This is a genomic window from Thermus tenuipuniceus (genome assembly GCF_002964845.1).
In the GTDB taxonomy this organism is placed as follows: Bacteria; Deinococcota; Deinococci; order Deinococcales; family Thermaceae; genus Thermus; species Thermus tenuipuniceus.
Map to the genome: position 1 here is coordinate 1 of NZ_PRDA01000003.1, position 56,095 is coordinate 56,095.

A 56,095-nucleotide genomic window follows, 5' to 3' on the forward strand; every position below is an offset into this window, starting at 1 on the left:
CAGTTCCCGCAGCCGGGCGTCTTCCTCAGGGGTCAGGTGAACACGCAGAGGGGCTGGCATGGGACGATTATAATGCGCGGGCACTTAGCCGGTATAGGGGCCCTGGTGCTGGGCTCCCTGGCCCTAAAAGGTGGGGCCTTGGCCCAGGCGGGTGCACAGCTTCCCCCGGAACTGGACACCCCTTACATCCGCGACCTGGCGCAGAAAGCCCGGGCGGAGGGCGGGGTCATCAACAGCTACGGCATGCCCAACGACTGGGCTAACTACGGGGGCATCTACGCCGAGTTCCAGCGGCTTTTCGGCATCCGCCAGCAGGACATCGACATGGGTAGCGCCGTGGTCTTGGCCCGCATGCGGGAGGAGAAGGCCAGCAAAAACGACGTGGCCGATCTGAAGCCGGCCTTCGCCATGACCCTGGCGGAGGAAGGGCTCACCTTGCCCTACAAGGTCACCTCCTGGAATGCCCTTCCAGAAGGGCAGAAGGGCGTGGGCAAGGACGGCTCCGCCTGGTACACAGGGTACAAGGGCACCCTGGGTTGGATCGTGAACACCCGGCTGGTCAAGAAGGTGCCCAGAACCTGGAAGGAACTGGAAAGCCCCGAGTACAAGGGCCTGATCCAGTACATGGACCCAAGGGCCACCGGCACCGGGGTAGCCACCATCATGAGCGCCGCCTACGCCCTCAGCGGGGATCCCTACAACTACAAGGCAGGGGTGGACTTCTTTGCCAGGCTTCACAAGCTGGGGGTGATCGGGGCGGTGGAGGCCAAGGTGACCACCGCCAAGTTTGAGCGGGGCGAGGTGGGGATCTTCATCAACTACGACTACAACCTCCTGGCCTGGAAGGAGCGCTTCCCCTTCCCCACGGAGGTGGTGATCCCCCAGGACGGCACCTTGGCCAACGGGGGAGGGATCGTTGCCGCCCGCAACGCCCCCCACCCCAACACCGCAAGGCTCTTCCTGGAGTTCATCTTCTCCAAGTACGGGCAAAGCCTCTTCGCCAAGGCCTTTGTGTCCCCCATTCGTCCCGACGTGGAGCTGCCCAAGGACATAGCGGCCAAGTACCCGCCCAAGAGCGCCTACGCCAAGGTGAAGTTCGTGGACTACAAGCGGGAGGAGGCGGTTTCCGAGGCCCTGCAGAAGTACTACGGGGAGACCATCCGTTAGGGGGTGACGGGTGCGCGGCGAGCGCTTCCTGCTCCTCCCCGGGCTTCTCTTTCTCCTCCTCTTCTTCGGCTATCCCCTCTTTTCCATCGCGGAGCGGAGCCTCGCCGCCCCCGAGGGCCTGACCCTGGCCCGGTACGCCAAGGCCCTCGCGGCTCCCGCCTACCTGGAGGCCTGGCGGAACTCGGTGGTCTTTGCCACCCTGTCCACCCTGGTGGCCGCCCTGGGCGGTCTTTTCCTCGCCTACTGGACCAGCAAGCTTCCCCTTCGGTGGAAGGGGTTTTTGATGAGCCTCTACGCCATCCCCGTCTCCCTGTCCGGATTGGTGGTGGCCTTCGGCTTCATCGTGCTTCTGGGAAGGAATGGGGTGCTGAACCAGATTTTTGCCTCCTTAGGGTGGCCCCGGTTTGACCTCTACTCCTGGGCGGGGTTGTTCTCGGTGTTTCCCTTCTACAACATCCCCCTCTTCGCCCTTGCCCTCATGCCCCTCCTGGAGAGCGTGGGCCGGAGCCTGATGGAGGCCGCCCGGGCCTCGGGAGCCACGCCTTTCCAGGCCTGGGTACGGGTCCTCCTGCCCGCCCTGATGCCGGGGATCCTGGCGGGTAGCAGCCTCGTCTTCGCCGGGATGATGGGGGCCTTCGGCACGGCCCTGGCCCTCACGGGCTTTGCCAAGAACCTCCTCTCCTTGCAGATCTACAGCCTGGTGGCGGAGAGCACCTTTGACCTGCCCCTGGCCGCCGCCTTGTCCGTGGTCCTCATGGCCTCCACGGGGGTGGGGCTGTATCTGCTCGCCCTTTGGGAAAGGAGGTACCGGCGATGAGGGGGCTGGGCTGGCTATTCTTTGCCTTCCTCCTCCTTTACCTCATTCTGCCCATGCTGGCCCCGGTGGTCTACTCCTTCAGCCGCATGTGGCTGGACGTGCTTCCCCAGGGATTCACCCTGGACTGGTATGCCCGGATCGCCAGGGATCCCAAGTACGTGGAGGCGGGCCTCCTCTCCCTGCGGATTGCCCTCATGGCGGTGGCCACCAACATCGTGGTGGGGGTGCCCACCGCCTACGCGGCCTACACCTGGGCGGGGCGGGCGGGGGAAGGGCTGAGGCGGCTTTTGCAGGTTTTGCCCCTTCTGGTACCCCCCCTGGTGGTGGGCCTGGGGTTTCTCCTGGCCTTTAACCGCCCACCCCTCTCCCTGTCGGGAACCTTGTGGATCGTGGTGCTGGGGCATGCGGCCTTGGGGTTTCCCTTCTTCTTCCGCACGGTGTACGCGGGGTTGGCGGGCCTCGAGGTGGGCCTCCTCATGGAGGCGGCGCGGGCCTCGGGGGCGGGGCTTTGGGCCAGGCTCCGGTACGTGCTGGTGCCGAACCTGGTGCCCGCCGTGCTCTCGGGAAGCCTGGTGGCCTTTGCCATCTCCATGGGGGAGTTTGAGATCACCAGCATGGTGGCGGGGTTTGGCACCATTACCCTGCCCCTCCTCCTCTTTCAGAGCCTGCGCGAGGACTTCCGGGCGGCCAGCGCCGTGGCGGCGGTCCTTCTCTACGTCACCCTTCTCGCCCTACTGGGCCTCACTTTCCTGAGGCGGCGCTAAGGAGTGTCGCCCACGGATTCGGGCTGGAGCGGCAGGCAGGTGCTGGGTGGAAGCAAGCCCTCAAACCAGTGGGTTTCCAGAGCACCGGATTCCCCTGGCCCGCACCCATCCCACCGGTCGAGGCCTACCACAAGGCCAGATACAGTTGGCAGAGGCCTAGACCCCTGCCGCCATGGCAGGGTCAGGGAGGCCCTGGGGAAAGCGAAGAAGGGGGTGGATCTGAATCCTCACCCGCTCCCCCACCCCCGCCTCGAGGCGCACCCAGGCCTCCCCCCATTCCAGCTGGACCCGGCAGAGAACCTCCCCCCTGAGCTCCCGCCGCTCCAGAACCAAGGCCTCCAGGCTGCCGCCCGGGCGCACCCACTCCTGCCGGAAGGCCAGGACCTCCCCCTCGATGTGGAAGACGTTGGCCCGGCCGAAGGCCAGGAAGCTCTCCAGGGAGTTGGGCCTTAGGTAAACCTCCTTGGGTGCTCCCACCTGGAGGAGACGTCCTTGGCTCATCACCCCCACCCGATCCGCCAGGAGCATGGCCTCCTCCGGGTCGTGGGTCACGTGGAGGGCGGTGGTTCCCCTTTCCTTAAGGAGGGTGCGCACCTCGAGGCGCAGCTCCTCCCTCAGCACCGGATCCAGGGCGCTGTAGGGCTCGTCCAAGAGGAGGAGCCGGGGCCTGCGGGCCAGGGCCCTGGCCAAGGCCACCCGTTGCCTTTGGCCGCCGGAGAGCTGGTGGGGGCGCTTATGGGAGTGATCCAGAAGGCCCACCCTTTCCAGAAGAGCCAGGGCCTCCCTGCGGTCGGGCCTTGGCATGACCAGGAGGAGGTGGTCCAGGGCAGTCAGGTGGGGCCAAAGCCCCTGGTCCTGGAAGACATAGCCCAGCTCCCGCCTCTCCGGGGGCAGGTGGGTGACCTCCCTCCCTGCCAGGAGGATCCGGCCCCGATCCGGGGCCAGGAGGCCCGCCACCAGGTTGAGGAGGGTGGTCTTGCCGCTTCCCGAGGCCCCCAGGAGCACGAACACCTCCCCCTCGAGGATCTCCAGGTCCACCCCCTCCACCCCTCCCCCCTGGGGGAAGCGCTTGGTGAGGTCCTCGAGGCGGATCATCGGGGCCTCCCCAAAAGGGCCAGGGCCGCCACGCCCATGAGGATCAGGCCCAAGGCGCTGGCCTCCCGGTAAAGACCCCCGTTCAGGGCGGAGAGCACCGCCACCCCCACGGTCTCCGCCCCCGGGGCGTAGAGGAGGGCGGAGAGGGTGATCTCGGCAAAGGCCAGGGGGAAGATGAGGAGGGCCCCAGCGTAGAGGTAGGGGAGGAGGAGGGGGTACCCCAGCCGCCACCAGGCCCGCCCCGGGGAGAGGCCGTGCACCCGTCCCGCCAGCACCGCGCCCTCCACCCCTGGCCCCCCCTCCAGGGCCCTTAGGGCTAAGGCGGCGAAGTGGAGCAGATAGGCCAGGAGGAGGAGCCAGGGGGTGCCGTAGAGGGGGGTGGGGGCCAGGAGAAGGATGAGCCCAACCCCCAGGAGGGTGCCCGGGAGGAGGTAGTGGATGTCCAGCACCCCACGAATCCCCTTCGAGAGGCGGGGGAAGGGCCTTAGGGCCAGGCCCAGGAGCAGGAGGAGGCCGGTGGCCACCAGGGCCAGCAGTAGGGAGTTGCGAAGCCCCTTCTGCACCAGGGGCAGGCCCAGGGCCTGGGCGAAGGCGGGATCCCACCGACCCGTGTAGGGGTTCTGCAGGGCCTCCCGCAGGAGGCCCAGGAGCACCAGGGCCAGGGCCGCCACGCTGTAGAGGGCGAAAAGAAGCCGGTAGAGGGGTCTGGAAGGGGGCAGGAGGGGCTCCTTGGCCTCCAGGAGGGGGTTTTGCGTCAGAAGCACCGCCGGCAGGGCCAGGAGGGCTAGCCAAAGGCCCAGGGCGGCCGCCTCCCCCAGGGGGTCCTGGGCCACGGGGCTCAGCAGGCGGGCGTAGGCCAGGGTGGGAAGCACGTACACCCGTTCGGGTAGCCCCAGGACCGCCGGCACCCCGAAGTTCCCCAAAAGGGCCAGGTACAGGGTGCCCCCCACAACCAGAAGAGGGGGGAACAGGGGTGGGAGGAAGGCCCTCAGGGCCCTTAGGCCCGTGGCCCCGTGGACCCGGGCCGTGGTCAGGAGGCCTAGGGCGAGGCCCACCTGGGGCTTGAGAAGGAGGTAGGCCAGGGGGGCGTAGTGGAGGGTCCAGGCCAGGAGGATTCCCGGCACCCCCTGGATCCGCACCCCCAGGGTCCCCAGGCTGAAGAGCAACCCCATCCCGGTCACGAAGGGAGGGACCAGGTACCCCAAAAGGAGAAGGGCCTCCCACCCCCCCGCCACCCTTCCTGCCCGGCCCAACACGGCCAGGTTCAAGGCCAGGAACAGGGTAAGGAGGGTTCCCAGGCCTGCCAGGACCAGGCTGAAAAGGATTACGTCCAGGTCGCGCCCGGTGCTGGGGAAATGAGGCAACCCCCGGACGAAGAGCACCAGGAAGGGGAAGGCAAGGGCCAGGGCCAGGGGAAGGTGCCAGGGGAAGGAGAGGGAGCGGGAAAACCCGGGTCGTGTCATCGCCTGAGCCCGAAAAGGGCGTTGAACCGGGACAGGGTTTCAGGATCGGCAAAGCGGGCCCGGATGCCCACCACCTGGGGCGGGCTTCCCTTGGGTTTGGGGGCGCCGGGCATCACCGGGTAGTACCCCCTTTCCGTAAAGAGGCGCTGGGCTTCCGGGGAGAGGAGGAAGAGGAGGAAGCGGGTGGCCAGCTCCGGATTTTTGCTCCAGGAGGTGACGGCGATGGGGGTGGGCACCAGGATGGCCCCATCCCGGGGGTATACGGTGGCCAGGGGCGCTCCCTTGGCTACCTCCTGGCGCACCCCGAAATCCGTGGTGATGGCGAGGCCGTACTCGCCGCGGGCCAGCTTCTGCTGCAGGACGGGGTTGGACTGCTCGATGCGCATCCCCCCCGCCCTCAGGGTCTCGAAAAAGCCGAAGCCCAGACGTTGGGAAAGGGTTCCAAGGGTGGCCAGGGCCGCCCCGGAGAAGTTGGGGTCCGGCATGGCCAGAAGGCTCGGGAAGGGGGGCTTGAGGAGATCCCTCCAGGAAGCGGGGACCTCCCGCACCCGCTGGGTGTTCACGGCGATCACGTTGTACAGGAGGCGCACCTCGTAGTAGAGGCCGCCCCCGTGGGCGAACTGCACGGGATATCCCGGGACCGTGGGGGGAATGCGGCGCAAAAGGCCTTTGCCCGCCAGCTCCCGGAGGAAGTCCTCGTTGGCGAACCAGAGCAGGTCGGGCTGAGGGTTGCCCGCCTCAAGCTCCGCCCGGAGCTTGGCCACCACCTCCCCGGTACCCGAGCGGAATACCTGGACCTGCACCTCTGGGTTCTGGGCCCGGAAGGCCCCCACCAGGGCGTTCACGTCCGCCAGGATCTCGGAGGTGTAGAGGGTAAGGGTACCCCCCTGGGCCAGCCCCACGCTTAGAGCCATACCCGCCAGGATCAGGAGCCGCTTCATGGCTCCCTGAGCCTAAGGGGCCCAGGTCAGGAAAAGGTCAAGGGAGGCCCAGTGGGCCTCCCAAAGACCCACGAGGGGATCACCTGCAGAAGGGCTTCAGGGCCTCGTCCACCCGGCGCTGGGCCTCGCGGGTGGCCTCCCGCGCCTCCTTGCGGCCCAGGACCACCGCCTGCTCCGCCTCGGCGATGATGTCCTTCACCTGTTGCAGGTTATAGACGGGAAGCTCCGCCTTGGCGTAGGCCAGCTGCTCCCGGGCGGTGAGGGCCTGGGGCCACTGCCGCACGTAATCCCGCATGAGGGGCAGGTTCCAGCTGGACCTCCGGGCTGCCACATAGCCCGAGTCGATGGACCAGCGGGCCTGCAGCTCGGGGCTGGTCATGAACTTGATAAAGCGCAGGGTGGCCTCCCGCTTGGCGGGATCCGACCCCTTGAAGAGGTAAAAATTGGCCCCGCCCGTGGGTACCCCATAGCGCACCAGCTTGGGCTGGAAGGCGGTGCCGAAGGGGAAGCGGGCGTTGGTGCGGATGAAACCCAAGGACCCAGTGGAGTGGTAGATCATGGCCACCTTGCCGGCGGCGAAGTCCCCGGGGGTGGTACCCCAGGCGATGACCCCTTCCGGGCTCACCCCGTGCTTCCTCGCCAGGTCCGCCTTGAACTGCATGGCCCTGCGCACGGGCTCGGTGTCCACCAGGACCTTGCACCCCTTGCCGGCCGGGTCGTAGAGGAGGCCCCCCGCCTGGATGACCAACCCCTCCAGCAACCACGTGGAGCGGTCCTCCGTGGGGATGGCCACCCCGTAGCGGACCACCCGGCCCTGGGCGTCCCGCTTGGTGAGGCGCTTGGCGTACTCCACCAGCTCCTCCCAGGTGGCGGGGGGCTTTTCCGGGTCCAGGCCGGCCTCCCGGAAGGCGTCCTTGTTGTAGTAGAGGATCGGGGTGGAGCGCTGGAAGGGGAGGCTCCAGACCTTACCGTCCAGGGTGGAGTTCATCATGAAGGCGGGAAAGAAGTCTTGGACCGCTTTTTTCAGCTCGGGATCCCGGGCGATATAGGGGTCGAAGGGTTCGATGGCGTCCATGGCCAAGAAGGTGTGGAGCTGCTGGGAAAGGAGGATGGCGGTGTCCGGAGGGTTCCCCGCCCGGATGGCCGCCACCACCTTGGCCTGGTTCTCCTCGTAGTTGCCCCCGAAGACGGTGTTCACCCGTATCTGGGGGTTCTGCTTCTCGAAGTCACTGACGTAGCTTTCGATGAACCGGGCCAAGGGACCTGCCACTCCCACCGGGTAGTAGAAGGTGATGGTGGTCTGCTGGCCGAGACCCAGACCTAGGAGCACCCACAATCCGATGCCGATCCCCTTCATGTTCATGCGACCTCACCTCCTTAGCCTTTCAACCCGCTTCGGGTGAAGGCCTCCACGAAACCCCTCTGGAAGAGGAGGAATCCGAGGACCATGGGCAGGGCCACCAGAATGGCCCCGGCGGCGATAAGGCCCCACTCCATACCGCTTTCCGCTGAGCGGGCGAAGCTGGCGAAGCCCAGGGAAAGCACCCGCTTTTCCGGGCTCTGGATCACCACCAGAGGCCAGAGGAACTCGTTCCAATGGTAGACCAGGCTCACCAGGGAGAAGGCGGCCAGGTGGGGCCGGACCAGGGGCAGGAGGACCCTCCACAGGATCTGCCAGGAGGTGGCTCCGTCCACCTGGGCTGCCTCGATGAGCTCCCTGGGGATCTGCAGGAATCCCTGGCGGAGAAGGAAGGCCCCCGTGGCCGAGGCCACGTAGGGGAGGGCCAGGGCGGTAAGCGTATCGCTGAGCCCCAGCTTGTGGATGAGGATGTAGTTGGGGAGGATTAGGGCGGAGGCGGGCAGGAAGAGCTGGGCCAGGATTAGGTAGAAGGGGCCATTTCTTCCCCGGGCCTTCAGGTGGGCCAGGGCGAAGCCCGCCGTGGTGACGGTGAAGAGCTGGACGAGGAGAAGCCCGAAGGTAAACAACATCGTATTCCCGTAGAGACGGGGAAAGTCCGCCGCCTGCCAGGCCAGGCGGAAGTTCTCCAGGGTAAGGGTGCCCAGCTGGCCCCGGTTGAGGTCGGCGGTGGGGGTGAAGGCGGCAATCAGGGTAAAGGTGGCGATGAGGAGGAAGGGTAGGGACGCGAGAAGGGCGGGCACCTCCCGGAGGAAGGAGGCGGCCCTGGCCAGCCGCTTCCTGGTCCTGGCCAGGGGCAGGGCTTGCCTACCCGTCATAGTGCACCCCCCTTTCCAGCCTGGGCAGGGCCAGAAGGGCCAGGGCGGTGAGGGCCGTGAGCAGGACCAGGGTCAAGGCCCCCGCCTGCGGGAAGTCGAAGTACTCAAAGCCCAGGGTGTAGACCCGGTAGAGGAGGTGGTCCGTGGCCCCCACCGGGCCCCCCTTGGTGAGGATGAAGATGTGGTCCACGTTGCGGAGGGCCCCCAGGGTGGCCATGATTCCCACGAAGAAGGTGGTGGGAGAGAGCAAGGGCAGGGTGATGCGGAAGAAGGTGGCCAGGCGGCCTGCCCCGTCCACCCGGGCCGCCTCGAGGACCTCCTTGGGCAGGGCCTGGAGGCCGGCCAGGTAGTAGAGCATGTACAGGCCGGCGTCCTTCAGCACGCCCACCAGGACCACGGCGAGAAAGGCCCCCACGGGGTCCCCCAAGGGGTTTTGCAGGCCCAGCCAGCGGAGAAGGCCCTGGAGGGAGCCCAGGGGGTTCAGGAGGTAGAGGAAGACCGCGGCGAAGGCCACCGTGGGCAGGATCACCGGGTGGAAGATCAGGGCCCTGGCCAGAAGTCGGAGCCGGGAGGTTCCTTCCACGGCCACGGCCGCCAAGAGGCCCAGCCCCACGGATAGGGGCACGGCCAGCAGGGTGTAGAGCGCGGTAACCCGCAAGGCGTTGAGGTTCTCCTGTTGGAAGAGGGATCCTAAAGCGCTTATCCCCTCCAGGGCAGCTACCCCAAAGGGCAGATAGGTAAAGGCCACCAGGAAGACCAGGGTGGGAAGGAGGAAGATCCCGACGCTCCGCATCCAGGCTGATGCTAACCGGGGCCAGTCAGGTAAAAGTCAAGGGCAAGGCTTGGGGGAACCCGGTTGGCGAGAACAAGGGCGCCCTCCGGAAGGGGAGCTGGAAGGGGAAAAGGTCCTGGTAGCCGACGGCAAGGTCCTGCGGGGAAGCGGCAAGGGCAAGAGCCCCCAGGTGCACCTGGTGGAGGCATGGGCCCTTGCCCTGGGGCGGACCCTGGCCCAGGCCAGGGCGGAGGGGAGGGAGGATAGGGCTCTTCTGGAGCTTTTGGAACGCCTGGGGGCCGAGGGGCTCTTAGGGAAGGTGGTGGTGGGGGATGCAGGCTTCCTGTACCCCGAGGTGGCCCGCTAGGTGGGGGCAAAGGGGGGAGTACCTTTTGGTCCTGAAGGGGAACCAGGGGAAGCTTTTGGGGTGGGTGCGGGAGGATGCTTTTCAGGTGCGGGGGCGAGGTGCTGGCGGTGTTGCGGGCGCATTGGGTGTCGTGGCTAAACCCCAAAGGGGTTCGTCGGAAGGAGGCGGCCTTGGAGGCTTTCTCCTTCAACCCCCTGGCTGCCCTGCGGTTCTTGGGGCTTCATGCGGTATGGCGGTCAAGTCCGGGCTCAAGGATGGCCCATTCCTCATCGCTGAGGTCGCTGGGGTAAGATGTGCGTGTCCTCTGCACCCTTCAGGGATACAAGACTTTTACAACAGCCTCTCAAATGGGTCATGGTATAACGTGGTATAAAGTCATAGACTATGGGTATGGGGCAGAAAAAGAACAAGACTAACGCAAGTGCTACCAACGGCCTTACCAACAGCACTATCGTGGGCTACGAACCTCAGCTCTGGCAAGCGGCCAACACCCTTCGCGGTTCCATGGACGCTGCCGAGTACAAACATGTGGTTCTGGGGTTGATTTTTTTGAAATATGTCTCGGATGTATTTGAAGAGCATTATCTTCGGCTTAAGAATACCCCGTACGCAGACCCCGAAGATCCCGATGAGTATCGCGCCGAAAACATTTTCTGGGTTCCCCAAGAAGCACGTTGGGACAGACTTAAGGCGAATGCCCGACAACCCAATATCGGCCAGTTGGTGGACCAAGCTATGGACGCCATCGAACGGGAGAACCCAACTCTTAGGGGAGTGCTCCCTAAAGATTACGCTCGTTCTTCCCTGGATCAGGGACGGCTGGGTGAGCTGATCGACCGCATTACCAACATCCAGGTGGGCGGCGATGAAGCCCGGGCTCAGGATGTACTGGGCCGCGTCTATGAATACTTCCTTAGCCAATTTGCCAGCGCCGAGGGCAAGAAGGGGGGCGAGTTCTACACACCCGCCTCCGTGGTCAAGTTACTGGTGGAGATGCTTGAGCCTTTCCAGGGCCGAGTGTACGACCCTTGCTGTGGTTCGGGAGGTATGTTTGTACAGTCCGTGAAATTCATAGAAGCCCACGCTACGGGTAATGGGAATGGAGGCCGGGCTCGTTCCCAGATCAGCATCTACGGTCAAGAGCTTAACTACACCACGTGGCGCCTGGCCAGGATGAATCTGGCCATCCGGGGTATTGACGGGCGTATTGAACAAGGTGACACCCTCCACAACGATCGCTTTCCCGACCTCAAGGCGGACTACATTCTGGCCAACCCACCTTTCAACATGAAGAGTTGGGGCGGTGAACACCTGCGGGAGGACAAACGATGGAAGTACGGCGTGCCACCCGTAAGTAACGCCAACTTTGCTTGGGTACAGCACATCATTTATCACCTATCACCCACCGGTTATGCTGGCTTTGTTCTCGCCAACGGCTCGATGTCGTCCAACCAGTCCGGGGAGGGTGAGATTCGCAAGCACATCATTGAGGCCGACCTGGTGGACTGCATGGTGGCGCTGCCAGACAAACTCTTTTATTCCACGCAGATTCCCGCGTCCTTGTGGTTCTTAGCGCGCGACAAGAGTGGGCGTCCTCCGGCGGGGCAAAGGAAAGCCCTGCGTGACCGCCGCGGGGAGGTGCTCTTCATCGATGCCCGCAAAATGGGCCGCATGGTGGACCGGACTCACCGGGAACTGACCGACGAAGAAATCCGGACGATCGCTCGCACCTACCACGCCTGGCGCGGCGAAACCGACGCCGGCGAGTACCAGGACATCCCCGGTTTCTGCAAGAGCGCCACACTGGAGGAGATCCGCAAGCACGGCTACGTGCTCACGCCTGGCCGCTACGTGGGTGCCGAGGTAAAGGATGACGATGACGAGCCGTTTGAGGAGAAGATGGCGCGGCTGGTGGCGCAATGGCGAGAGCAGCAGGCCGAGGCCGCGAGGCTCGATGAGGCGATTTGGCGGAATATCCGGGACCTAGGTTTCTGATGAACGTACCGTTTATTACAGAAAAAGAGCGCTTTCATACTCAACGCACCGTTGAATATGGAGAGTTTTTGAGGCCATGATAAACGCAGGCGATAACAAAGAGCAAAGAGCAGCGCGCAGGCGTTTACGTCCGCCAGCCGCAAGGCTACCGCGCGTTTATCCCCAAGCCGTTACCCCCGGACCCACCGGTTCAGCTAAGTGGTTCCTTGCAGACGCTGCTTTCCCAAGCCGGCTATGCCCTGGGGCGGCCCTTCGAGAGTTGAGCGAGGAAGTTACACCTCCAGAAGGTGTGCCTGCCGATGAATGGGATGTTATCGGTTTGCTCTGGTGGGCGGAGAAGTATCAGGGCGATAAAAAGCAGGCTTGGGAGCGTTTTAGCAGCATTGCCGAACGGATTGCGCTTGAGCCCGAGAACGCTTTGGATACGCAAAGAATTCTCAGAGAGCCAGAAATAGCAATGTTGTATGAGGCGTTAGTGGCTGAAACGAAGCATCCAGAACCGGCTCTTCTCTTTGATTATTTCCCTTTTCATCCGCGAATTCGAGAAGTGGCGAGAGACCACTTTATAAATCAGAAGTGTGTAGCGGCAGTGTTTGAGGCAACCAAGGCTCTTAATGAGTTGATACAGAATGTTTCTGGTGTAAACGACAAGAACGAAGCAGAGCTTGTCCAGGCAACGATGAAGCAGATTTCTGATCCTTCGAAATTGAAGATACGGTTCAATGACTTCCTGAATGAGGACTCTGGTAAGAATGAGCAGGCTGGTCTGGCGGCGATATGTGAGGGGATTTTTAAGGCATTTCGAAATCCCAAGGGGCATAAGGCTGAAACTCATCCTCTAGTTCAATTGGAACCTTATGAAGCACTGCAGCAGCTAATCACTATTAATTACATGATGATTCGAGTAGAGCGAGCGACTGCGCCTAAAAATCTGGAGGAGCACGGCTATGGCGGGTGAGTGGCGAGAGGTCTTTCTTTGGGACGTGGCGGAGTATATCAATGGACGTGCTACGAGACCCTCTGAATTGTGCGATGACGGAGTAGCCGTGATTAAAATAGCCGAGCTAAACCGGGGCATCACTGATCAGACGGATCGCATCCCCGCAGAGCTCGTGGAGGAGGAGCACTGGATCCAAGAGGGGGATCTTCTGTTTGCGTGGTCAGGCTCGGTTGGAGTCTACACGTACCGCGGTCCCAAAGCTGCGCTCAACCAACATATCTTCAAGGTCACGGCAAAACCGGGCTTTGATCAGGGATTTGTCCGTTATCTGCTGCTCTATCAGTTGCCGGTTTTTCAAAGATATGTGGAGGACAAGAAAACGACGATGGGTCACGTCACAGTGCGCGATCTACAGCGCATCAACGTTCGTGTCCCTCCCCTCCCCGAGCAGCGCGCCATTGCCCACATTCTCGGCACGCTGGACGACAAGATCGAGCTGAATCGGCGCATGAGCGAGACGCTGGAGGCGATGGCTCGGGCGATCTTCAAGGCTTGGTTCGTGGATTTCGAGCCCGTGCGCGCCAAGATGGAAGGGCGCTGGCGCAAGGGCCAATCGCTGCCCGGCCTGCCCGCCCACCTCTATGATCTCTTCCCCACCCGCCTCGTCCCCTCCGAACTCGGCGAGATCCCGGAGGGGTGGGGAGTGGGGGCGCTGGGTAAACTACTCGATCTTGCTTATGGCAGGGCACTCAAGGAAGACAACCGCAGGGCAGGGACCATACCTGTTTATGGCTCCAATGGCCAAGTCGGTTGGCATGACGAGGCGCTGGCCACTGGACCAGGAATCATTGTCGGCCGCAAGGGCAACCCAGGGATTGTGACTTGGGTGCCTACCGACTTTTTCGCCATCGATACCACGTTTTACGTTGTCCCGAAGGATACATGCCGGAGCTTCTATTTTCTTTTCTACGCCCTTGCCAATCATGACCTTCCGTCCCTCGCCGCCGACTCCGCCGTACCCGGCCTAAACCGTAACTTTGTCTACTCAAACTTGCAGATAATTCCACCGCCAGACGTGTTGGACGCGTTCGACCGACTGGTAAAGCCGCTCTTCGACAGGCAATACCAGAACGAGCGCGAATCCCGGACCCTCGCCGCCTTGCGGTATGCGCTGCTGCCCAAGCTCATCTCCGGCGAGTTGCGGGTGAAGGATGCGGAACGGTTTTTAAAGGAGAGGGGGCTATGAAGCGCGAGGCAAAGCTGCTCCTGGAGAAGGCGACGGACTCCCTGGTCCTCGCCATCGAGCTCTTCAACCGGCCGCACGACCGCGGGCGCGTCAGTAGCGTGCTCATCATGCTCGATCACGCCTTCTTCAAGCGCTACTCCCCGAGGGCGATCGACGCAATCAAGGAAGGTCTCAAGAAGGAGAGCGCCGACGAGATCTGGCGGATGCGCGGCGTAAAAGCCAAGAGGGGTGCAGTATGACCGCCTTTACCGAATCCGACGTCGAATCCGCCGCCCTCGCCTGGCTGGAGGCCATCGGCTGGCGGATCGCGCATGGCCCCGACATTGCGCCAAATCAGCTCCTCGCCGAGCGGCAAGACTATCGCGAGGTGGTGCTGAATCAACGGCTGCGGGATGCGCTCGCGCAGCTCAATCCGGACCTACCCAATGAGGCGCTGGAGGACGCCTTTCGCCGCCTGACGCATCTGGAAGGGGCCACGCTGGAGGCCCGGAACCGAGCCTTCCACCGGATGCTGGTGGATGGAGTCACGGTGGAATACCGGCGTCCGGACGGTCGCATTGCAGGCGCTCAGGTTCGCGTGTTGGATTTTGAGGACCCTGACCACAACGATTGGCTGGCAGTGAACCAGTTCACCGTCAGCGAGGGCCGCCATACCCGCCGCCCGGACATCCTCCTCTTCGTGAATGGCCTGCCCCTGGCCATCATCGAACTCAAGAACCCTGCCGATGAAGAGGCCACGATCTGGACGGCCTTCAATCAACTGCAGACCTATAAGGCTGAGCTCCCCACGCTCTTTGCCTTCAACGAACTTCTGGTCGTATCCGATGGCCTGGAAGCTCGCCTCGGGACCCTTACCGCCGGGCGGGAATGGTTCAAGCCCTGGCATACGATTAGCGGCGAAACGCTCGCCCCCACCACCATGCCGCAATTGGAGGTGGTGATCAAGGGGATCTTTGACAAGCGGCGCTTCCTCGATCTGGTGCGCGACTTCATCGTGTTCGAAGACGACGGCGGCGGCCGCCTGGTCAAGAAGATGGCCGGCTACCACCAGTTCCACGCCGTGCAGGTGGCCGTGGCAGAGACGCTGCGGGCGGCAGAGTTGGCACGAGGCGACCGCGTGGCCGAAGCCGGCGGCCGCTACGAGGCGGGACGGAAGCCCGGTGGCGAGCCCGGCGATCGGCGCATCGGCGTGGTCTGGCATACCCAAGGCTCGGGCAAGAGTCTGACGATGGTTTTTTACGCCGGCTGCATCATCCGCGAGCCGGCGATGGAGAACCCGACCATCGTCGTCCTCACCGACCGCAACGATCTCGATGACCAGCTATTCAGCACTTTCTCCCGATGTCAGGACCTCTTGCGCCAGCCGCCGGTACAAGCCGAGAGCCGGGCCCATCTGCGAGAACTCCTCTCCATACAAGCGGGTGGTGTGATATTTACCACGATTCAGAAGTTTTTGCCGGAAGAGAAAGGCGATCGGTACCCAACGCTTTCGGAGCGGCGAAACATCGTTGTCATCGCCGACGAGGCTCACCGCAGCCAGTATGACTTCATCGATGGTTTCGCTCGTCACATGCGCGACGCCTTGCCGAACGCCTCCTTTATCGCTTTTACGGGAACTCCCATTGAGCTGGCTGACCGTAACACCCGCGCGGTCTTTGGTGATTACATCAGTATTTACGACGTCCAACGTGCGGTGGAGGATGGGGCTGTGGTACCCATCTATTACGAAAGCCGCCTAGCGAAGCTCGACCTTCCAGAGGAGCTTAAACCCAGGATCGATGCGGAGTTTGAGGAAGTCACAGAAGGGGAAGAGGTCGAGCGTAAGGAGAGACTCAAGACCAAATGGGCCCAGTTGGAAGCAATTGTCGGATCGGAAAAACGTTTGAAGCTTGTCGCTGCTGATATTATAGATCACTTTGAGAAACGGTTAGAGGCTTTAGAAGGAAAAGCTATGGTTGTGTGCATGAGCCGCCGCATTTGTGTAGAGCTCTACCGTGAAATAACCAAACTGCGCCCTCAATGGCATGATGATGACGATGCCCGGGGAGAGATTAAGGTCATTATGACGGGTTCGGCGTCGGACCCGTTAGACTGGCAACCCCACATTAGGGACAAGCGCCGGCGCGAGCTTTTAGCAAAGCGGTTCCGAGACCCAAACGACCCTCTGAAGATGGTTATTGTCCGGGACATGTGGCTAACTGGTTTCGATGTTCCAAGCCTGCACACCATGTACCTGGACAAACCCATGCGGGGTCATAACCTTATGCAGGCTATCGCACGGGTCAACCGGGTCTTCCGCGACAAACCGGGTGGCTTAGTGGTGGACTACCTGGGGCTTGCTCAAGAACTCAAAGAGGCTTTAGCCACTTATGCAGATAGCGGTGGTAAGGGCCAAGCAGCCATTTCTCAGGAAGAGGCTGTGGTGCTTATGAAGGAAAAATTCGAGGTTTGTTGTAACCTCTTTTATGGCTTTGACTGGTCGGCGTGGAAGGGCGGAAATCCTCAGAAGAGGCTCTCGCTATTACCAGCTGCCCAGGAGCATATCCTTGCTCAAGAGAGCGGAAAGGACCGATTCTTGCAGGCTGTACGCGAGCTTTCGCGAGCCTTTTCACTGGCTGTGCCCCACGAGGAGGCGCTACGCATACGGGACGACTTAGCCTTTTTCCAGGCGGTGCGGGCCAGCTTGGTGAAGCGGATACCCGAGGAAGCCCGCACGGAGGAAGAACTGGATAATGCCATTAGGCAACTGGTATCCAAGGCTATTGTTCCCGAGGGGGTCACGGACATATTTGCATCTGCTGGTTTAAAGAAGCCCGATATTTCCATCCTATCTGATGAATTCTTAGCTGAAGTTCGCGATATGCCCCATAAAAACCTTGCTATAGAAGTTTTCCAACGTTTGCTCAAAGGGGAGATTCACCGTCTTCGGCAAAAAAACATTGTTCAGGCCCGCTCCTTTGCTGAGATGTTGGAGCGGACAATTCGCCGGTACCAGAACCGGGCGATCGAGGCGGCGCAGGTGATCGAGGAACTCCTTGCCCTAGCCAAGGAGATGCGGGAGGCCAACGCCCGGGGAGAGAAGCTGGGGCTGTCAGAGGAGGAGATCGCTTTTTATGATGCCTTGGAAACCAACGATAGCGCCGTAAAAGTGTTAGGCGATGAAACCCTGCGGACCATTGCTCGAGAGCTGGTCCAGGCGGTGCGCCAAAGCGTCTCCATAGACTGGGCCATCCGGGAGAACGTACGGGCTCAGATGCGAGTTATTATCAAGCGGATTCTTCGCAAGTATGGTTATCCCCCAGATAAACAGGAGAAAGCCGTGAAGACGGTTTTGGAACAGGCTGAGGCCTTGTCAGCGGTGTGGGTAGATTCCCAGGATTAGAGAAAAGAGGGGGTGTGGGGAGCTATAATCCCCCGACTTTCAGCCCGTGGGATACATAGGCTCCTCCACGCCCTCCGAAGAAGGGCGCAGCATCGTGGACAGCAAACGTGTGGTAGAATCCCCGCGGGGAGCCGTTACTGTGAAGAAACCCCGGTAGAGGGGAGATTTGGTGCTTTACGAGGCCCCGGAAGAGCCTTTCTATTCCCTTTAGCTCTAGCAGCGCCCCGGTCAAGGGGTCCAGGGCCAAGGCTTGCGGGAGGAGGGCGGGGTCGCCGTGGACGTACCTGTGGACATACAGGTTGTGGACCTCCTGCATCCTTCGGGAAGACGCCGCAGGCCCGGGGGGAGGGTGGGTGGGCAGGGGGAAGAGTTGTCCCTCCCGGACCTTCACGCGTAGCTCCACGGCGCCGGGAAGGAGCTGGTGGCTTCCTTATTCAGGAATAGCCCCTCGAGGAGGGGTATGGCATACTCCCCGCTCCTATCCAGGGGTGCCTCGAGGGCTTCCTTCTCCAGAAAAGCCGCGCTTTGGCGCACAAACCCCGGGTGCGTCTTGGCGTAGTAGCCGCTATCCCCGGGCTTACCTGGTGCGAAGTAGCGGCGTACCGCCTCCAGGTTCTTGCGAAAGTAAGGCACGTACCCCGAGGCGTGGGCGCTGGTTTCTGAGAGAAAGAGCCCAAAATAGCGCAGTAGCTCATAACGTACCGGGTCTTCCCCCCAGAGTGGGCCTTCCGCTAGGGTACGAAGGCGGGGGTAAAGGTCCTCGAGGCCTCGCCGTAGTTCCACGAACCAGGAAAGGTGGTTGACGCCCGCTGCATGGTAGACGAGTTCCCCAGGGGGCACCTCCAGGTAGCGGGCCAGGGTCTTGGCTGTCTCGGGGATGGAGTGGCAAAGCCCTATGGCGGGCAGCCCCCTGGCCCAGAGAAGGGCGGTGGAGGGGGCTTTGAGGGAGTTGCAGGAGCGCTTGGAAAGGGGTGTGGGGCAAAGTCTATGCATGGACACTTAGGAGAGGAGGCCACCAGCTACCCGGGGTTGGTGCGCCAGATAGCCACCGGGTTTGCCCAGGCCCTGCGCTAAAGGAATCCTAAGAGCTGCACGGGCAACTTAAGGCCAAAACCCCTACCCCAGCCCTGGGGTAGGGGAGGGCTTTAGGGGGCCCTAGAGGGAACGCTTCACGAGGGTTTCCCAGGTGGGATTGGGGGTGAGTTTCACAGGCTCCTCGGCGTTCATCCGACGGCCTTCCGTCACGGCCACCCGCCAAAGGCCTTTACCGTGTAGCCCCGGAGCACCAGGTGCTCACCCAAACTCAGGTTCTACGCCATACCTCCCTCTACGGCGGCCAGAAACGGGATGCCCGAAATCAAAAAGCGCTCGTTCATACTGGCCCTACCGTGGGTGATGTATGACCTAAGGTGAACATTGGTACACTTCCCTCCTCTCCGCCTTCCAGGGCCAGTACGAAGTGGTCCTTAAGCTGCAAGGGTGGAAGCCCGTGCTTCTGCCGAAATCGCTCCAGGAAGAACCGGCGCTCATCCCGGCGGTTGCCGTGGCTTTGGTTGGCGCCGTGCACCCCGATGCTCACCCCTCTTCCCTTCAGGTATCGGAAGGGAACCCCCTTGCGATAGGCCCTGAGCCAGAGGTCCCAATCCCAGTAGTCCCCCACCTCCGGGTCCAGGCCCCCGAGCTCCCTGACAAGCCGGAGGGGAAGGGCCGTGCCCGAGGCCAGGATGCGGTTATCCACCTGGATCCAATCCCCCGGCTCGCCGGGGCGGAAGGGTATCTCCCACGAGCCCAGGTCCAGCACCCCCTCCCCGTAGACCAGGGCCTCCTCCCTGGACAGAATGCGCCATACCCGGTACAGGTAAGCGGGGTCCAGGAGAAGGTCGTCGTCGCCCAGGAAGAGAACCACCTCCCCCCGGGCTTGGGCCAGGGCCTGCATGCGGGCCTCCACCTGTCCCCGTCCCGGGTTGGGAAGGGCCCGGAGCCGCGGATCTGCCAGGCCTACCACCACTTCCATCCCCTCGCCCTCCCCGTCGTCCACCACCACCGCCTCAAACCGGGTAAAGGTCTGCCGGAGCAGGGAAGCCAGGGCTTGGCGCAGGGAGTCCGGCCGGCTCCGGGTGGGGATGAGAACGCTAATCATGGGCCAGGGCCGGTTGGAGGCGGGCCTCATCAGTGAGGTCCAGCCTGAGGGGGGTGGCGGCGATAAACCCCTGCTCCACCGCCCAGCGGTCCGTGCCCTCCTCCGCCTCCTTGAGGGGTTTGGCGGCGAACCAGTAATGGGGCCTGCCCATGGGGTCTTTCCCCTCCACCACCACCCCCTCATAGGCCCGCACGGACTGCCGGGTCCAGAGGAACCCCCTGGGCCGGTGAGGCAGGTTGATGTTGACCAAAAAGGGCCTTTCCAGCCGGAGAAGGTTCTCCAGCACCCGTTCCACCCAGGGCCGCAAGGCAGCGAAGTCCGGCCCGCTCCCGTTCATAGGGGTGCTGAAGGCAGCTGCGGGGATCCCGAAGAGGCGGCCCTGCTTGGCCGCGGCCACGGTGCCGGAGTGCCAGATCTCGTGGCCCAGGTTGCTCCCCAGGTTGATGCCGGAAAGGACCAGATCCACGGGCCCGAAGAGGTGAAGCCCCAGGGCCACGCAGTCGGCGGGGGTGCCCCGCACCCGGTAGGAGGGGAAGTGGGGAGCGGGCAGGGGAGAGGGATGGGGGAAGGCCCGCACGGGGTGGGCGATGGTGATGGCGTGGCCAACCCCGCTTTGCTCCACGTCGGGGGCCACCACGAAGACCTCGCCAAAGCGGCTTGCGGCCTCGGCCAGCGCCCAGAGCCCTGGGCTGAAAACGCCGTCGTCGTTGGTCACCAGGATCCGCATGCCCCTACCCTAAGGAGCCATTGTCAGCTCAGGATCAACGGCAAAAACCGCTGGGGATACCCCCAGCGGGAAGGAGGAGCCTGGTGGATCAGGGTTGGGCCACGCCCCGGTTGTAGCGCTCCAGGGCCTGGTCTGCCCGGGCCTTGGCCTCCCTAAGGGCCTCGAGGGCAGGTTTCCCCTTCAGGGTTTCCTCCCAGGCGGTCTGCACGTACTGGCGTATTTCAGGGAAGGCCCCCATCAGGCAACCGGCGCTGGAGGCGTTAACCTTGCTGGTGGCTAGCTGCTGGATGGCCGTGGTGTAGTTGGGCTGCTTCACGTGGGCCTGGCGTACCTGGGGAAGCTCGGTTACGCCCCGCACCACGGGGAAGTAACCGGTGGCCAGGTGCCAGCGGGCCTGGGTTTCCGGCTCCAGGAGGAAGCGCACGAACTCCCAGGCCGCCTGGACTTGTTCCTCGGGGAAGCCCTTCAGCACGTAAAGGGCAGCGCCCCCGATGGCTACCCCATTCCGCTCCCGGAGGAAGGGGTAGAAGGCGGTGCGCAAGGGGAAGCGGTTCCCCACCTGCCGCAGCACCCCCGTGAGGCTGGCCGTGGAGTAGGCGGCGATGGCCGCCTGGCCCTGGGCGAAGAGGCTTTGCGAGTCGGCCCAGTTGCGCCCGGTGTTAGCGGCCACCCCCTCCCGCACCAAACGGGCGTACATGTCCAGGAAGGCCGCGGCGGCCGGGTTGTCAAAGGCAACCGCGGTGGCCTTGGCCTTCCGGCCGTTCTCGTTGTTGCAGAAGTATTCCCCGGAGTTATAGGAGATCTGCTCCACGAACCAGGAGTCGATGGGAATGGAAAGCCCGTAGCGGACGGTGCGGCCCTGGGCGTCCTTCTTGGTGAGCTTGCGGGCGGCTTCCTCCAGGTCCTTAAGGCTCCAGGTGGGCTTGAAGGGAATCCCCCCCTCCTGGAAGGCGGCCATGTTGAGGTAGAGGATGGGGTTCGAGGAGTTAAAGGGAAGTCCGTAGAGCTTGCCCTCCACGGTGTAGTAGCTGCGGGGCTGGGGGAGGAAGCGGCCCAGGTCAAACCCGCTCTTCCGGGCCAGGTCCTCGAGGGGCACTATCGCCCCGGAGTCCGCCATGATCCGGGCCCCGATGTCGTAGACCTGGATCACGTGGGGGTATCCCCGGCCCGCGCGCAAGACGGCGAGAAGCTTGTTGATGCCGTCATCGTAGCTGCCCACGTACTGGCTTTTCACCTGGATCCGGTCCTGGCTTTTGTTGAAGTCCTGCACCAGCTTTTCCGTGGCTTCCCCCAAAACCCCACCCATGGAGTGCCAGAACTCCAGGGTGACCCTTTGGGCCTGAGCGCCGCCCAAAAGGAGCAGGGTGCTTAGGATGGCCTGTGCCCAAACCCGTCTCGTCCACATGCGCATACCTACACCTCCTATCCCTTCAGCCCGCCCATGGCGATGCCCCGGACAAAGGCCCGCTGGGCGAGCAGGAAGGCCAAAAGGCTGGGGAGGAGCACCAGGATGGCCGCAGCCGCCACCACGTTCCAGCGGGCTACCTCCTCGTTGAGGATGAAGTTCACGGCGATCTGGGCCGTTTGCATCTCCCGGCTTTTGGTCACCACCAGGGGCCAGAGGTACATGTTCCAGGCCCCGATGAAGGTGAGGGCGGCCAGGGCCCCCAGGGCGGGGGCCGAAAGGGGTAGGGCCACGTGGCGGAGCATCTGCCAGTGGTTGGCCCCGTCGATTCGGGCGGCATCGAAGTAGTCCTCGGGGATGGTGCGGAGGAACTGCCTGAGGAGAAAGACCCCCAGGGGGTTTGCCAGGAAGGGAACCGTGAGGGCCAGATAGGAGTCCAGCCAGCCCAGGCGGTCCACCAGGAGGTAAAGGGGTAGGAAGGTAACTTCCCCCGGCACCAGAAGGAGGGCCACCGCCAGCCCGAAGAGGGCCTCCCTTCCAAGGAAGCGGAGCCGGGCGAGGGCGTAGGCGGCCAGGAGGCTGGTGGTGAGTACGCCCAGGGTAATGAGGCTGGACACCAGGAGGCTATTCAGGAGGAACCGCCCCAGGGGGAACCTGGTGAGGGCCTCCTGGTAGGCCTCGAGGCTGGGCCGCGGGGGGAGGAGGCCCGGGGCATAGAGGTCCGCCTCCGGGCGGAGGCTTGCGGAGAGGAGGGTGAGGAAGGGGAGGAGAAGGAGAAGGGCATACCCCCCGGCCAGGAGGTAGGTGGGCCAGAGCCTTCGCCGCCTACCCATAGTGCACCCTCCGGCCCAGAAGCCGGAACTGCAAGGCCGCCATGAGCAAAAGCACCAGGAAGAGCAGGAGGGCCTCGGCAGCGGCCAGGGGCACCCGGAAGTTGAAGAAGGCGTCCTGGTACACGCGGTAGATCCAGACCATGGAGCTTTCCGCCGGCCCCCCTCGGGTGAGGAGGTGGATCTGGCCAAAGGCGGTGAGGCTCTTCAACACCACCAGGAGGCCCACCAGGAAGAGGGTGGGGGAGAGGAGGGGCAGGGTGATCCGCCAGAAGCGGGTCCAGGGGCCAGCCCCGTCCACCTCCGCCGCCTCCAGGATCTCCGCAGGGATGTTCTGCAGGCCTGCGGTGAGGAGGACCGCGGTGAAGCCCACCCCGGCCCAGGCGGTGATCACCGCCAGGGTGGGCAGGGCCAGCTCCGGGCTGGTGAGCCAGGGCTGGGGCGGCAGGCCCAAGGAGGCCAGGAGGCGGTTGGCAAGGCCCCCCACGGGATGCAGGAACCAACCCCAGGCCACCGCCGCCACCGCGGTGGGTATCGCCGTGGTGAGGAAGAAGAGGGTGCGGAAGAGGGCCACCCCCGGGTAGGGCCGGTAGACCAAGAGGGCCGCCAGGAACCCCAGAAGGAGCTCCAGGGGCGCGGTGATCAGGGCGAACTTCAGGGTGAGCCAGGCGCTTTTCCAGAACTCCGGGCGGCTCAGGGCCTTCTGGTAGTTGGCAAGCCCGGTCCAGACCCGTCCCCGGCCGAAGAGATCCTCCTGGTGAAGGGAGAGCCAAAGAGCCTCGAGGAGAGGCAGGACCAGGAAGAGGAGGAAAAGGGCGTAGGCGGGCAGCAGGAAGACCAAAGCCTCCCCCTGGCCCCTCAGGTGTTTTCGGAGGCGCTGGGCCCGGCTGAGGGTGGCGTCCATGTCCGGGATAAGGCTAGGCCCCTTCGGTCAGGGCTCGGTCAGGGAGACTTTCCCGCAGGCTTCTTAGGAAGGCGATGGAGGGGGCCGGGTCGACCCCCACCTCCAGGACCAGGGTGCGGTCCAGGTAGGGCCCAAGCCAGGTCCGGTGCTGGAGAACCCCGGTTCCCAGGTTCCAGTGCCGGTCGTAAAGGCCGTCCGTGTCGTTCAAGTGCAGGTGGTCGGGCTCCAAGGCCAGCCAGGGTCCCGGTTCCGGCACCCGGCTGAAAACCCGGGCATGGGCGGCGTCGAAGCAAAATCCCACCTCGGGGTAGGCCTCCAGGATGGGTGCCAGGGCCCTGGGCTCCGGCTCGTGGGTGTTCTCCAGGACCAGCTCCACCCCCAAGGTCCCGGCCCGCCGCACCACCGGCTTCAGGGCCTGGATGAGCCGGTCCGCCCGGTCCAGGGCCTCCTCCAGGGTGCGGCCGTGGGGGATGCCCGAGTGGAAGACCGCCCGGTCCGCCCCGAGCTCCGCTGCCCGGTCCAGGCCCAGGAGAAGCCGCCTGAGGGTGAAGTTGCGCACCTCCGGGTCCGGGGAGACCAGGTCCAGGTTCCAGAAGGGGAGGTGAATGGAGAGAGTCCCCTTGTAGCTGGAGGCCAGTTTGGCGAAGGGGGCCTCCTCCTCCAGGAAGGCGGGGTCCAGGTAGACCTCGAGGCCCAGCCAGGGATCTTCGGGCGCCGAAAACCTTAGAGCCTCCTCTAGGCCCACGGCGATGCGCAGGTCCATGGGTTCACCGTAAGCCCCTTAGGTCAGAGGGCGGTCAGCGTCCCTTTCGCTGCCACCGTCCCCCTTTCCATGGCGCTTGAGGGTGAGGGGTTTCCCGCCGTTTGATCCCTCTCGGCTACCGGTGCTGGGTAGGGGCTGACTCGCCCCCCATCGGCCTAGTGGTGCAGGACCCGTTGCAGGAAGGCCCGGGTCCTCTCCTCCCTGGGGGAGGAAAAGATCTCCTCCGGCCTCCCCTCCTCCACAATCTGACCCCCGTCCATGAAGATCACTCGGTCCGCCACCTCCCGGGCAAAACCCATCTCGTGGGTCACCACCAGCATGGTCATACCCCCCCGGGCCAGGTCCCGCATCACGTCCAACACCTCCCCCACCATCTCCGGGTCCAAAGCGCTGGTGGGCTCGTCAAACAACATCACCTTCGGCTCCATGGCCAAGGCCCGGGCAATGGCCACCCGCTGCTGCTGGCCCCCAGAAAGCTGCCCCGGGTACTTCCTCGCCTGGTCCAAAATCCCCACCCGCTCCAAAAGCTCCAAAGCCTTCCGCTCCGCCCGCTCCCGGGACCAGCCCCTCACCCGCACGGGGGCCAGAACAATGTTCTCCAGCACCGTCATGTGGGGGAAAAGGTTGAACTGCTGGAAGACCATCCCCACCTCCCGCCGCACCTCCTTGAGGGCCCGCTCCTCCTTGACGTTCCGTCCGTCCACGATGACCTCCCCCTCCTGGAAGTCCTCCAGGCGGTTGATGCAGCGGATCAGGGTGCTCTTCCCCGAGCCCGAAGGGCCGATGATCACCAGCTTCTCCCCAGGGGCCACCTCCAGGTGGATCCCCTTGAGCACGTGCAGGGAGCCAAACCACTTGTGCAGGTTGTGGATGCGGATGATGGGGTCCACCGCTTTCATTTTCTCACCCGCTGGATGGCATAGACCAAGAGGAAGAGCGCCAGGCCTATGGCATCTGTAAGGAGGCCGGGCACCACCAGGGTCAGGGCGGCCGCCATGAGAAGAGCCCTCTCCAAGAGGGTGGTGCGCTTGTGCAGGAAGCCCACCAGGCTGGCGCTGAAGGCGGTCATGCCCAAAAGGGCGGAGAGGACGATCCAGGCCCCCTCCGCCACGCTTTCCACTCCCAACAAGAGGAGCTTGGGGCTGAAGAAGAACATGTAGGCCAAAAGGGCGGTGCGGAGCTCATAGACGAAGCCTTGGACCGCGGTCTTCCAAAAGTCGGACCTGGCGATGGCGCTGGCCGCGTAGGCGGCCAAGGCCACTGGGGGCGTGGAGTCCGCCATGATGCCGAAGTAGAAGACGAACATGTGGGCGGCCACCGGGGGCACCCCGTAGCCCGCCTTCTCGGAAAGCTGGAGGACCACCGGCACCACCAAGGAGGCCATGACGATGTAGTTGGCGGTGGTGGGAAGGCCCATCCCGAGAAGGAGGCTGGTGAGCTGGGCCAGGAGAAGGACCAGGATCAGGTTCCCCCCCGATAAGCGCTCCACGATGTCGGTAAGGCCAAAGCCGATCCCGGTCATGGTGACGATGCCCACGATGATCCCGGCGCTGGCCGTGGCCAAGGCGATGCCCACCATGCCCCGGGCCCCCGCCTCGAGGCCCTCCAAGATGAGCCGCCCACCCCGCAAGAAGCCAAAGGCCAACCCCACCCCGGCCCTCTGGGCCCGCCAGACCTCCTGGGCCAGGATGAGGAGGAGCATGAGGAAGATGGTGTTCAAGGCCGCCCGCTCGGGGGTCAGGCGCAGGGCCACCAAGGCGTAGATCAGGTAGATAAGGGGCAGAAGGTAGTGAAGGCCCGAGCGCAGAATAGGACCCACGGGGGGTAGCTCCGACCTGGGTACCCCCTTGAGGCCCAGCTGCAGGGCCTCGAGGTGCACGGTGATGAAAAGGGTGGCGTAGGCCAAAACCGCAGGGATAACGGCGATCAGGATGAGCTGGCTATAGGGGATGCCCAAGAACTCCGCCATGATGAAGGCCGCCGCCCCCATCACCGGAGGCATGAGTTGGCCGTTGGAGGAGCTGGCCACCTCCACCGCCCCCGCCTTCTCCGGCGGGTAGCCCACCCGCTTCATCAAGGGAATGGTAAAGGTGCCCGTGGTGACCACGTTGGAAACCGAGCTTCCCGAAACCACCCCCGTGAGGGCACTGGCCACCACCGCCGCCTTGGCCGGCCCCCCGCGGAAATGGCCCAGGAGGGCGTAGGCCACCCGGATGAAGAAGTGGCCGGCCCCCGCCTTCTCCAAAAGCGCCCCAAAGAGGACGAAGAGGAAAACGAAGGTGGCGGAGACCCCCAAGGGCACCCCAAAGATGCCCTCGGCGGTGGTGTAGAGCTGCCCCATGAGCTGGCCCCACTGGCTGCCCGCATGGAGCTGGAGCCAGGGGGGAAGGGTAAAGGGCAGAAACCCCTTAGGTCCGGTAAGGGCGTAGAGGACAAACACTGAAGCGATGATGGGTAGGGCAGGCCCCACCACCCTCCAGGCGGCCAGGAATAGGACCCCAAGGGTCAGGGTCCCCATGAAGACATCCCGCTGGCTGGGGATACCCCCCCGGAGCTGGGTGATCCCGTAGTAATCCCAGACAACGTAGAGGGCCCCGACTACTCCCAAGAGGGCCATGCCCCAATCCAGGAGGGGAATGCGCTCCCTCGGCCCCCGCCTCCCCGGGTAGGCCAAAAAGGCCAGGGCCAAGGCGAAGGCCAAGTGGACCGCCCTGAGCCGCATGGGGTCCAGGGTACCCAGCTCGGTGGCCCAAAGCTGGAAAAGGCTCCAGATCACCCCTAGGCCGAAGAGGAGGTACCGGCCTGCCCCTTTGGGTTTCCGCCCTCCCAGCTCGCTCTCTTCCACCAACAGCGAGGCGTCCTTCTCCATGCTCCCTCCAGACAAAGGGGGCCCCTCCTGGGGCCCCCAGGATTCAGCCCAGAGCTTACTTGAGAACCCCCATCTCCTTGTAGAACCCCTCGGCACCGGAATGCAGGGGAATGGGCAGGCCCTTCACCGCCTTCTGCAGGCTGAAGAAGCGTTCCAAGTTGGGGTGGATCTTCTTGAAGGCCTCCTGGTTTCCGAACACCGCCTTCATGAACTTGTACACGGTATCGGCGGACAGCTTCTCCGAGGCGATGAGCATGGCCTGAACCGCCACCGTGGGCGTAGTGACCTCCACCCCCTTATAGGTGCCCCCGGGGATGTTGAAGCCCACGTAGAAGGGGTACTTCTTGGCGATGGCCTGGACCTTGCCCAGGTCCACCGCCACCAGGGTGATGGGGGTGGTGAGGGCCAGTTGCTGAATGGCGCTGGCCCCCAGGCCTACCGTGTAGAAAAGGGCATCCGCCCGCTTATCCTGCATGAGCTGGATGCCCTGGGTGGCGCTTACCCGGATGGCCTGGCCCAGGTCCTCAAAGCGGAGGCCGTAGGCCTCGAGGATCTGCCGGGCATTTTGCTCGGTACCCGAGCCCACATCGCCCACCACCACCCTCTTGCCCTTGAGGTCCGCCACGGTGCGGATGCCTGCATCCGCCCGGGCCACGATATGGATGACCTCAGGGTAAAGGGCCGCCAAAGCGCGGATGCCCTTCACGGGCTTCCCATCGAAGGCAGCGATGCAACATCCCTGATAGGCGTAGTAGGCGATGTCGTTTTGCGCCAAAGCCATCTCGAACTCCCCGGCGGCGATGGCGTTGATGTTGGCCACGCTGCCCCCGGTGGAGCGGGCGTTGGCCCGAATGCCCACCCCCGCATCGTTCACCAGCTTGGCCATACCCGTGGCCACGGGAAAGTAGACCCCCGTGGTGGAACCCGAGCCGATGGTGATAAACTCCTGGGCCAGGCCCAGACCTAGGAAGGCAATCCCTGCCAATAGCGTTTCTTTCAGCCGCATAACCTTACACCTCCTTTACGCCGCAGGCAGTATACCCCCAGCCCCTTCCTTTCCTCAAGCCCTACCTCCCCGCCACCTGTAGCCTCCGCTCCAGAAGGTTGGTGAAGAAGGTGAGCACGGTGGTCAAAAGGAGGTAAATGGCCGCCACCGCCAAGTAGACCTCCACAGGCCGAAAGGTGGCCGAGATGATGCGCTGCCCGGAGAGGGCGAGCTCGGTAAGGGCGATGACGCTGGCCAGGGAGGAATCCTTGAGAAGAGCCACCACGTTGTTGACCAAGGGAGGTACCACGATGCGCAAGGCCTGGGGCAGGATCACGAAGCGCATGGTGTCCGCCGGGGAAAGCCCAAGGGACCAGGCGGCCTCCCACTGCCCCTTGGGAATGGCCTGGATGCCCGCCCGGACCACCTCGGCGTTATACGCCCCCACGTTGAAGGAAAGGGCGATGAAGGCCGCCCAGTAGGGGGTGAGAACCTGCTGGGCCTCGGGCCAGAGGGGCTGAAGCAAAAGGGGCAAGGCATTGTAGGCAAAGAGGATCTGCACCAAAAGGGGCGTGCCACGGGTAACCCAGATGTAAAAGCTGGCGGGAAGCCGCACCCAGAATCGGCGGGAGAGGCGGAACATCCCAGCAAACACACCGATGGCAAGCCCCGCCAGGCTGGAGATCAAGGTGAGCTTTAAGGTGATCTCCGCACCCAAGGCCATGGCCTGGCCCGCGGAAGCCGCCCGGTCAGGTCCAAAGCCGGTAAGAAGGAAGTAGCGCTCCAGCACCACGCCCAAAAGGGCGAACAAGCCGAAATACCCCCCAAGGAGGAGAGCCAGGAGCAAGAGGACCCGCAACCAAGATGGCATCTTCGCGGCAGGAAAAGGGCCCAGGGCAACCCCTACACCCCGGGCCCGGGACTGGTTACTTACAGCGCACGTCCTCGCCGAACCACTTCTTGCTGATTTGGGCGTAGGTACCGTCCTTCATCAGGTCGGCCAGGGCCTGGTTAAGAGCCTGGAGCACGCTCTTGTTGCCCTTGGCCACGGCCATGGCCACCCTTTCCTGGAAGACCAACTCTCCAAGCTGGAGGGTATTCTCCAGCTTCCGCTCCTTGATGGCCTCCTTGGCCACAAACCGGTCCGTGATCCAGGCGTCCAGGCGGCCCGAGAGGAGGTCCTGAAGGGCATCGGGGTCCTTCTGGTAGGTGCGGACCTGCTTGATGCCGGGAATCTTCTGAGCAGCTTCCATATAGGTGGTGCCGATCTGCACCCCCACCACCTTGCCCTGAAGCTCCTTGGCCGTCTTGGGGCCTCCCTTCTTGCTCACGATGATGCCGCCCGTGCAGTAATGGGGGTTAGTGAAGTCCACGGCCTTGGCCCGCTCCTCGGTTATGCCGTGGGAAGCGATCACAAAGTCAAACCGGCCCTGGTTCAGCTGGATGAGGAGGCTGTCAAAGGCCTGGGTGATCCAGACGGGCTTTAGGCCCAGCTTCTTGGCGATGGCGTTGCCCAGGTCGATCTCAAAGCCGGTGAGCTGGTTCTTTTCGTTGAAGTAGTTAAAAGGGGGGAAGGCCCCCTCCGTTCCAATGCGGATCTCCCCCGTCTGCTTGATCTGGTCAAAAGTACGTACCTGCGCTAGGGACAGGCCAAGGACCAGGAAAGCCAACACCGCCAAGGTTCTTTTCATCGCGCTCAACCTCCCTTAACGGGGCCGATTATACACGGCCAGCCTCTTGCAAGTCCGAAAACCCGAGGCGGAGCCCAGGGCAAGCGCCATCCCCACGGCAACGCCGCTTCCGTCAGGCCCACCGCACCCATTCCACCCGGCCCGTCACGGGATGCCTGAGGGCCATGCGCACCCCGTAGGCGTAGCTTCCCGGCCGGGAAGGGCGGTAGGCCACCTCGAACCATCCCGAGGCCTCTTCCATGGGCACCACTTCCAGCCCCCCGCCTGCGCGGCGCACCACCAGCTGGACCTCGAGGAAAGGTCTTAGGGCCTCCGGCACCTCCCCCTCCAGGTAGGCCCGCGCCCGCAAGGGTTCCCCATTCAAGGTCAAGTCCCCCGGAACCTCCACCCGGAGGGCCAGGCCATAAAAGGCAGGCAAAGCCTGGTGGAAGGCGCGCAGCACCTCCTGTTCCCCTCTGGCCTTCCCCGCCCACTCCTGCCCCCTTTGGTAAAGGGCCAGGTACTCCCGCACCATGCGAGCGGCGCTGAACCTCGGGCCCACGGTGCGGAGGCTCTCGTGGACCATGGAAAGCCACCCCGAGGAGTAGCCCTCGGGCCCCTTGGCGTAGAAAAGGGGAAGCACCTCCCCCTCCAGCACGTCGTACAGGGCCTGGGCGTCGGCCATGTCCTGGGCTTCCTCGTTCTCGTAGACCCGTTCGTCGCCGATGGCAAAACCGTTTTTTCCGTTGTAGGCCTCAGCCCACCAGCCGTCCAGGACGCTTAAATTCAAGACCCCGTTCAAAGCCGCCTTCATCCCGCTGGTGCCCGAGGCCTCCATGGGCCTGCGGGGAGTGTTGAGCCAGACATCGCTGCCGTGGACCAAAACCCGGGCCAGGTACATGTCGTAATCCTCCAGGACCACCATGCGGTCCTCGAGGCCGTACTCCTTGATCCTGGCCACCAGCTCCTGGAGGTAAGCCTTGCCGGGTTCATCCTTGGGATGAGCCTTGCCTGCAAAGACGAACTGTACCGGATAGGGCCCCTGGAGGATGCGGAGGAGGCGCTCGGGATCCTTGAACAGCAACACGGCCCGCTTATAGGTGGCGAAGCGGCGGGCGAAGCCGACGGTAAGGGCCTCCGGGTCCAGGATGCGCTCCGCCTGGCGGAGGCGGCTTGGGCTCTCCCCGTTTCGACGGCGTTGCTCGTAGAGGCGGGAGCGCACCTCCCGCACCAGCTCGGCCCTGAGGTCCCGGTGGATGCGCCAAAACTCCTCCCCCAACCCCTCCACCCTCCAGGTGGCGGGGTTCTCAGGATGCCGCAGCCAGTCAGGACCAAACACCTCCGCGTAATGGCGGCGGAGCCTGGGGTGGAGGAAGGTCCAGGTGTGGACCCCGTTGGTGATGTGGCCGATGGGCACCTCCTCCCGCAAAAGCTCCGGCCAGAGATGGTGGAACATCTCCCGGGAAACCTCCCCGTGAAGGCGGGAAACCCCACCCGCCTGGGCGCTGGTCCTAAGGGCCAGGTTGGACATGGAAAAGACCTTGCCCCAGGGCTTCTCCTCGAGGCCTAGGGCGAAAAAGCCCTCCTTGTCCACGCCCAGCTTTTCCCAGAAACCCAAGAGGTACCGTTGCACCAGTTCCAAAGGAAAGGCGTCGTGCCCCGCAGGCACCGGGGTGTGAGTGGTGAAAAGGGCCCCGGCCCGGGCCAGTTCCAAAGCGACCGGGAAGGTGTACCCCTCGGCCACCAGCTCCTGCACTCTCTCCAGGCCCAGGAAGGCCGAGTGCCCTTCGTTCATGTGGAAGACCTGGGGGTTAAACCCCAAGGCCCGTAGTAGCCTGATTCCCCCGATCCCCAAGACCATCTCCTGCTGGATGCGCATCTCCAGACCGGGAGCGTAAAGCCTGGCGGTGATGGCCCGATCCTCCGGGGCATTTTCCGGAAGATCGGCGGTCAGGAGGTATACGGGCACGGCACCCACCTGCACCCGGAAGGCCCCAAGCCACACCGTACGCCCGGGAAGCTCCACCCCCACCCTTAAGGGATGACCCTCCCGGTCCTGCACGGGCAGAAGGGGTAGCTCTTCCGGATGCAGGGTTTCGTACACCTCCACCTGGGCTCCCTCTGGGGAAAGGCGCTGGTGGAAATAACCCTCGTGGTAGAAGATCCCTACCCCCACCAGGTCCAGGCCCAGGTCGCTGGCCGCCTTGATGTGATCCCCGGCCAACACCCCAAGTCCCCCCGCATAGATGGGCAAGGAACTATGGAAGCCGTATTCCGCGGAGAAGTAGGCGGTGAGAGGCCCTTGCTTTACCTCCCGTTCCTTGAGGTAGGCCTCCAAGGCCGCCACCACCGCCTGGACCCGGGCGGGATAGGTGCTTCCCGCCAGGGCCTCGAGGCGGGCGGGGTCCACCTCCAGGAGCAACTTGACCGGGTTGCCGCGGAAACGCTTCCAAAGCGAGGAATCAATCTCCTGGAAAAGCTCTGCCGCCTCCGGATTCCAACTCCACCACAGGTTATAGGCCAGCTTCCTCAGACCCCTAAGGGCCTCGGGAAGCTCGGGCATGGCAGTAAGGCGCCCCAGTACCCTCATGGGGTGGATTATACCCTTCACCGAAGCCGCCGCCAGAGCTCCGGGCTGAAGAGGAGGACCACGGGAAGGATCTCTATCCGCCCCGCCCACATCTGGAAGATGAGGACCACCTTGGAAACAGGATGGAGTTCCGCATAGGAACCCATGGGGCCCACCGTCTCGAGCCCCGGCCCGATGTTGCCGATGGCCTGGGCGCTGGCGGTAAAGGCCTCCACAAAACTCCCCTCCAAAAGCGCCAGGGTCAGGGTGCCGAAGCCGAAAAGAAGGGTGTAAAGAAAGATGAAAACGGAAACTTGCCGCAAGGCCTCCTCGGAAACCACCCGCTGTCCCAGGCGCAGGGGAAGGACCGCCCTGGGGTGGAGGGTGCGGGTGATCTCCCGCCTAAGAAGCCCAAAGAGCAAAAGCCAGCGCACCACCTTGATGCCCCCCGCCCCCGAACCCGCACTGCCCCCCACGAACATGAGGATCACCAGGATGGCCTGGGCCGGCACCACCCACTGAGCAAAGTCCACGCTGGCAAAACCCGTGGTGGTCACGATGGAGATCACCTGAAAGAAGGCGTGGCGGAGGCTGGCCTCGAGGCCATACATGTGGTGGGTGTAGAGGTAAAGGGAAAGCAGTAAGCTCGCAAGGAGCACCAGAAAAGCATAGGCCCGGAACTCCGCATCCCTAAGGAGGGGTTTGACCTCCCGCCCAAAGAAAAGGCGGTACTGCAACAGAAAGTTCACCCCCGCCAGGAACATGAAGAAGCTACCCAGCCACTGGGCCAGGGGGGGGTAGGCGGCAAAGCTTTGCGGGTTCGGGCTGAACCCTCCCGCCGGGGTGGTGGTGAGGGCGTTGGCCAAGGCCTCAAAGACGGGTACGCCCGCCCACCAGTAGGACAGGAAGGCCAAGGCGGTCAGGGTCAGGTACACGCGCAAGACCGCCTGGGCGGTGTGCCGTAGCCTGGGCGTAAGCCTCTCCTTCTCCACCCCCGTGCTCTCGGCGAAAAAGGCCTGGCGGCCCGCCACCTGAAGCTGGGGAAAGACCACCAGGAAGAGCACCACGATGCCGATACCCCCCATCCACTGAGTGAAACTTCTCCAGAGAAATAGGCTCTTGCCAAACTGCCCGAAATCCGAAAGCACCGTGGCCCCGGTGGTGGTAAAGCCGGAAACCGCTTCAAAAAGAGCGTCCAGGTAGTCCAGCCCCCCCGAGATCCAGTAGGGTATGGCCCCCAGGGCGGGCACCAAAAGCCAAAGCAGGGCCACGGCGGCGAAGACCTCCGCCCGGTGCGGCTGGGCCTCCGCATGCCCCACCCCCTGCAGGGCCTTGCCCAACCCCACCCCCAGCACCGCCCCCAGAAGAAACCCTCGGGCGTCCTCCCCCCAGCCCAGGGCCAGGAGGGCGAAGGCCAGCATGAGAAGGCCAAAGCCCTGGTAGGTAAGGCCCAGGAGGTAGAGGCTGGAGCGAAACCCCTGCCTAGCCGACGACACGGGCCACGGCTTCATCCGCCACCTCCCGGGCCACCACCAAAAAGAGCCGGTCGTTGGGCAGGGCCTCGAGGCCCTCGCGGTAGAGCATCACCCGATGGTCCCGCTCCAGGGCCACCGGTGCCACCTGGGGCGTGGCCAGGGTGCTCAGGTACCGGGGCCTGAAGTTCTCCGGAAGCTCCACCTCCAGTAGCTCGATGTTCTCGTCCATGGTGGACACATGCTCCACGTTCTCGGGTCCCAGGTAGTCCAAGACCGCCCGCACCGCCGCCTGGCGGGGGGTGAGGGGCAGGTCTATGCCCACCTGCTCAAAGAGCCTGCGGGTTTCCGAGCGGGACACCCGGGTGATCACCTTACCCACCCCAAGCTGCTTGGCCAGGAGGGAGGCCAGGAGGTTCTTCTCGTCGTTATCGGTTACCGCCACCACCGCATCGGCCTCCTGCAATCCCTCCGCCTCCAGAAGCTCCAGGTCGGTACCATCCCCTTGGATGATGAGGGCACCGGGAAGCTCCTGGGAAAGCCACTCGCACCGCTCGCGGCTGGGCTCGATGATCACCACCTCGAGGCGCCGCCTTAAAAGCTCCTGGGCCACCATGAAACCCACGTTGCCCCCACCGATGACCATCACCCTACGCACGCCCCGCCCCGTGGCGAAATAGGCTTCCAGCTCAGGGAAAGCCCGTAAGGTGGTCATGAAGAGGATTTTGTCCCCAGGCTCCAGGATGACCTCGGGGTACCCGGGGTGGGCAAAGCTCCAAAAGGCCCCCTCCCGCACCACCCCCACCACCAAGACCCCCTCGGGCCAGGGAAGCTCAGCGAGAAGCCGATGGGCGTAGGGGCCACCCTCCTTTACCCGGTACTCCACAAAGCGGAGCCGTCCCTCCGCCAGCACCTCGGTGTCCACAGCCCCGGGGACCAGGATCACCTCCACAATCTCCCGGGCCATGGCCCTTTGCGGCCAGAGGACCTTGTCGATGCGGGTACCCAGGATCTCGGCGGTGCGGGGGTCGGTGAGCACATCCACATACCCGCCCTTGCCCACAAAGCAGAGGGTTTCCTTGGCCCCCAGGCCCTTGGCGAGAAGGGAGGCCAGGAGGTTCACCTCGTCGGAATCCGTGCTGGCGATGAAGAGGTCCGCCCGGTCCACCCCCGCCTCCCTCAGGGCATCGGGATCCGTGGCCCCGCCCACCACCACCTTCACGTCCAGATGGGCAAACCGTTCCTTGGCCTGGGGGTTGCGGTCAAGAACCACCACCTCATGGGCTTTTTCCAGGGTGCGGGCCAGCTCCCCGCCCACCTCCCCGCCCCCGGCGATGACGATGTACATACCGCCCCTATCCTAAACCTGGACCCCGTGGAGGTCGTAGGTGTCGGCCCGGGTGATGCGAACTTGGATCCTCTCCCCCACCCGAGCCGTGCCATCGGTTTCCACGTAGACCAAGCCGTCTATGCCGGGCGAATCCCGGTAGCTCCGGCCCAGGGCCAGGCCGGGCTCCGGGAGGTCGTCTATCAGGACCTCGAGGATCTTGCCCACGAAGCTTTGGTTCTTTCGCAGGCTGATTTCCGCCTGCACCTCCATGAGCCTGGCCTTCCGCTCCTCCTTGACCTCCTCGGGCACATGGCCCGCAAGGGCGTTGGCCTCGGCCCCCTCCACCGGGGAGTAGGTGAAGACCCCCACCCGGTCCAGCTCCGCCTCCTGCAAGAAGTCCAGGAGGATCTGGAAGTCCTCCTCCGTTTCCCCGGGGAAGCCCACGATGAAGCTGGAGCGGATGGCGAGCCCCGGCACCACCTCCCGCCAGGCCTTTAGGGTCTTCAGGTGGCTTTGGTACCCCCCCGGACGGCGCATGAGGCGGAGGATTCTTTCGGAAGCGTGCTGGAGGGGCACATCCAGGTAGGGAAGCACCTTGCCCTCGGCCATGAGGGGAAGAAGCTCCCGCACGTGAGGGTAGGGGTAGACATAGTGAAGCCGTATCCAGGCTCCAAGCTCCGCCATGTGGGTAAGGAGGTCCTTGAGCTCCGCCTTCACCAGGCGGTCTCCCCAAAAGCTTTCCCGGTGGCGGAGGTCCACCCCGTAGGCGGAGAGGTCCTGGGCGATGAGGAGAAGCTCCCGGGTGCCGGTGGCCACCAGCCGGGCGGCCTCCGCCAGGACCTCCCCGGCGTCGCGGGAGCGCAAACCTCCCCTGAGCTTGGGGATGATGCAAAAGCTACAGCGGTGGTCGCATCCCTCGGAAAACTTCAGGTAGGCGTAGTGCCGGGGAGTGAGCTTCACCTGGGGCGGGATGAGGTCCAAAAGAGGGTTGCGGGGTGCGGGAAGCACCTCCTGCACGGCCTGCAAAACCTGCTCCACCTCCCCTGGGCCGGTGACTTCCAGCACATTGGGGTACCTTTCCCGGATCACCTCGGGCCTGGCCCCCAGGCATCCCGTCACCACCACCTTGCCGTTTTCCCGCAAGGCCTCCCCGATGGCCTCCAGGCTCTCCTCAATGGCCGGGGTGATGAAGCCACAGGTGTTCACCACCACCAGCTCTGCCTCCTCGTAGGTGGCACTGGTTTCGTAGCCGAGGGCCTTCAGCCGGGAAAGGATCTGTTCCGAGTCCACGAGGGCCTTGGGGCAGCCCAGGCTCACAAAGCCGATCTTTGCCATAGACCTCCAGGAGTCCCTTCAGCCCGACGGGCTATCCTCGGGGCTCCGACGCACCAGTATAGCCCCCTTCCCGCCTCCCTGCGAGGAGCATTAAGGGGTTTCAAAGCGACGAGTGAGAGGCTTTCCCGGCTCCCCCAAGGGGCCCAGGTCCTTGCCGTCCAGAAAAACCCGCACCGCCCCAGGGTTCCCGGAGCGCACCTCCACGGGCAGATCAAAGCTGAGCTCCGCCCCCACCTCGGGGATACCCTCGTACAGGCGCTTCTCCCCCTGGGTGACCCTGAGCCAGCTCCGGCCCTCGAGGCGCAGCACCAGCTTCCCCGGGGAAACTTCCGGTTGGGAACTGCTAGAGGCGGGCGCAGACGAAGGCTTGGGAACCAGACGGTAACTTAAGGAGAGGTCCCGGTCCAGGTTCACCTCCTCCTCCACCGGCTCATACCCCGGAAGCTCCAGCCTGAGAAGGCGCCTGCCTCCTTCCAGGGGTGGCGAGGCTAAGGGCGTCTGGCCTAGGTAGAAGCCATCCAGGTACACCCGGGCTCCAGGGGGCTCGCTTACCACCCGAAGCCCATAGCGCTCCGGAGGCTTGGGCGGGGGCTCAAGGGGCAAGCTCACCGTCTGCACGGGTGCCGGACGCAGGACCAGGTAGGCCCCATACCCCAAGGCCCCCAAAAGGGCCAAGGCCAGCAAAAGCAACCAGGGGAAAGGGCGCCGGGAAGGCGGCGGGGGTGGGGGCGAAAAGGTGGGGGCCAAGGGATAAAGGGCCAGAAGGGGCTCGGGATCCAGCCCCAGGAGAAGGGCGTAGCGCCGGAGGTATCCCCGGGTCAAGGCTGGCTCGGGAAGCTCCTCAAAACGGCAGGCCTCGAGGGTCTCCAGCACCTTGGCCTTCAAGGCCAACCGCGCCGCCGCCTCCTTAAGGGAAAGCCCCTTCTCCTCCCGGGCCCGCCTTAACCTTTCCCCCAGTTCGCACACAAGGCTATTCTAGCCCGGCAAAGGCCAGGGCCACCCGGGCCGCCAGGCGGGCGTTTTCCAGGAGAAGCCTCTCGTTGACCCGGTCGGTCTCCCCTTGGGAAAGCTCGGAAAGGCGCCTCAGGAGGTAAGGGGTGAGGGCCTTGCCAAACACCCCTTCCCTGGCCGCTTGGTGGTTGGCCTCCTCCACCCAAAGGGCCACCTCTTCGTAGGGCAGGCCCTGGGACACCGGGTTCACCAGGAGGACTGCCCCTAGGCCCAGCTCCCGGGACTTGCGGAGGATCAAGGCAGCCTCGAGGGGGGTTTCCACCCGGGCGGGCACGGGGAAGGGGGAAGAGGGGGAAAAGAAGGCGGGCAAGCGGTCCGTGCGGTAGCCCACCACGGAAACCCCCAGGGTCTCCAGACGCTCCAGGGTGGCCCTCAGGTCCAGGATGGCCTTGGGCCCGGAGGAAACCACCAGGATGGGGGTGCGGGCAAGGGCCAAGAGATCGGCGCTCTCATCAAAGGGCTCGGGATGCACCCCCCCGATCCCCCCGGTGGCGAAGACCGCGATCCCGTGGCGGTGGGCCAGGTGGACCGTGGCCGCCACCGTGGTCCCGGCGCTTTTCTTCTGAACCAAGAGGGCGGGCAGGTTCCAGAGGCTCGCCTTCTCCGCACCCCCCTGGGCCAAGGCCTCCATCTCCTCCGGGGAAAGGCCGAGGCGCACCTCTCCCCGCACCAGGGCGATGGTCTTGGGGATGGCCCCTTCGGCCCGCACCGCTTCCTCCAGGGCTTTAGCGGTGCGCAGGTTCAGGGGGTAGGGCAACCCATGGGTCAGCAGCGCGGACTCCAGGGCCACCAACGCTTCCGCCATGGGGGAAGAATACCACGCCTCATACCCTTTCCTCCTTGTTTTCTCTAAGCCCCAACGAGATGACGCCCGCCGGAGGTCCTTTCCGGGGGCGCAAGCCAGGGTGGGGTGGTATCAAACCTCCGGCCACACCAAGACTTCCTCCCCCACCTGGAGCCCGTGGAAGAGAAGCAGCTCCGGCGCAAGGCGGATCTCCACCCCCAGACCCTCCGCGCCTTCCACCGAAAGGAGCACCTCCTTCTGGGCCTTCACCCTTGCCCGCTGAAAGGGGCCGTAATGCTCCCGCCAAGCAGAAAGGAGCAAGGCATCCACCTGCGCCCCCTGCCGCCCCAGGGTCACTCGAAGCCGGGCCGTGCGCGGCACCCGGGGAAATACCTCCACCAGGCGCAGCCGGGCCAGGTGGCCCAGGCGCCTCAGGACCTCCCCCAGGGGCAGGGCCAGGCGGGAGGCCAGGTCCAGGGGGCTTTGGCCACTGCCCAGGGCCAGGAGGAGGGAAAGCTCCACGGGGTCCAGGGTACTTTGGACCGCCTGGGCCCGGGACCCCGGCCGCACCAGGTCAAAGGGACCCACCTCCACCCGCTCGTCCAGGAAGCGGATCGCTTGCAAGAGGTAGGCCTCGAGGGGGCCTTCCAGGGAACTCAAGGGGGGTCGCACGGCAAGCAGAAAGCGAAAGCGCCCTTCCTTCAACGCCAGCACCTCCAGCAAGGCCTCCCGCCCCACCTTCTCCCCGAACACCGCATGGACGGGCTGGCCCTGCTCCAGGTAAACCTCCCCCCTTCCACCCCCTGCCTCCACAGCAAAAACCCCAGTCCTTCCCCCCTGGGCGAGGAGCTGCAGCCAGTCAATAGGACCTAAGAGGCGGAAATCGCCTTCCATAGAAAACCGAGGTAGCCCTTGCCGAAGAAGTGCACGTGGGCCAGGAGGTAGTAGACCTGGTACCGGGGCAGGGCCTCCTCCACCTCCTCCGGAATGGGGTAAAGAGTCTGGTAGGCCTGCCAGAAAGCCTTGGGAAACCCTCCGAAAAGGCGCATCATGGCCAGGTCCACCCCCCGCTCTCCCACGAAAAAGGAAGGATCCAAGAGGGCAGGTCCCTCCGGGGTAAAGCGGAGGTTGCCGTGCCAAAGGTCCCCGTGCAGGGGTGCAGGCCCCTCGGCGGGCAGGGGCCTTTGAAAGAGGGCCTCCACCTTGGGTCCAAGGCCCTCGAGGCGGTCCCAAGTGGCTCGCAAGAGAGGCTCTATGCACCGCGAAAAGAAGAACTCCGTCCACTCCCTCCCCTCCCCGCCCGGCAGGGGAAAGGTGCCCAAAAACCCCACCTCGGCCCGGTAGAGCGCTTCCCGCTGGCGGTGTAGCCTCGCCAGCATGCGGGCCAAACCCTCCCAATCGGGTGGGCCTTCCGGCAGATATTCCAGGATCAATCCCTCTTCGGCCGCAAAGAATACCCGGGGCACCCGCACCCCCCGCTCGGCCAGGGCCCTAAGCCCACGGGCTTCCGCGGGGAAGAGGCCTAAAGGAGGGTTCGGCGCAAGCTTCACCACATAGGCCCCCAGGCGGTACACCTGGGAAATATCCCCGCCGTAGAGGGGCTGAGGCGAACCCCCGAACTCAAGCCCCGCTCGTTCCAGAAGCTTCTTGGGATCCATCCTCCCCCAAAAGGTGGTCCAGGAAAGCCCTGACGGCGGCCTCCACCATCCAGTAAACCTCTTGGCAGTCCTCCAGGTCCCCGTAGTACGGGTCCGGCACCTCCCCCCCGCCCAGGTAGTCCAGGAGGAGGTGCACCTTCCCCCTGGCCTCGGGGAAACGCCTTTGCACCTCCGCCAGGTTCTCCCGGTCCATCACCAGGATGTGGTCGTAGTGGAGGGCATCCTCCCGGGTCATCTGCCGAGCCACATGGGGGAAGTAGGCCCCTTCCCGCTCCAGCACTTTGCGGGCCCGGGGATCCATGGGCTCCCCAGCGTGCCAAGCCTCCACGCCAGCGGAATCCACCTCAAACCGGGCCCCCAGGTAGCTTTCCGGCTGACCGAGGCCCCGCTCCCGGATGAGTTTGCGGAACGCTCCTTCCGCCAGGGGGCTTCGGCAGATATTCCCCAAGCAGACAAACAGCACCCGTACGGGACGGTCCATGCCTCCCATGATAAGCGGGTCCTCAGTAAGGAACCTCCGCCACCACCTTCGTACCCCTTCCCGGCTCCGAACGCACCTGGAAGCGCCCACCCCGGGCCTCCACCCGCTCCCGCATCTGGGTGAGGCCAAACCCACCTAAGCCCTGGGCATCGGCGTTTTGGAACCCCTTCCCGTTGTCCCGCACCACCAGCCGCGCCCCTCGCTCCCCCAAGGGGAGGAGCTCCACCTCCACCCGGCTGGGCTTGCCGTGCTTGGCGGCATTGGTGAGGGCCTCCTGCAGAACCCGGAAGAGGACCAGCTCGCTGGCCTGGGAAAGCCCCACTCCTTCCGGCAGGGAAAGCTGCACCCGAAAGCCCGCCTGCTCGGCAAAGGCCTGGGCGTAGCGGCGCACGGATTCCAGGAAGCCGTAGCGCTCCAGGTCAATGGGCCTCAGGGCGAAGATGCTCCGGCGCACCTCCCGGATCTGGGCCCTAAGGGTCTCCTTCACCTCGGCCAAGGCCTTCAGGGCCGCCTCCTGGTCCTTGGCAAGAAGCCTCTCCGCCAGATCCAGCTTCAAGGCCATGAAGGCCAGGCTCTGGGCGATGCCGTCGTGGATCTCCCGGGCGATGCGGGTGCGCTCCTCGTTGATGGCCAGCTCCTCCGCCCTCAGGTAGGCCTGGGCGTTGCGCACCGCCAAGGCCACCTGGGAAGCCAGGAAGGAGAGGAAAGGGATGCGCCGGGAAAGGCCCCTGCCCTTGAGGACCAGCACCCCCACCGTCTCCCGGGCCTTTAGGGGCAAGGCCAGGGTTTCCTCATCCACGAACACCGGCCCCTCGAGGCTCCCCTTCCAAACGCCATCCGGCAGGAAGGGGTGGGAGGGCAGGGCCAGGTTCCGCACCACCCGGGGTACCAGGAACCCCTCCTCGTCCATCAGGAGAACCCCACCCCCCTCCGCCTCCGCCCAGGCCCGGATCCGCTCCAGAAGCCCTTCCAGGAGGCGGTCCAGGTTGGCCTCGGCCTTGAGGGCCTGGTCCACCTCAAAGAGGGTAAGGCGGTCCCGGCTTCGGGCCACCACGGATTGCAGGGCCCCCGCCACCTCGTGGGCCAGGACCTCCAAAAACACCCGTTCCGGCTCCGGGGGGCAAGCCTCCAGGTATCCCTGCAAACCCGGAAGCTCCACCCGCATCCCCCCGCATTCCTCCCCGGCATGGACCCCCTCGGCCTCGAGGGCCACAGGGTACCCCAAGGTTTCCCCCAAAGCCCGGGCGATGCGGGAGACCGCCTCCTCGAGGTTCTCGCTCTCCAAGGCCTCGCGGAACACCCGCCCTGCCGCCAAAAGACGGCGGTTCGCCTCCTCCAAGGCCCTTTCCGCCCGCACCTTCTCCAGGGTTTCCTGGGCGATCCACTCCAGCACCGCATAGGTGACCAGAGGCCCCACCAGGCCGTAAAAGCCGAGCCGTAGCCAGAGGAGGCTATCCACGTGCCGGTAGGGCAGAAGGGCCAGCTCAAAGACCACCACCACCGAAGCGATCAGGGGCGGCAAAAGCCGCTGGGCCAGGCGCACCAATCGGTAAAGGCTGTGGCTAGCCATCCTTTCCCTTCGTACCCTCCTTTTTCAGGGCGGAGGCTACCGCATACCGGCTTTGATGCAGAAGCCCCCTGAGAAGCTGCACCTCCCCCGGGGAAAGCCGGGCCTTGTGGAAGATGCGGCGCAGGCGGCGCATGGCGTAAGGGTGGCGGTGTTCATCGGTGAACCCGATCTCCAGCACATACCGCCCCAAATCGGCGAAGAATCCCTCCAGGGCCGCCACATCCGCCAGTTCCTCCTGGGATACCGTACTGCCCTGCCGCAACGAGGCCTGGTAAAGCTCGTAGGCAAAGACCACCACCGCCTGGGCCAGGTTCAAGGAAGGCTGCTCGGGAGCGGTGGGGATGGTGCCGATGAGGTGGGCCAGGTCCAGTTCCTCGTTGGTGAGGCCAAAGGTTTCCCGGCCAAAGACCAGGGCAACCTCTCCCTTTACGGAAAGCACGTGGACCGGCACCTCCCGGGCCGTCACCACCGGGGCCGGGTAGAGCTCCCGAGGTCTTCCCGTGGTGGCCACCACGAAGCTCACCCCCCCGAGGGCCTCCCCGAGGCTTCCCACCGCCACCGCCCGGTCCAGCACCTCCTCGGCATGCACCGCCAGCCAGTAGGCCTCCCGGGCCCATGGAGGGCCCACCCGGGGCGAGGGATTCACCAGGTAAAGCCGGGAAAGGCCAAAGTTCCGCATGGCCCGGGCCACCGCCCCCACGTTCATGGGCTCCTGGGGTTCCACCAAGACGATGCGCACGCGCTCCAGCACAGCCTCCTCCTCGAGGTCCTCACTGCCCGGGTGGGGGGGTAGGGGAAGTCTCCTCGTTAGAACCCGGGGGGTAGTCCGTAGGCCCCACCCCAGCCGGGGGGGCTGCCTGCGGAAGCCCAGTTCCCTCCGAAGGCGAAGCCTGCGGGGGAGGCGCGGGTACCTTCCCGTGGGGGAACCAGACCTTTACCCCTTCCTGGGAAGGCTGGCCCGAGAGGAAATCCATCCCCACCTGCACCAGGCCTGCGGGCGGAGAGAAATCCCCTCCAGGCCTTCCCCTCAGGGCCCCCGCCACGAACTCCCGCCAGATGGGGGGGTTGACCACGGAGCTGGAAGGCTCCCTCCCTCCCATGCGCAAGGGCTTATTGTCATCCCGGCCCACCCAGACCACTGCGGAAAGTCCTCGGGTCACCCCAGCAAACCACAGGTCCCGGGCCTCGTTGGTGGTGCCGGTCTTCCCCCCCACCACCCGCCCGGGGATGCGGGCCCCTTTGGCCAGACCCTTTTCCCCCAGGTCGTAGACATATCCCTTCAGGAGGTCCCACCCCTGGTAGGCCACCTGGGGATCAAAGAGGCGCCGCCGTTCCGGGAGAGCCTGGTAAAGCACCTGTCCCTGGGCATCCTCCACTCGCTTCACGTAGATGGGAGTAACCCGGTAGCCCCCGTTGACAAAGGCGGCATAGGCCGCCGCCAGGTCCACCGGGGTGATGGAGGCTCCCCCGATGGCGATGGCCAGGGTGGGATACTTCACCGCAAAACCCGCCTGGGACAGTTTTCTCGCCACCTTCTCCACCCCTATGGCCTGAGCGGTGTAGATGGCGGGCAGGTTGAGGGAGAGGTCCAAGGCATAGCGCACCGTGATCTCCCGGTTAAGAAAGGTGCCGGAGAAGTTCTTGGGCCTCCATACCCCTCCCTTCTGGCTGGGATCGGGAAACTCCAGGGGGCGGTCGGGAACCAAGGTGGCCTGGGTCCAACCCTCCTCCAAGGCGGTGGCGTAGACAAAGGGTTTCACCGCACTTCCGGGGTTGCGCAGGGCCCGGGTGGCCCGGTTGTACTCATCCCCCTCCCGCCTTACCCCCCCCACCAGGGCCAGCACCTCCCCCGTTTCGGGATCCAGGCCCACGATGGCCAACTCCGCCCCCTCCGGCAGCCTGGCTCCCTTGGCCGCGGCCTCCGCCGCCCGTTGCATGGCTGGGTCCAAGGTGGTGTACACCTTAAGCCCGCCCTCGCTGTAGACCTTTTCCTTCCCGAAGCGGGTCTCAAGGAAGCGGCGCACCTCGAGGACGAAATGGGGGGCCATCCGGTAGTCCAGCTGCCTGAGGATGCGGGCCTCGGGGTCCACCAGCCTGGCCTCCTGGAGGTTCCCCTCCCCGTCGTAGCGCACCTCCCACCCCTTGGGGGCAAGGGGCTCCCGCCAGGCAGCCTCGGCCACCTCCGGGCTCACCCAGCCCTCGGCCACCATCTGGTTCAGCACCAGGCGCATCCGCTCCCGCACCCCCTTGAGGTCCTGGTACCGGGCATTAGGAGCCGGGATTAAGGAGGCCAGGTAGAGGCCTTCCGCCAGGGTCAAGGCGGCAGGGTCTTTACCGAAATAGGCTTCCGCTGCCCCCTTGATGCCCACGGCGTTGCCTCCCCAGGGCACCACGTTCAGGTACATCTCCAGAATCTCCTCCTTGGTGTAGCGCCTCTCCAGCTCGAGGGCCAGAGCCCACTCCTTGAACTTGCGCTCCAGGGAACGGGCCTGGGCCAGCTCCTTGAGAAGCGTATTTTTGATCACCTGGGTGGTGATGGTGCTTCCTCCCTGGAGATCCCCCCGCAGGATGGCGTAGAGGGCCCCCAGGAGGCGCACGAAATCCACCCCGTAGTGCTGGAAGTAGCGGCGGTCCTCGGAAAAGACCACCGCCGCCACCGCCGCCGGGGAAACCTCAGAAAGCCGCACCAAGCTCCGGTGGATGGCCCTTCCCTCCTCCACGCTGGCGATCTGGGCCAAGGGGGTGCCATCCCGGGCGTAGAGGGTGGAGGTGGCGGTGAGGCGCAGCCGATCAAACTGGGATAGGTCCGGAAGGCCGCGGGTGTAGGCATAGGCCAGATACCCCAAGGCCAAGCCTGCTCCCAGCAAAAGGCTGGCCGGCAGGAGAAACAGGAAGCGGAGCACCCGCACGCCCTTAAGTTTACATGGGCCTACCCCAAACCCAAAAAGCGAAAGAGCTTGTCCCGGGTGAGGGGTTTTTCTATGGCCTTCACCCGTACCACCTCGGCGGTGGTCCGGTGCTTCTCAGTAGGCTCTATGAGCACCGCCAAGGGCACCTCCTTGAGCCGGCGCACATGCCGGATGCGGGCCGCCACGGCAAAGGGATCCACGTCCAGGTCTTGGTCCAAAAGCACATACCGGGGCGTATGGTCCAATAGCCAAAAAAGCCCTTCCCGGGCCAGGTCAAAGTGGCGGATGGGGATGCCCCGCTCGGAAAGCACCAGATCCACATAGGCCCGCAGGGCATCGCTACGGCTTAATAGGAGAAGCCCCGGATAATCCGTCGCCACGGGGCCAGTTTATCCAAGGGTTGCGAAAAGGATGTGAAAAAATCTGGCTGGGGCGCGTGGACTCGAACCACGACCGGCGGATCCAAAGTCCGCTGTCCTGCCATTAGACGACGCCCCAGCGCACAAGGTGCCTGCCCCCAGGGGCAAAGCCACCCAGATTGTAGGGCAAAGAGAGCCTCCCGTCAAATCCCCCTTAGGTTAGCCTCGGCCAAGCCCAGAGGGGATCACACGTTGAAGAGAACGTAGAGGACATCCCCATCCTGGACCTCGTACTCCTTGCCCTCGAGGCGCACCCAACCCCTTTCCTTGGCCTTGGCCCATCCCCCAGCCTCCACCAGCTTTTCCCAGAAGATGACCTCAGCCCGGATGAAGCCCTTCTCCATGTCGGAGTGGATCTCCCCCGCCGCCTCCGGGGCCTTGGTTCCCCGGCGCACCGTCCAGGCCCGCACCTCCTTCTCCCCTGCGGTAAAGAAGGTGATGAGGCCAAGGGCTCTATACCCCGCCTGGGCCAGGCGCTGGAGGCCCCTCTCCCTCAAGCCATAGGCGGCGAGAAGTTCCTGTGCCTCCTCTGGGGAAAGCTCGGCCAGCTCCGCCTCCAGCCGGGCGGAAACCACCACCACCTCGGCCCCCTCGGCCTTGGCCTTTTCCCGCACCGCCTGCACATGCGGGTTGCCCTCCCCCTCGGGTAGGTCCTCCTCACCCACGTTGGCCACGTAGATCACCGGCTTGGCGGTGAGGAGGGGGGTTTCCTTAAGCAGGCGGCGAAGCTCGGCATCCTCTCCCTGCTCTCCGTTTAAGAGGAAGGTGCGGGCGGGCTTCCCCCCTTGCAGGTGGGCGTAAAGGGCCTCCGCCGCCTCGAGGGTGGGGGCCAGGTCCCGGTTGGCCCGGGCCTCCTTCCTAAGCCGCTCAAGCCGCCTTTCCCAGGTGGCGAGGTCGGCCAGGAGGAGCTCGGTTTCCACCACCTCCGCATCCTCCAGGGGATCCACCCGGCCCATCACGTGCACCACATCGGGATCGGGAAAGCACCGGAGCACGTGGGCGATGGCCGCCACCTCGCGGATGTGGGCCAGAAACTGGTTGCCGAGGCCTTCCCCCTTGTGGGCTCCCTTGACCAAGCCCGCGATGTCCACAAACTCCACATGGGTGGGGATCACGGGAGGCACCCTATCGCCCTTGGCAAACACCCTCTGCAAGGCGTAAAGCCTTGCATCCTCCAAGGCCACCACCCCCACGTTCTTGTCGATGGTGGCGAAGGGGTAGTTGGCCGCCAAAGCCTGTGCCCGGGTTAGGGCGTTAAAAAGGGTGGACTTGCCCACGTTGGGTAGACCGACGATTCCCACAGCCAGCATCTCGACCTCAAAAAAAGCCCCACCAAGGGGCCTCTTTTCATCCTATCACACCCTTTGCGTATGATGGCAGGGTATGGACCTGGCCGCCCACATTGACCACACCCTCTTAAAACCCACCGCCACCCCGGAAGAAATCCTTAAGGTGGCGGAGGAAGCCCTGGAACACGGGTTTTTCGGCCTCTGCATCCCTCCATCCTATCTTCCCCTGGTACGGGAGCGTTACCCCCATGCACCCTTTCGCCTGGTAACCGTGGTGGGCTTTCCCCTGGGCTACCAGGCCAAGGAAGTTAAGGCCCTCGAGGCAGCCTTGGCCATCGCCCAGGGAGCCGATGAGGTGGATATGGTGATCCACCTGGGCCGGGCCTTGGCTGGGGATTACGCCTACATCGAGGAAGAAGTCCGAACCGTGCGCCAGGCAGCACCCAAGGCGGTGCTCAAGGTCATCCTGGAGACAGGCTACTTCACCCCTGAAGCCCAGGGTCAGTCCCGTAGGGACTATCTTGGTCAGCCCCGCAGGGGCTATCTTGAAAACCTGGCCGAAGCAGCCATCCAGGGTGGGGCCGACTTCCTGAAAACCTCCACCGGCTTTGGACCCCGGGGGGCCAGCCTGGAGGACGTGGAACTCCTGGTAAGGGTGGCCCGGGGCCGGTCCCAGGTCAAGGCCGCAGGCGGTATCCGCAACCGCGAAACCGCCATCAAGCTCCTCGAGGCGGGGGCCACCCGGCTGGGTACCTCCAGCGGGGTAGCCCTGGTGAAGGGGGAAGATGGGGATGGGTACTAAGTGCCCATGCACGAAGGTGGCCCCATCGGCAAGGGCGAGTGGGGTACTTAAAAGGCGGCGGAGAAAGCCCACCCTGGCCGGGGTTCCCGGCTATCTGCTCCTTCTGGTCATCCTCCTCCTTTGGCTTTTCCAGGAGCTCCGTCCGGGCCTCCCCCCACCTCCCCCACAGGTGGAAGCGGGAGGCGTAGAGGTCTACTTCATGCCCCAGGAGGGAGAGGCCGCCAAGGCCCGGCTCATCGCCCTCATGGACGGAGCCAAGGAAAGCTTGGATGGGGCCTTTTACGAGTTTCGCGACCTGGAGATCGCCAAGGCCTTGCTCAGGGCCAAGGAGCGGGGGGTGAGGGTGAGGCTCTACGGGGAAAGCGATTACCGAAGCGATTTCCGCCGCTACCTGGTGGGGGCCTCCCTGGGCCAACAGGGGGAACCCCCCAGGGTACCCCAGGAAGCGTTACGGCAACGGGTCAAGCCCCTGTCCCTGGATTGCGAAGAGATCGTGGGCATCCCCGTTTGCTTTGACGAGCGGGAAGGCTTCATGCACCACAAGTTCCTGGTGGTGGACGGCGGGGCGGTCTGGACTGGAAGCACCAACATGACCTGGAACGCATTCGCCCGGAATAACGAAAACAGCCTCCTGCTGCCTTCCTCCATCCTGGCTCAGGGGTATGCCCGGGAGTTCCAAGCCCTCTTCACGGGCACCAAGGAGGGTTTAGGGGAACCGGTTACCTTCAGCCTCTCCTCGGAAAAGGGCATACCGGTGGAGGGCACCGCCTACTTCAGCCCCAAAGGAGGTGCGCTGGGCCGGGAGGCTCTTCTGGACAGGCTCAGGGCTGCCAGGAAAGAAATCCTGGTGGCGGCCTTCGTCCTCACGGACCGGGAGGTGGTGGAAGCCCTGGTCCAGGCCAAGAGGCGAGGGGTGGGGGTGCAGGTCCTGTTGGAAACCCGCAACCTCGAGGATAGCCGGGAAGGCGACCTCCTGCGGGCCGGGATGGCGGTGCGGAAGGACGGCAACCCTTACACTCTCCACCACAAGGTGATGGTGATCGACAGCACTTTTGTGATCACGGGAAGCTACAACTTCACCGCCAGGGCTTGGCAGGTGAACAACGAGAACCTTCTGATCCTGCAAAGCCCCGCCCTGGCGGAACGCTACCAGGAGGAGATCCTGAGGCTATGGCGGGAAGGGCAACCCCTTTAGTGCTGACCCTGGCCTCGGGAAGCCCTAGGCGCAGGGCTCTCCTCGAGGCCCTGGGCTTTCCCCTTAGGGTGGTGCCCCCTAGGGTGGAGGAAGTTGGGGAAGACCTTCCCCAAGACCCCAGGGAGCTAGCCCTAGCCCTGGCCCGGCGCAAAGGGGAGGAGGTGCCGGGGGAGTGGGTGCTGGCGGCGGACACCGTGGTGGACCTGGACGGCCGGGTCCTCGGCAAGCCCAGGGATCGGGTGGAAAACCACCTCTTCCTCCGCCTCCTTTCCGGGAGAACCCACCAGGTCCACACCGCCATCTACCTGCGCACCCCTCAGGATTTGGTGGTGGAGGTACACACCACCCGGGTCCGCTTCCGCAACCTTTCCCAGGAGGAAATCGCCTGGTACGTGCAGAGCGGGGAAGGCCTGGACAAGGCGGGAGGCTACGGGGCCCAGGGCTTGGGAATGGCCCTTTTGCAGGGGATTGAGGGGGATTTCTACACGGTGGTGGGCCTGCCTGTGGCCCGGGTTTTTGCCCTCCTTTGGGAAAGGGGGTTTAGGCCATGAGGGAAGTGGCCCTGCGCCGGGGGCTTTTCCTCCTCCTGTTGGCCTTGGGCCTGGCCATGGCGGCCCTAACGCGCCCCCTTGCCCCCCGCCTTGCCCTCACCCTTTCCCCCCTCACCGCTCCCCTGCCCGCCCTGGGCCACCGCCTGGGGCAGAACCTGCGGGCTGCCTCCGCCATTCTCCTGAACCGTCAAGACCTCTACAGGGAAAACCGCTCCCTGAAGGCCCAGCTCGCCCAGCTGGAAAGCGAAAACCGAAGGCTCCGCCTCGAGGTGGAGCGCCTCTCCCGGGCCCTCAAGGTCCAGGCCACCCAGGCCCCCGGGGTGGTGGCGGTGGCCCCGGTGGTGGGGGAGGACCTCTCCGGCCTTTACCGCCGCCTTATCCTGGGCCTAGGGGAGCGGGATGGCCTCCGGGTGGGCATGCCGGTGACCGCCCCGGAAGGGCTGGTGGGGCTCATCGTGGAGGTGGAGGAACGCCGGGCCCTGGTGCGCACCCTTCTGGACCCGGAAAGCCAGGTGGGCGTGCGGCCGGAAAAGGCCCCGGGGCGGGGAGTGGCCCGGGGGGGTCCCCCTGACCATCTGGTGGCGGAGTTTCCCCCCACGGTCCAGGTGGCTCCGGGAGACCTCCTGCTTACCGGAGCTCCCTTGGGCCTTTTCCCGGACGGGATCCCCGTGGGCCGGGTGGAACGCGTCGAGCGCGTCCAAGGGGGTTTAAAGCTACGGGCCTGGGTCAAGCCTCTGGTGGAGCTTTCCCTACTGGAGGAGGTTATCGTGCTGAGGCCCTTATGATGGGGATTCTTCTCCTCTTCACCCTTGTGCTCTCCGGATTCCTAGGAGCCCTCTGGCCCCAGGGGCTGATGGCCCCGGACCTCTTCCTGGTCCTGGCCCTCCTTTATACCCGTAGCCTTCCCTATTACCTGGGCCTTCCTTGGGCCTTTTTCCTGGGGCTTGTGCAAGACCTCCTGGGCTATGGGCTTCTGGGCCTCCATGCGGTGGGGCTCCTGAGCGCCAGCTACGCCTTCTATGCGGCAAGCCGCCGCCTGGCCCCGGGAGAAACCCCTGGGGTTCTCTTTTCCTTTTTCTGGGCCTTTTTGGCCAAGTGGGGGGGCTACTTCCTGGTGGCCTACTGGCTCCGCCTGGAGCTTCCTTCCCTCTTGCCCCTGGACCTTCTCCTCGAGGGCCTCTTCACCCTCCCCTTGCTCCTCCTGGCCTGGCGCTTTCTGCCCTCCTCCCGACGACCATGACCGGCCGGCTTTACGCCCTCATGCTCTTCTTCCTCCTGGCCTTCGGCCTCCTGGCCTTAAGGGCCTGGCACCTCCAGGTGTTGGAGCACGAGCGGTACGCCCTAAAGAGCCAGGGAAACTACCTGAAGACCGAGGGCATTCCCGCCCCCCGGGGCCGCATCCTGGACCGCAAGGGACGGGTGATCGCCCAGGACCGGCTGGTGGTGGACCTGGTGTACGAGGAGGGCGAGGTAGCCTTCAAGGAAAGGCTCCTCCCCCTCCTGGGCCTGAAGGAACTCCCCAAGGTCCAAGGTCCCACGGTCCTCAAGGCAGGGGTACCCGAACACCTCCTACCCACCCTGGCGGAGATCACCGCTGGGCAGAAAAACCTTAGGCTGGTGGAGCGCATCGAGCGCTCCTACCCTAACCCCATCTCGGGCCCCGTCCTGGGGTATGTGCTTCAGGCCAATGCCGAGCAGGTGAAGCGGGGATACAGCCCCGACGAGCAAGTGGGCCAAGCAGGCCTCGAGGCGGCCCTCGAGCCCTACCTCCGGGGTAAGCGCGGGGTGAAGGCGGTGGAGGTCAACGTCCGGGGGGAGCGCCTTAGGGAAACCATCCTGGAGGAACCCACCCCCGGGCAGGATGTGGTCCTCACCCTGGACCTGGACCTCCAGCGGGCGGCGGAAAAGGCCCTGGAAGAAGCCTTGGCCGACATCAACGCCGGGCGGAGGTCCAAGGGTCTTTCCCCCGCCACCCGGGTCAAGGGGGCCATCGTGGCCGTAAATCCCAAAACGGGGGAGGTTCTGGCCATGGCCAGCGCCCCATCCTTCAACCCGAGCCTTTTCGCCAAGCGGCCCGTACCCCAGGAGGTCCAGGCCCTTCTTAAGGACAAGGACCTTCCCCTCATGAACCGGGCGGTGCAACCCTATACCCCGGGCTCCACCTTCAAGCTGGCCACCAGCTACACCCTTCTGGAAGAGGGGTACGTGAACCCCTCCACCGCCTTACGGTGCAGCCCCTACATCGTCTTTGGAGGCCAGGTACGCCGCAACTGGGCCACCTGGGATATGGGCCCCATGACCGTTAAGGAGGCCATCGCCTGGAGCTGCAACACCTGGTACTACCAGGCGGTGGCCCAGGACCCCCTGGGGGTGGTGGACCGCCTGGCGGCGAGGGCCCGACTTCTGGGCCTAGGGGAAGCTACCGGGCTGGAAATCGCCGAGCGGACGGGACTTCTCCCCACCCGGGCATGGAAGCGGGAGACCTTCAAAGAGCCCTGGTACCCGGGGGAAACCCTTTCCCTGGCCATCGGGCAGGGCCCCGTCCTCACCACCCCAGCCCAGGTGGCCCGGATGCTCTCCACCATCGCCAACAGTGGAGAGAAGCCTACCCTCCACCTGGTCAAACGCCTCGGCCCGAGGGAGGTTAAACCCCGGCTTGAACCGGTTCCCGGGCGTTTCTGGACAATCCTTCAAGAGGGCCTACGAAAGACCGCGAAGGAGGGTACCGCCCGCCATATCCTCGGGAGCTTTCCCGTACCCACTGGCGGCAAAACGGGCACCGCGGAAACCCCAGGCAAGCGGGCGGGCCTCGAGCACGCCTGGTACATGGGTTATGGCCCCGCTGAACCTGGCTCCCCTTACCCTCCCCTGGTGGTGGTGGCCTTCTTTGAAAACGGGGGGGAGGGAAGCCGCGTGGCCCTTCCCGCGGTGCGCAAGGTAATGGCCGCCTACTGGCAGGTGGAGGAAGCCCAGGCCAGGTAGAATAGCGCCATGCGCCTCCGCGCCACCCCCAAAGCCCTAGCCCTGCGCTTGGATGGGGGGGAAACCCCAGAAGAAGTCCAGAACCTCAAGCTTCCGGAAGACCTCCCCCTCGAGGTGGAGGTGGCCGGGCCCGTGTCGGGACCGGTGCTCCAAGCCCTCCTGGAGCTAGGCCGGCCCCTCACCCTGATCCCTCCCAGAAACCGCCTTCCCGCCGGTACCCTGGTCCTCAGCAAAACCCTTCGTTCCGGCGAACGGGTGGAGCACCCCGGCACGGTGGTGGTTTTGGGCGACGTGAACCCCGGGGCCGAGGTGGTGGCGGGGGGGGACGTGATCGTGGTGGGTAAGCTACGGGGTCTGGCCCATGCGGGGGCAGGAGGCGACGAGGAGCGCTTCATCTTCGCCCTGGAGCTGGCTGCCAAACAGGTGCGCATCGGCGCCCACTTAGCCCAGGCACCAGAGGAACAGGACACCCGGGGCCCCGAGATCGCCCGGGTCCAGGAAGGAACCATCGTGGTGGAGCCGGCTAGAAAGCGATAGTTCCTGTTTCTACCCCGTACCGCTTCAGCACAAGATAAATGACCCAACCAGATGCGGCCACGTATAGCCAAATGGGCACCAGTACCTTAGCCCAGCGCTTGTGTAGAACAAACTCCCCCCTAAAAGCCCGCCAGATCACATAAAGGGCTAAAGGTCCGTTGACGGCGGCCAGGAGGGTGTGGGTGATGAGGAGAACGTAGTAGGCGCCCCGCCAGGCCTCAGGCCCCCCGTAGGCGGTGGTACCGTGAAGGGCCCACTTGGCAAGATAGAACACCAGGAAAAGGAAGGCTAAGGAAGTGGCCGCCAACATGGCCCGATGGTGGGCTACCCTGTTCCCTTTTTTGATCAAGACCACCCCTGTCACCAAGGCCAATCCGGAAAGCACGATGCTCCACACCGCCAGCAAACCCAAAAGCTCCTTCACGACTTTCCCTCCCCTAGCCGCTCACCAAGAAGCCGGACCGGCTCCAGCTTTGCGGTGCGCGCGTAGCTGTAACCCCTCAGGTAATCCTCCTCCTGGCCCAATAGCTGGTACAGCCTAAGGTAGGCCACAGCCAAAAGTCCATCCCGCTCCCGCCCTGGGGGAAGCCGGTGGAGAAGCCTGACGATCTCGCGGAACCTGGGAACCCGGCTGACCTCGAGGGGAGTCCCCCTCAACGCCCGGGCCAGGTCCGCCAAGGTGTCGCCGTTAGGCCTCATAGCCCCCAGGAGTGTACCACACCCTGCCCCTAGGGAATACGCCGGCTGGTGCGGTTTCCAGCGGCATCCACCGCAAGCAACACAGCCCCGGCCGGAACCTCTGCGGAAAAGGCCACCGTAGCCTCCTTGGGAAGGGAAAGGGGATCAAAACGGCCGCCCGTCTGGACCACCACCCGATCCACCAGGACGTTATCCTCCACCCGCCCGTAGACCCGGTACAAGCTCCCCTCCCGCTCCACCCGCTCCAGCACGATGCGAGGGGGCGCTGCATCCAGCACCAGGGGGACCCGCTTCTCCCCCCGGTTACCCCGGGCATCCTCGGCCTCTAGGAGAAGCTCCACCCTCCCAGAGGCCGGAGCCTGCAGGCGGAAACGAAACTGAACCAGCCGCTTACCCGCCTCCCCAGAGGACAGGATCTCTTGCCCATTGACCCGGACGCTCACCACCCCCGAGGGATCGAAGGCATAGCCCTGCACCCTAACCTCCCTTCCCGGGGCCACCGCTCCGCCCAAGGGCTCGGTAAGCCCCACCTCAGGGGGGGCGGTGTCGGGCCTGGCACAGGAGGCAAGAGCAAAAACAATAAACAGATAGAGGAGGTGCGCGCGCATCTCCTCTATCCTAAAGGGCAAACGCACTTCAACGCAGAATCACACCTACGCGCCCAGCAAAATATGGTCCAAAAGTTGAAGTGGGGAAGAGCACATGCACACCAAGCTGACCCTCAAAGTAGGGATTAATGGGCGGATCGGGAAGTTGAATCTCCACTCCCACGAGCCCATGGGGGTAGACTCCAAAAACCGTGCTACCAAAGGCCATGCTTGCCCCCAGGCCAAGCCCGTAATACCAGCTCATTCCCATGCTCGAGTAACCGGGCAAGGATGTCTTTGCCAAAATCAAAGCAGCATCCCCCGCGATACCAAAGAAGCCAAACCCAGCTCCAAGGCGGAGATTAGCGCTTTGATACTGGAAGCCAAGATACGTAGGGTAACCGGAATAGAAACCAACCCCTGGCGTCTGAGCGAAGCCAACAGATAACGCAAACATTCCTAACAAGCCCCAAAAAAATTTCCTCATTGCTGACACCTCCACCTTAAGGTTAGGGAAACTGCCAGTAGATGTCAAGTAGTATATAAAGCGTTTATCCTCACATACCCCTCCGTCAGATCACACCCCCACGCCACGCCCACCCCCTTTCCCTCCTGAAGGTCCACCAGGACCTCCACTTCCTCGGCCCGCATGGCCTGGCTCGCCGCCTCCCGGTCAAAGGGAAGAGCGCCCCCGGCATAGAGGGTAATCCCCTGGACCTGAATCCTCACCCTTAGGGGATCAAACCGGGCCCCTGAGTTGCCCAAAGCCGCCAGAATGCGGCCCCAGTTGGGATCGTTTCCGTAAAGGGCTGCCTTCCAGAGGGCACTACCCGCCACCGCCCTGGCCGCCCGCCGGGCCTCCTCCTCCGTGGCCGCCCCCACCACCCGCACGGTCATGAGCTTGGTAGCTCCCTCCCCATCCCGGGCGATCTTCCTCGCCAGCTCCTGGGCTACTGCCTCCAGGGCCGGGAAAAAGGCCTCGAGGGGCACTGCGCCATAAGCCCCGTTCGCCATCACCAGGGCGAGGTCGTTGGTGGAGGTATCCCCGTCCACGGTCACCTGGTTGAAGGTGCGGTCCACAATGCCCCGCCAGGCTTCCCGCAAAGCCCCTTGGGGAAGGGAAGCGTCGGTCACCAAAAAGGCCAGCATGGTGGCCATGTTGGGATGGATCATCCCGCTGCCCTTGGCGATACCCACGATCCTCGCCCCCTCCACCTCGGCCTCGGCTACCTTGGGGACCAAGTCGGTGGTGAGGATGGCCTCGGCGAAGGCACCGGCATAGGGGGTAAGCTCAATCTGGGGTAAACCCGCCTCCACCTTTTCCACGGGAAGGGGAACCCCGATGACCCCCGTGGAAGCGGTCAAGACCTCCTCCACGGGCACTCCCAGGCGTAGGGCAGCGGCCTCGGCCATGCGCCGATCGTCCACAAAGCCCCGCTCCCCGGTGGCGCAGTTGGCGTTGCCCGCGTTGACCACCACTGCCCGCAAGGTCCCACCCTGGGCGTAAAGGGCTCTACCCCGGTGAATGGAGGGGGCCGCAGCCCGGTTCTGCGTGGCCACATAGGCCCAGGAAGCGGGAAGGCCGGAAACCAACAAGGCCAGATCGGGCTTGCCGGAAGGCTTGATGCCCGCCCGGGTAGCCCCGGCGCGAAAACCCCGGGGAAGCTTTACGGCCATAGGCCCTCCTTGGGAAGTGCGGTCTCCTCAGGCAGACCCAGCATGAGGTTTAGGTTTTGCACCGCCTGACCCGCCATGCCCTTGACCAAGTTATCCAAGGCAGCAAAAACCATCACGCGCCCTGTCCGGGCCTCATAAAGGGGTTTCACATCCACCCGGTTGGAGGCGTAGGTGCCCTTGGTTTCGGGCAGGGCCTCCCGCAATACCCGCACAAAGGGCTCCCCTACGTAAAAATCCCCATAAAGCTCGTCCAAGGTACCCTGGTTCCAATCCCCATCCACCTCAGCCTCCACTGTGACCAGGATGCCCCGGGTCATGGGCACCAGATGGGGCACAAAGGAAAGGCGCACCTCCCCCACTGGCCCATGGGTTTTTACCCTAGGCCCCTGGGCCACAAGGCGGCCCAGGTTCCTCTCCATCTCGGGAATATGGCGGTGGGTACCCCCCACCCTGTAGGGCCTAAGGTTCTCGTTCACCTCGGCAAAAAAGGTACCCTCCCCTCCCCTGCCCGCCCCGGAGACCCCGCTTAAACCCACCACAAAGGCCCCCTGCAAGACACCTTCCGCCGCCAGTGGGGCCAAAGCCAAAGTGGTGGCCGTCACGTAACAACCAGGGTTGGCCACCAAGCGCGCCCCCCCAAGCTCCTCCCGATGCAGCTCGGGAAGGCCATAGACCGCCTCCCGGTAAAGCCCTGGGCTCTTGTGAGGGATCCCGTACCAGGATTCGTAAACCTCCGGGGGAAGCCGGAAGTCCCCGGAGAG

55 protein-coding genes and 1 tRNA gene (1 of these 56 cut by a window edge) are annotated in these 56,095 nt (G+C 64.4%); 16 read left to right on the forward strand and 40 right to left on the reverse strand.

What is annotated here, in order from left to right:
* Positions 1-105: 105 nt before the first annotated feature.
* From C2847_RS06065 to C2847_RS06075, 3 genes are read left to right on the forward strand one after another with little or no spacing between them, the layout of a single operon-like run.
* Positions 106-1,167, forward strand: coding sequence for an extracellular solute-binding protein (locus C2847_RS06065; RefSeq protein ID WP_164835650.1), 1,062 nt, complete (start codon positions 106-108; stop codon positions 1,165-1,167).
* 10 nt (positions 1,168-1,177) lie between these two features.
* Entirely contained in the window at positions 1,178-1,984 is an 807-nt protein-coding gene (locus tag C2847_RS06070; protein WP_105317555.1) for an ABC transporter permease, read from the forward strand.
* On the forward strand, positions 1,981-2,748 hold the full coding sequence (locus C2847_RS06075; protein WP_105317556.1) for an ABC transporter permease: 768 nt from the start codon (positions 1,981-1,983) through the stop codon (positions 2,746-2,748). The genes C2847_RS06070 and C2847_RS06075 overlap by 4 nt, the downstream gene beginning before the upstream one ends.
* Before the next feature lie 156 nt (positions 2,749-2,904).
* Here C2847_RS06075 and C2847_RS06080 read toward each other — a convergent pair whose 3' ends face one another.
* The 6 genes from C2847_RS06080 to C2847_RS06105 form a co-directional block, all read right to left on the reverse strand.
* Positions 2,905-3,843, reverse strand: coding sequence for an ABC transporter ATP-binding protein (locus C2847_RS06080; RefSeq protein ID WP_105317557.1), 939 nt, complete (start codon positions 3,841-3,843; stop codon positions 2,905-2,907).
* Positions 3,840-5,306: an ABC transporter permease subunit gene (locus tag C2847_RS06085; protein ID WP_105317558.1), complete on the reverse strand. Its 1,467-nt coding sequence runs from the start codon at positions 5,304-5,306 to the stop codon at positions 3,840-3,842. Before C2847_RS06085 ends, C2847_RS06080 begins: the two co-directional genes overlap by 4 nt.
* Positions 5,303-6,247, reverse strand: coding sequence for an ABC transporter substrate-binding protein (locus C2847_RS06090; protein WP_105317559.1), 945 nt, complete (start codon positions 6,245-6,247; stop codon positions 5,303-5,305). The genes C2847_RS06085 and C2847_RS06090 overlap by 4 nt, the downstream gene beginning before the upstream one ends.
* Positions 6,248-6,326: 79 nt before the next feature.
* The gene (locus C2847_RS06095) at positions 6,327-7,610 is read right to left on the reverse strand and encodes an ABC transporter substrate-binding protein (protein ID WP_105317560.1); all 1,284 of its coding nucleotides are present in this window, start codon (positions 7,608-7,610) and stop codon (positions 6,327-6,329) included.
* 14 nt (positions 7,611-7,624) lie between these two features.
* The gene (locus C2847_RS06100) at positions 7,625-8,482 is read right to left on the reverse strand and encodes a carbohydrate ABC transporter permease (RefSeq protein WP_105317561.1); all 858 of its coding nucleotides are present in this window, start codon (positions 8,480-8,482) and stop codon (positions 7,625-7,627) included.
* Positions 8,472-9,275 carry a carbohydrate ABC transporter permease gene (locus tag C2847_RS06105; RefSeq protein ID WP_105317562.1) on the reverse strand — a complete coding sequence of 268 codons (804 nt, stop codon included), beginning with the start codon at positions 9,273-9,275 and terminating at the stop codon, positions 8,472-8,474. The genes C2847_RS06100 and C2847_RS06105 overlap by 11 nt, the downstream gene beginning before the upstream one ends.
* A 49-nt stretch (positions 9,276-9,324) precedes the next feature.
* Here C2847_RS06105 and C2847_RS06110 point away from each other — a divergent pair, with 49 nt between their 5' ends.
* The 6 genes from C2847_RS06110 to C2847_RS06145 all read left to right on the forward strand — a co-directional run bounded on the left by C2847_RS06110 (position 9,325) and on the right by C2847_RS06145 (position 17,184).
* Positions 9,325-9,621, forward strand: a complete 297-nt coding sequence (locus C2847_RS06110; RefSeq protein ID WP_244187370.1) for a hypothetical protein — start codon at positions 9,325-9,327, stop codon at positions 9,619-9,621.
* Between the two features lie 390 nt (positions 9,622-10,011).
* Positions 10,012-11,616, forward strand: coding sequence for a class I SAM-dependent DNA methyltransferase (locus tag C2847_RS06120; protein WP_105317662.1), 1,605 nt, complete (start codon positions 10,012-10,014; stop codon positions 11,614-11,616).
* Between the two features lie 289 nt (positions 11,617-11,905).
* Positions 11,906-12,574 (forward strand): TIGR02391 family protein, encoded by a 669-nt coding sequence (locus C2847_RS06130; protein WP_105317563.1) that lies wholly within the window; start codon positions 11,906-11,908, stop codon positions 12,572-12,574.
* Positions 12,564-13,802, forward strand: coding sequence for a restriction endonuclease subunit S (locus tag C2847_RS06135; RefSeq protein WP_105317564.1), 1,239 nt, complete (start codon positions 12,564-12,566; stop codon positions 13,800-13,802). The genes C2847_RS06130 and C2847_RS06135 overlap by 11 nt, the downstream gene beginning before the upstream one ends.
* Positions 13,799-14,041 (forward strand): hypothetical protein, encoded by a 243-nt coding sequence (locus C2847_RS06140; protein ID WP_105317565.1) that lies wholly within the window; start codon positions 13,799-13,801, stop codon positions 14,039-14,041. Before C2847_RS06135 ends, C2847_RS06140 begins: the two co-directional genes overlap by 4 nt.
* A complete protein-coding gene (locus tag C2847_RS06145) occupies positions 14,038-17,184 on the forward strand; it encodes a type I restriction endonuclease subunit R (protein ID WP_105317566.1) in 3,147 nt (1,048 codons plus the stop codon). The genes C2847_RS06140 and C2847_RS06145 overlap by 4 nt, the downstream gene beginning before the upstream one ends.
* Before the next feature lie 22 nt (positions 17,185-17,206).
* On the opposite strand, the gene C2847_RS06150 is transcribed toward C2847_RS06145, so the two are convergent.
* From C2847_RS06150 to ychF, 28 genes are all read right to left on the reverse strand, one after another.
* Positions 17,207-17,500: a hypothetical protein gene (locus C2847_RS06150; RefSeq protein WP_105317567.1), complete on the reverse strand. Its 294-nt coding sequence runs from the start codon at positions 17,498-17,500 to the stop codon at positions 17,207-17,209.
* A gap of 71 nt (positions 17,501-17,571) precedes the next feature.
* Positions 17,572-18,177, reverse strand: a complete 606-nt coding sequence (locus C2847_RS06155) for a family 4 glycosyl hydrolase (RefSeq protein ID WP_105317568.1) — start codon at positions 18,175-18,177, stop codon at positions 17,572-17,574.
* A gap of 379 nt (positions 18,178-18,556) precedes the next feature.
* Complete coding sequence (locus tag C2847_RS06160; RefSeq protein ID WP_105317569.1) at positions 18,557-19,324, reverse strand: glycosyltransferase family 2 protein; 768 nt, start codon at positions 19,322-19,324, stop codon at positions 18,557-18,559.
* Positions 19,317-20,051, reverse strand: coding sequence for a 5'/3'-nucleotidase SurE (gene surE, locus C2847_RS06165; protein ID WP_105317570.1), 735 nt, complete (start codon positions 20,049-20,051; stop codon positions 19,317-19,319). Before surE ends, C2847_RS06160 begins: the two co-directional genes overlap by 8 nt.
* A gap of 88 nt (positions 20,052-20,139) precedes the next feature.
* Positions 20,140-21,462 carry an ABC transporter substrate-binding protein gene (locus tag C2847_RS06170; RefSeq protein ID WP_105317571.1) on the reverse strand — a complete coding sequence of 441 codons (1,323 nt, stop codon included), beginning with the start codon at positions 21,460-21,462 and terminating at the stop codon, positions 20,140-20,142.
* 11 nt (positions 21,463-21,473) lie between these two features.
* Positions 21,474-22,289: a carbohydrate ABC transporter permease gene (locus C2847_RS06175; protein WP_105317572.1), complete on the reverse strand. Its 816-nt coding sequence runs from the start codon at positions 22,287-22,289 to the stop codon at positions 21,474-21,476.
* The gene (locus C2847_RS06180) at positions 22,282-23,190 is read right to left on the reverse strand and encodes a carbohydrate ABC transporter permease (protein WP_105317573.1); all 909 of its coding nucleotides are present in this window, start codon (positions 23,188-23,190) and stop codon (positions 22,282-22,284) included. Before C2847_RS06180 ends, C2847_RS06175 begins: the two co-directional genes overlap by 8 nt.
* 13 nt (positions 23,191-23,203) lie before the next feature.
* Positions 23,204-23,953 carry a sugar phosphate isomerase/epimerase family protein gene (locus C2847_RS06185; protein ID WP_105317574.1) on the reverse strand — a complete coding sequence of 250 codons (750 nt, stop codon included), beginning with the start codon at positions 23,951-23,953 and terminating at the stop codon, positions 23,204-23,206.
* 155 nt (positions 23,954-24,108) lie between these two features.
* Positions 24,109-24,852: an amino acid ABC transporter ATP-binding protein gene (locus C2847_RS06190; RefSeq protein ID WP_164835652.1), complete on the reverse strand. Its 744-nt coding sequence runs from the start codon at positions 24,850-24,852 to the stop codon at positions 24,109-24,111.
* The gene (locus tag C2847_RS06195; RefSeq protein ID WP_105317575.1) at positions 24,849-26,822 is read right to left on the reverse strand and encodes a TRAP transporter permease; all 1,974 of its coding nucleotides are present in this window, start codon (positions 26,820-26,822) and stop codon (positions 24,849-24,851) included. The genes C2847_RS06190 and C2847_RS06195 overlap by 4 nt, the downstream gene beginning before the upstream one ends.
* A 55-nt stretch (positions 26,823-26,877) precedes the next feature.
* Entirely contained in the window at positions 26,878-27,828 is a 951-nt protein-coding gene (locus C2847_RS06200) for a TAXI family TRAP transporter solute-binding subunit (RefSeq protein ID WP_164835653.1), read from the reverse strand.
* Positions 27,829-27,889: 61 nt separating this feature from the next.
* Positions 27,890-28,678 carry an amino acid ABC transporter permease gene (locus C2847_RS06205; protein WP_105317576.1) on the reverse strand — a complete coding sequence of 263 codons (789 nt, stop codon included), beginning with the start codon at positions 28,676-28,678 and terminating at the stop codon, positions 27,890-27,892.
* A 55-nt stretch (positions 28,679-28,733) separates the two neighbouring features.
* Entirely contained in the window at positions 28,734-29,498 is a 765-nt protein-coding gene (locus tag C2847_RS06210; RefSeq protein ID WP_105317577.1) for an ABC transporter substrate-binding protein, read from the reverse strand.
* A 112-nt stretch (positions 29,499-29,610) separates the two neighbouring features.
* A complete protein-coding gene (gene glgP / locus C2847_RS06215) occupies positions 29,611-32,067 on the reverse strand; it encodes an alpha-glucan family phosphorylase (RefSeq protein ID WP_105317578.1) in 2,457 nt (818 codons plus the stop codon).
* A 17-nt stretch (positions 32,068-32,084) separates the two neighbouring features.
* Positions 32,085-33,557 (reverse strand): TrkH family potassium uptake protein, encoded by a 1,473-nt coding sequence (locus C2847_RS06220; RefSeq protein WP_105317579.1) that lies wholly within the window; start codon positions 33,555-33,557, stop codon positions 32,085-32,087.
* Positions 33,529-34,866, reverse strand: a complete 1,338-nt coding sequence (gene trkA / locus C2847_RS06225) for a Trk system potassium transporter TrkA (RefSeq protein WP_105317580.1) — start codon at positions 34,864-34,866, stop codon at positions 33,529-33,531. The genes C2847_RS06220 and trkA overlap by 29 nt, the downstream gene beginning before the upstream one ends.
* Before the next feature lie 12 nt (positions 34,867-34,878).
* Positions 34,879-36,183, reverse strand: coding sequence for a 30S ribosomal protein S12 methylthiotransferase RimO (gene rimO / locus C2847_RS06230; protein ID WP_105317581.1), 1,305 nt, complete (start codon positions 36,181-36,183; stop codon positions 34,879-34,881).
* A 90-nt stretch (positions 36,184-36,273) separates the two neighbouring features.
* Positions 36,274-37,149: a RodZ domain-containing protein gene (locus C2847_RS06235; RefSeq protein ID WP_105317582.1), complete on the reverse strand. Its 876-nt coding sequence runs from the start codon at positions 37,147-37,149 to the stop codon at positions 36,274-36,276.
* Between the two features lie 4 nt (positions 37,150-37,153).
* Positions 37,154-37,999: a pseudouridine-5'-phosphate glycosidase gene (locus C2847_RS06240; RefSeq protein ID WP_105317583.1), complete on the reverse strand. Its 846-nt coding sequence runs from the start codon at positions 37,997-37,999 to the stop codon at positions 37,154-37,156.
* Positions 38,000-38,110: 111 nt separating this feature from the next.
* Positions 38,111-38,872: a DUF4388 domain-containing protein gene (locus C2847_RS06245; RefSeq protein ID WP_105317584.1), complete on the reverse strand. Its 762-nt coding sequence runs from the start codon at positions 38,870-38,872 to the stop codon at positions 38,111-38,113.
* Positions 38,848-39,636, reverse strand: coding sequence for a fructosamine kinase family protein (locus C2847_RS06250; RefSeq protein ID WP_105317585.1), 789 nt, complete (start codon positions 39,634-39,636; stop codon positions 38,848-38,850). Before C2847_RS06250 ends, C2847_RS06245 begins: the two co-directional genes overlap by 25 nt.
* Complete coding sequence (locus C2847_RS06255) at positions 39,599-40,126, reverse strand: low molecular weight protein-tyrosine-phosphatase (protein ID WP_164835654.1); 528 nt, start codon at positions 40,124-40,126, stop codon at positions 39,599-39,601. The genes C2847_RS06250 and C2847_RS06255 overlap by 38 nt, the downstream gene beginning before the upstream one ends.
* 13 nt (positions 40,127-40,139) lie before the next feature.
* Positions 40,140-41,687, reverse strand: coding sequence for a sensor histidine kinase (locus C2847_RS06260; RefSeq protein WP_105317586.1), 1,548 nt, complete (start codon positions 41,685-41,687; stop codon positions 40,140-40,142).
* Positions 41,680-42,435: an RNA methyltransferase gene (locus C2847_RS06265; protein WP_105317665.1), complete on the reverse strand. Its 756-nt coding sequence runs from the start codon at positions 42,433-42,435 to the stop codon at positions 41,680-41,682. The genes C2847_RS06260 and C2847_RS06265 overlap by 8 nt, the downstream gene beginning before the upstream one ends.
* 22 nt (positions 42,436-42,457) lie before the next feature.
* Positions 42,458-44,596 carry a transglycosylase domain-containing protein gene (locus tag C2847_RS06270; protein WP_105317587.1) on the reverse strand — a complete coding sequence of 713 codons (2,139 nt, stop codon included), beginning with the start codon at positions 44,594-44,596 and terminating at the stop codon, positions 42,458-42,460.
* A gap of 20 nt (positions 44,597-44,616) precedes the next feature.
* Complete coding sequence (locus tag C2847_RS06275; protein ID WP_105317588.1) at positions 44,617-44,976, reverse strand: response regulator; 360 nt, start codon at positions 44,974-44,976, stop codon at positions 44,617-44,619.
* A 44-nt stretch (positions 44,977-45,020) separates the two neighbouring features.
* Positions 45,021-45,094: transfer RNA gene (locus C2847_RS06280), tRNA-Gln, on the reverse strand.
* 106 nt (positions 45,095-45,200) lie between these two features.
* Positions 45,201-46,325 carry a redox-regulated ATPase YchF gene (gene ychF, locus C2847_RS06285; RefSeq protein ID WP_105317589.1) on the reverse strand — a complete coding sequence of 375 codons (1,125 nt, stop codon included), beginning with the start codon at positions 46,323-46,325 and terminating at the stop codon, positions 45,201-45,203.
* Positions 46,326-46,398: 73 nt separating this feature from the next.
* Between ychF and deoC the strand changes: the two genes are divergently transcribed.
* From deoC to minC, 7 genes are read left to right on the forward strand one after another with little or no spacing between them, the layout of a single operon-like run.
* On the forward strand, positions 46,399-47,106 hold the full coding sequence (deoC, locus tag C2847_RS06290; protein ID WP_105317590.1) for a deoxyribose-phosphate aldolase: 708 nt from the start codon (positions 46,399-46,401) through the stop codon (positions 47,104-47,106).
* 16 nt (positions 47,107-47,122) lie between these two features.
* Entirely contained in the window at positions 47,123-48,301 is a 1,179-nt protein-coding gene (locus C2847_RS06295) for a phospholipase D-like domain-containing protein (protein ID WP_244187371.1), read from the forward strand.
* A complete protein-coding gene (locus tag C2847_RS06300; protein WP_105317591.1) occupies positions 48,277-48,852 on the forward strand; it encodes a Maf family protein in 576 nt (191 codons plus the stop codon). Before C2847_RS06295 ends, C2847_RS06300 begins: the two co-directional genes overlap by 25 nt.
* Positions 48,849-49,637, forward strand: a complete 789-nt coding sequence (mreC, locus tag C2847_RS06305; RefSeq protein ID WP_105317592.1) for a rod shape-determining protein MreC — start codon at positions 48,849-48,851, stop codon at positions 49,635-49,637. Before C2847_RS06300 ends, mreC begins: the two co-directional genes overlap by 4 nt.
* On the forward strand, positions 49,634-50,092 hold the full coding sequence (gene mreD / locus C2847_RS06310) for a rod shape-determining protein MreD (protein ID WP_105317593.1): 459 nt from the start codon (positions 49,634-49,636) through the stop codon (positions 50,090-50,092). The genes mreC and mreD overlap by 4 nt, the downstream gene beginning before the upstream one ends.
* Positions 50,089-51,834, forward strand: coding sequence for a penicillin-binding transpeptidase domain-containing protein (locus C2847_RS06315; RefSeq protein ID WP_105317594.1), 1,746 nt, complete (start codon positions 50,089-50,091; stop codon positions 51,832-51,834). The genes mreD and C2847_RS06315 overlap by 4 nt, the downstream gene beginning before the upstream one ends.
* A gap of 9 nt (positions 51,835-51,843) precedes the next feature.
* Entirely contained in the window at positions 51,844-52,371 is a 528-nt protein-coding gene (gene minC, locus C2847_RS06320) for a septum site-determining protein MinC (protein ID WP_105317595.1), read from the forward strand.
* Here minC and C2847_RS06325 read toward each other — a convergent pair.
* The 6 genes in view from C2847_RS06325 to argC are tightly spaced (at most 44 nt apart) and all read right to left on the reverse strand, a layout consistent with a single transcriptional unit that may run on beyond the window.
* On the reverse strand, positions 52,358-52,795 hold the full coding sequence (locus tag C2847_RS06325) for a DUF420 domain-containing protein (RefSeq protein WP_105317596.1): 438 nt from the start codon (positions 52,793-52,795) through the stop codon (positions 52,358-52,360). The genes minC and C2847_RS06325 overlap by 14 nt on opposite strands.
* Positions 52,792-53,070, reverse strand: a complete 279-nt coding sequence (locus tag C2847_RS06330; RefSeq protein ID WP_105317597.1) for a hypothetical protein — start codon at positions 53,068-53,070, stop codon at positions 52,792-52,794. Before C2847_RS06330 ends, C2847_RS06325 begins: the two co-directional genes overlap by 4 nt.
* Before the next feature lie 29 nt (positions 53,071-53,099).
* Positions 53,100-53,678 carry an Ig-like domain-containing protein gene (locus C2847_RS06335; protein WP_105317598.1) on the reverse strand — a complete coding sequence of 193 codons (579 nt, stop codon included), beginning with the start codon at positions 53,676-53,678 and terminating at the stop codon, positions 53,100-53,102.
* A gap of 28 nt (positions 53,679-53,706) precedes the next feature.
* Positions 53,707-54,144 carry a hypothetical protein gene (locus C2847_RS12170; RefSeq protein WP_128415164.1) on the reverse strand — a complete coding sequence of 146 codons (438 nt, stop codon included), beginning with the start codon at positions 54,142-54,144 and terminating at the stop codon, positions 53,707-53,709.
* 44 nt (positions 54,145-54,188) lie between these two features.
* Entirely contained in the window at positions 54,189-55,334 is a 1,146-nt protein-coding gene (gene argJ, locus C2847_RS06340; RefSeq protein ID WP_105317599.1) for a bifunctional glutamate N-acetyltransferase/amino-acid acetyltransferase ArgJ, read from the reverse strand.
* Positions 55,325-56,095, reverse strand: partial view of an N-acetyl-gamma-glutamyl-phosphate reductase gene (gene argC / locus C2847_RS06345; protein ID WP_208619938.1) — the 3' portion only. Its footprint extends 270 nt past the window's final position; 771 of the gene's 1,041 nt are visible here — the last part of the coding sequence; its start codon lies beyond the right edge, outside the window; the stop codon is at positions 55,325-55,327. The genes argJ and argC overlap by 10 nt, the downstream gene beginning before the upstream one ends.

Coding starts and splice junctions, on each gene's coding strand:
- ychF (WP_105317589.1), bottom strand. CDS start 46,325: ATGCTGGCTGTGGGAATCGTCGGTCTACCCAACGTGGGCAAGTCCACC.
- C2847_RS06150 (WP_105317567.1), bottom strand. CDS start 17,500: ATGCAGGAGGTCCACAACCTGTATGTCCACAGGTACGTCCACGGCGAC.
- C2847_RS06180 (WP_105317573.1), bottom strand. CDS start 23,190: ATGGACGCCACCCTCAGCCGGGCCCAGCGCCTCCGAAAACACCTGAGG.
- glgP (WP_105317578.1), bottom strand. CDS start 32,067: ATGAGGGTACTGGGGCGCCTTACTGCCATGCCCGAGCTTCCCGAGGCC.
- C2847_RS06315 (WP_105317594.1), top strand. CDS start 50,089: ATGACCGGCCGGCTTTACGCCCTCATGCTCTTCTTCCTCCTGGCCTTC.
- C2847_RS06085 (WP_105317558.1), bottom strand. CDS start 5,306: ATGACACGACCCGGGTTTTCCCGCTCCCTCTCCTTCCCCTGGCACCTT.
- C2847_RS06095 (WP_105317560.1), bottom strand. CDS start 7,610: ATGAACATGAAGGGGATCGGCATCGGATTGTGGGTGCTCCTAGGTCTG.
- C2847_RS06255 (WP_164835654.1), bottom strand. CDS start 40,126: ATGGGAGGCATGGACCGTCCCGTACGGGTGCTGTTTGTCTGCTTGGGG.
- trkA (WP_105317580.1), bottom strand. CDS start 34,866: ATGTACATCGTCATCGCCGGGGGCGGGGAGGTGGGCGGGGAGCTGGCC.
- C2847_RS06075 (WP_105317556.1), top strand. CDS start 1,981: ATGAGGGGGCTGGGCTGGCTATTCTTTGCCTTCCTCCTCCTTTACCTC.
- argJ (WP_105317599.1), bottom strand. CDS start 55,334: ATGGCCGTAAAGCTTCCCCGGGGTTTTCGCGCCGGGGCTACCCGGGCG.
- C2847_RS06090 (WP_105317559.1), bottom strand. CDS start 6,247: ATGAAGCGGCTCCTGATCCTGGCGGGTATGGCTCTAAGCGTGGGGCTG.
- C2847_RS06175 (WP_105317572.1), bottom strand. CDS start 22,289: ATGGGTAGGCGGCGAAGGCTCTGGCCCACCTACCTCCTGGCCGGGGGG.
- C2847_RS06250 (WP_105317585.1), bottom strand. CDS start 39,636: ATGGATCCCAAGAAGCTTCTGGAACGAGCGGGGCTTGAGTTCGGGGGT.
- rimO (WP_105317581.1), bottom strand. CDS start 36,183: ATGGCAAAGATCGGCTTTGTGAGCCTGGGCTGCCCCAAGGCCCTCGTG.
- mreD (WP_105317593.1), top strand. CDS start 49,634: ATGATGGGGATTCTTCTCCTCTTCACCCTTGTGCTCTCCGGATTCCTA.
- C2847_RS06185 (WP_105317574.1), bottom strand. CDS start 23,953: ATGGACCTGCGCATCGCCGTGGGCCTAGAGGAGGCTCTAAGGTTTTCG.
- C2847_RS06105 (WP_105317562.1), bottom strand. CDS start 9,275: ATGCGGAGCGTCGGGATCTTCCTCCTTCCCACCCTGGTCTTCCTGGTG.
- C2847_RS06190 (WP_164835652.1), bottom strand. CDS start 24,852: ATGAAAGCGGTGGACCCCATCATCCGCATCCACAACCTGCACAAGTGG.
- C2847_RS06200 (WP_164835653.1), bottom strand. CDS start 27,828: ATGCGGCTGAAAGAAACGCTATTGGCAGGGATTGCCTTCCTAGGTCTG.
- C2847_RS06335 (WP_105317598.1), bottom strand. CDS start 53,678: ATGCGCGCGCACCTCCTCTATCTGTTTATTGTTTTTGCTCTTGCCTCC.
- C2847_RS06330 (WP_105317597.1), bottom strand. CDS start 53,070: ATGAGGCCTAACGGCGACACCTTGGCGGACCTGGCCCGGGCGTTGAGG.
- C2847_RS06145 (WP_105317566.1), top strand. CDS start 14,038: ATGACCGCCTTTACCGAATCCGACGTCGAATCCGCCGCCCTCGCCTGG.
- C2847_RS06170 (WP_105317571.1), bottom strand. CDS start 21,462: ATGCGCATGTGGACGAGACGGGTTTGGGCACAGGCCATCCTAAGCACC.
- deoC (WP_105317590.1), top strand. CDS start 46,399: ATGGACCTGGCCGCCCACATTGACCACACCCTCTTAAAACCCACCGCC.
- C2847_RS06260 (WP_105317586.1), bottom strand. CDS start 41,687: ATGGCTAGCCACAGCCTTTACCGATTGGTGCGCCTGGCCCAGCGGCTT.
- C2847_RS06120 (WP_105317662.1), top strand. CDS start 10,012: ATGGGGCAGAAAAAGAACAAGACTAACGCAAGTGCTACCAACGGCCTT.
- C2847_RS06240 (WP_105317583.1), bottom strand. CDS start 37,999: ATGGCGGAAGCGTTGGTGGCCCTGGAGTCCGCGCTGCTGACCCATGGG.
- C2847_RS06300 (WP_105317591.1), top strand. CDS start 48,277: ATGGCGGGAAGGGCAACCCCTTTAGTGCTGACCCTGGCCTCGGGAAGC.
- C2847_RS06100 (WP_105317561.1), bottom strand. CDS start 8,482: ATGACGGGTAGGCAAGCCCTGCCCCTGGCCAGGACCAGGAAGCGGCTG.
- surE (WP_105317570.1), bottom strand. CDS start 20,051: ATGCGGATCCTGGTGACCAACGACGACGGCGTTTTCAGCCCAGGGCTC.
- C2847_RS06210 (WP_105317577.1), bottom strand. CDS start 29,498: ATGAAAAGAACCTTGGCGGTGTTGGCTTTCCTGGTCCTTGGCCTGTCC.
- mreC (WP_105317592.1), top strand. CDS start 48,849: ATGAGGGAAGTGGCCCTGCGCCGGGGGCTTTTCCTCCTCCTGTTGGCC.
- C2847_RS06195 (WP_105317575.1), bottom strand. CDS start 26,822: ATGGAGAAGGACGCCTCGCTGTTGGTGGAAGAGAGCGAGCTGGGAGGG.
- minC (WP_105317595.1), top strand. CDS start 51,844: ATGCGCCTCCGCGCCACCCCCAAAGCCCTAGCCCTGCGCTTGGATGGG.
- C2847_RS06160 (WP_105317569.1), bottom strand. CDS start 19,324: ATGATTAGCGTTCTCATCCCCACCCGGAGCCGGCCGGACTCCCTGCGC.
- C2847_RS06220 (WP_105317579.1), bottom strand. CDS start 33,557: ATGAAGCCGTGGCCCGTGTCGTCGGCTAGGCAGGGGTTTCGCTCCAGC.
- C2847_RS06140 (WP_105317565.1), top strand. CDS start 13,799: ATGAAGCGCGAGGCAAAGCTGCTCCTGGAGAAGGCGACGGACTCCCTG.
- C2847_RS12170 (WP_128415164.1), bottom strand. CDS start 54,144: ATGAGGAAATTTTTTTGGGGCTTGTTAGGAATGTTTGCGTTATCTGTT.
- C2847_RS06155 (WP_105317568.1), bottom strand. CDS start 18,177: ATGCATAGACTTTGCCCCACACCCCTTTCCAAGCGCTCCTGCAACTCC.
- C2847_RS06135 (WP_105317564.1), top strand. CDS start 12,564: ATGGCGGGTGAGTGGCGAGAGGTCTTTCTTTGGGACGTGGCGGAGTAT.
- C2847_RS06205 (WP_105317576.1), bottom strand. CDS start 28,678: ATGCCATCTTGGTTGCGGGTCCTCTTGCTCCTGGCTCTCCTCCTTGGG.
- C2847_RS06080 (WP_105317557.1), bottom strand. CDS start 3,843: ATGATCCGCCTCGAGGACCTCACCAAGCGCTTCCCCCAGGGGGGAGGG.
- C2847_RS06245 (WP_105317584.1), bottom strand. CDS start 38,872: ATGGAAGGCGATTTCCGCCTCTTAGGTCCTATTGACTGGCTGCAGCTC.